This window comes from Kineosporia babensis (assembly GCF_021129305.1).
GTDB lineage: Bacteria > Actinomycetota > Actinomycetes > Actinomycetales > Kineosporiaceae > Kineosporia > Kineosporia babensis.
Genome location: NZ_JAJOMB010000019.1, coordinates 111,979 through 169,649, shown reverse-complemented (window position 1 = coordinate 169,649; position 57,671 = coordinate 111,979). Strand labels below are relative to the sequence as shown.

At 68.1% G+C, this 57,671-nt stretch carries 51 protein-coding genes (2 of these 51 only partly in view); 24 read left to right on the top strand and 27 right to left on the bottom strand.

Going from position 1 to position 57,671, the window contains the following annotated elements:
- Positions 1–1,027, top strand: partial view of a TIR-like protein FxsC gene (locus tag LR394_RS43300; protein WP_231447842.1) — the 3' portion only. 305 nt of this gene lie to the left of the window's left edge; only the last 1,027 of its 1,332 coding nucleotides appear in the window; its start codon lies beyond the left edge, outside the window; its stop codon occupies positions 1,025–1,027.
- Entirely contained in the window at positions 1,024–4,992 is a 3,969-nt protein-coding gene (gene fxsT / locus LR394_RS29435) for an FxSxx-COOH system tetratricopeptide repeat protein (protein WP_231447841.1), read from the top strand. The genes LR394_RS43300 and fxsT overlap by 4 nt, the downstream gene beginning before the upstream one ends.
- 7 nt (positions 4,993–4,999) lie before the next feature.
- Here the strand turns inward: fxsT and LR394_RS29430 are convergent, their stop codons facing one another.
- From LR394_RS29430 to LR394_RS29420, 3 genes are read right to left on the bottom strand one after another with little or no spacing between them, the layout of a single operon-like run.
- Positions 5,000–6,823: an HEXXH motif domain-containing protein gene (locus LR394_RS29430; RefSeq protein WP_231447840.1), complete on the bottom strand. Its 1,824-nt coding sequence runs from the start codon at positions 6,821–6,823 to the stop codon at positions 5,000–5,002.
- On the bottom strand, positions 6,820–8,085 hold the full coding sequence (locus LR394_RS29425) for an FxsB family cyclophane-forming radical SAM/SPASM peptide maturase (protein ID WP_231447839.1): 1,266 nt from the start codon (positions 8,083–8,085) through the stop codon (positions 6,820–6,822). The genes LR394_RS29430 and LR394_RS29425 overlap by 4 nt, the downstream gene beginning before the upstream one ends.
- A 5-nt stretch (positions 8,086–8,090) precedes the next feature.
- Positions 8,091–8,267, bottom strand: coding sequence for a hypothetical protein (locus LR394_RS29420; RefSeq protein WP_231447838.1), 177 nt, complete (start codon positions 8,265–8,267; stop codon positions 8,091–8,093).
- A gap of 615 nt (positions 8,268–8,882) precedes the next feature.
- Here LR394_RS29420 and LR394_RS29415 point away from each other — a divergent pair.
- Positions 8,883–10,943 (top strand): S9 family peptidase, encoded by a 2,061-nt coding sequence (locus LR394_RS29415; RefSeq protein ID WP_231447837.1) that lies wholly within the window; start codon positions 8,883–8,885, stop codon positions 10,941–10,943.
- 113 nt (positions 10,944–11,056) lie between these two features.
- Here LR394_RS29415 and LR394_RS29410 read toward each other — a convergent pair whose 3' ends face one another.
- Positions 11,057–11,548 (bottom strand): SRPBCC family protein, encoded by a 492-nt coding sequence (locus LR394_RS29410; RefSeq protein ID WP_231447836.1) that lies wholly within the window; start codon positions 11,546–11,548, stop codon positions 11,057–11,059.
- Between the two features lie 82 nt (positions 11,549–11,630).
- Here LR394_RS29410 and LR394_RS29405 point away from each other — a divergent pair, with 82 nt between their 5' ends.
- The 3 genes from LR394_RS29405 to LR394_RS29395 all read left to right on the top strand — a co-directional run bounded on the left by LR394_RS29405 (position 11,631) and on the right by LR394_RS29395 (position 15,487).
- On the top strand, positions 11,631–11,984 hold the full coding sequence (locus tag LR394_RS29405) for a MerR family transcriptional regulator (protein WP_231447835.1): 354 nt from the start codon (positions 11,631–11,633) through the stop codon (positions 11,982–11,984).
- Between the two features lie 55 nt (positions 11,985–12,039).
- Entirely contained in the window at positions 12,040–13,101 is a 1,062-nt protein-coding gene (locus LR394_RS29400) for an alkene reductase (protein WP_231447834.1), read from the top strand.
- A 502-nt stretch (positions 13,102–13,603) separates the two neighbouring features.
- A complete protein-coding gene (locus LR394_RS29395) occupies positions 13,604–15,487 on the top strand; it encodes a rhamnogalacturonan lyase (RefSeq protein WP_269329983.1) in 1,884 nt (627 codons plus the stop codon).
- Between the two features lie 68 nt (positions 15,488–15,555).
- Here the strand turns inward: LR394_RS29395 and LR394_RS29390 are convergent, their stop codons facing one another.
- The gene (locus LR394_RS29390; RefSeq protein WP_231447832.1) at positions 15,556–16,935 is read right to left on the bottom strand and encodes a TolB family protein; all 1,380 of its coding nucleotides are present in this window, start codon (positions 16,933–16,935) and stop codon (positions 15,556–15,558) included.
- Positions 16,936–17,277: 342 nt separating this feature from the next.
- Between LR394_RS29390 and LR394_RS29385 the strand changes: the two genes are divergently transcribed.
- Genes LR394_RS29385 through LR394_RS29375 form a run of 3 tightly spaced genes read left to right on the top strand, consistent with a single transcriptional unit; the run spans position 17,278 to position 21,905 of the window.
- Positions 17,278–18,945, top strand: coding sequence for a DUF4331 domain-containing protein (locus LR394_RS29385; protein WP_231447831.1), 1,668 nt, complete (start codon positions 17,278–17,280; stop codon positions 18,943–18,945).
- Positions 18,946–18,957: 12 nt separating this feature from the next.
- Positions 18,958–20,253: a tetratricopeptide repeat protein gene (locus tag LR394_RS43295; protein WP_231447830.1), complete on the top strand. Its 1,296-nt coding sequence runs from the start codon at positions 18,958–18,960 to the stop codon at positions 20,251–20,253.
- Positions 20,253–21,905: a nickel/cobalt transporter gene (locus LR394_RS29375; RefSeq protein ID WP_231447829.1), complete on the top strand. Its 1,653-nt coding sequence runs from the start codon at positions 20,253–20,255 to the stop codon at positions 21,903–21,905. Before LR394_RS43295 ends, LR394_RS29375 begins: the two co-directional genes overlap by 1 nt.
- Positions 21,906–21,929: 24 nt before the next feature.
- Here the strand turns inward: LR394_RS29375 and LR394_RS29370 are convergent, their stop codons facing one another.
- Complete coding sequence (locus tag LR394_RS29370) at positions 21,930–22,766, bottom strand: NAD(P)H-binding protein (protein ID WP_231447828.1); 837 nt, start codon at positions 22,764–22,766, stop codon at positions 21,930–21,932.
- A 140-nt stretch (positions 22,767–22,906) separates the two neighbouring features.
- On the opposite strand from LR394_RS29370, the gene LR394_RS29365 reads away from it, so the two are divergent.
- From LR394_RS29365 to LR394_RS29355, 3 genes are all read left to right on the top strand, one after another.
- A complete protein-coding gene (locus LR394_RS29365; RefSeq protein ID WP_269329980.1) occupies positions 22,907–23,239 on the top strand; it encodes a winged helix-turn-helix transcriptional regulator in 333 nt (110 codons plus the stop codon).
- A gap of 534 nt (positions 23,240–23,773) precedes the next feature.
- Complete coding sequence (locus LR394_RS29360) at positions 23,774–23,932, top strand: hypothetical protein (protein ID WP_231447826.1); 159 nt, start codon at positions 23,774–23,776, stop codon at positions 23,930–23,932.
- Positions 23,933–23,942: 10 nt separating this feature from the next.
- The gene (locus LR394_RS29355; RefSeq protein ID WP_231447825.1) at positions 23,943–24,329 is read left to right on the top strand and encodes a hypothetical protein; all 387 of its coding nucleotides are present in this window, start codon (positions 23,943–23,945) and stop codon (positions 24,327–24,329) included.
- A gap of 6 nt (positions 24,330–24,335) precedes the next feature.
- Here the strand turns inward: LR394_RS29355 and LR394_RS29350 are convergent, their stop codons facing one another.
- From LR394_RS29350 to LR394_RS29315, 8 genes are all read right to left on the bottom strand, one after another.
- Positions 24,336–25,322: a flippase-like domain-containing protein gene (locus tag LR394_RS29350; protein WP_231447824.1), complete on the bottom strand. Its 987-nt coding sequence runs from the start codon at positions 25,320–25,322 to the stop codon at positions 24,336–24,338.
- Positions 25,323–25,404: 82 nt separating this feature from the next.
- Positions 25,405–26,733 (bottom strand): methyl-accepting chemotaxis protein, encoded by a 1,329-nt coding sequence (locus LR394_RS29345; protein ID WP_231447823.1) that lies wholly within the window; start codon positions 26,731–26,733, stop codon positions 25,405–25,407.
- Between the two features lie 103 nt (positions 26,734–26,836).
- Positions 26,837–27,460 carry an SRPBCC family protein gene (locus tag LR394_RS29340; RefSeq protein WP_231447822.1) on the bottom strand — a complete coding sequence of 208 codons (624 nt, stop codon included), beginning with the start codon at positions 27,458–27,460 and terminating at the stop codon, positions 26,837–26,839.
- Positions 27,457–27,807, bottom strand: a complete 351-nt coding sequence (locus LR394_RS29335; protein ID WP_231447821.1) for an ArsR/SmtB family transcription factor — start codon at positions 27,805–27,807, stop codon at positions 27,457–27,459. Before LR394_RS29335 ends, LR394_RS29340 begins: the two co-directional genes overlap by 4 nt.
- A 48-nt stretch (positions 27,808–27,855) precedes the next feature.
- On the bottom strand, positions 27,856–29,241 hold the full coding sequence (locus tag LR394_RS29330; RefSeq protein WP_231447820.1) for a hypothetical protein: 1,386 nt from the start codon (positions 29,239–29,241) through the stop codon (positions 27,856–27,858).
- 96 nt (positions 29,242–29,337) lie between these two features.
- Positions 29,338–29,835, bottom strand: coding sequence for a MarR family winged helix-turn-helix transcriptional regulator (locus LR394_RS29325; protein WP_231447819.1), 498 nt, complete (start codon positions 29,833–29,835; stop codon positions 29,338–29,340).
- Positions 29,836–29,856: 21 nt separating this feature from the next.
- Positions 29,857–30,660: an ABC transporter ATP-binding protein gene (locus LR394_RS29320; protein ID WP_231447818.1), complete on the bottom strand. Its 804-nt coding sequence runs from the start codon at positions 30,658–30,660 to the stop codon at positions 29,857–29,859.
- On the bottom strand, positions 30,657–31,694 hold the full coding sequence (locus tag LR394_RS29315) for an ABC transporter substrate-binding protein (RefSeq protein ID WP_231447817.1): 1,038 nt from the start codon (positions 31,692–31,694) through the stop codon (positions 30,657–30,659). Before LR394_RS29315 ends, LR394_RS29320 begins: the two co-directional genes overlap by 4 nt.
- An 81-nt stretch (positions 31,695–31,775) precedes the next feature.
- On the opposite strand from LR394_RS29315, the gene LR394_RS29310 reads away from it, so the two are divergent.
- The 3 genes from LR394_RS29310 to LR394_RS29300 are packed head-to-tail and all read left to right on the top strand — an operon-like array spanning position 31,776 to position 34,585.
- The gene (locus LR394_RS29310; protein ID WP_231447816.1) at positions 31,776–32,789 is read left to right on the top strand and encodes a FecCD family ABC transporter permease; all 1,014 of its coding nucleotides are present in this window, start codon (positions 31,776–31,778) and stop codon (positions 32,787–32,789) included.
- A complete protein-coding gene (locus LR394_RS29305; RefSeq protein ID WP_231447815.1) occupies positions 32,786–33,823 on the top strand; it encodes a FecCD family ABC transporter permease in 1,038 nt (345 codons plus the stop codon). The genes LR394_RS29310 and LR394_RS29305 overlap by 4 nt, the downstream gene beginning before the upstream one ends.
- 6 nt (positions 33,824–33,829) lie before the next feature.
- The gene (locus tag LR394_RS29300) at positions 33,830–34,585 is read left to right on the top strand and encodes an ABC transporter permease (RefSeq protein WP_231447814.1); all 756 of its coding nucleotides are present in this window, start codon (positions 33,830–33,832) and stop codon (positions 34,583–34,585) included.
- On the opposite strand, the gene LR394_RS29295 is transcribed toward LR394_RS29300, so the two are convergent.
- On the bottom strand, positions 34,531–34,962 hold the full coding sequence (locus tag LR394_RS29295) for a hypothetical protein (RefSeq protein ID WP_231447813.1): 432 nt from the start codon (positions 34,960–34,962) through the stop codon (positions 34,531–34,533). The genes LR394_RS29300 and LR394_RS29295 overlap by 55 nt on opposite strands.
- Before the next feature lie 296 nt (positions 34,963–35,258).
- Between LR394_RS29295 and LR394_RS29290 the strand changes: the two genes are divergently transcribed.
- A complete protein-coding gene (locus LR394_RS29290; protein ID WP_231447812.1) occupies positions 35,259–35,570 on the top strand; it encodes a hypothetical protein in 312 nt (103 codons plus the stop codon).
- Between the two features lie 95 nt (positions 35,571–35,665).
- On the opposite strand, the gene LR394_RS29285 is transcribed toward LR394_RS29290, so the two are convergent.
- Entirely contained in the window at positions 35,666–37,168 is a 1,503-nt protein-coding gene (locus LR394_RS29285) for a sodium:solute symporter family protein (protein WP_231447811.1), read from the bottom strand.
- 108 nt (positions 37,169–37,276) lie between these two features.
- Positions 37,277–37,921: a TetR/AcrR family transcriptional regulator gene (locus LR394_RS29280; protein ID WP_231447810.1), complete on the bottom strand. Its 645-nt coding sequence runs from the start codon at positions 37,919–37,921 to the stop codon at positions 37,277–37,279.
- Positions 37,922–38,034: 113 nt separating this feature from the next.
- On the opposite strand from LR394_RS29280, the gene LR394_RS29275 reads away from it, so the two are divergent.
- From LR394_RS29275 to atzF, 4 genes are read left to right on the top strand one after another with little or no spacing between them, the layout of a single operon-like run.
- Positions 38,035–38,862, top strand: a complete 828-nt coding sequence (locus LR394_RS29275) for an urea amidolyase associated protein UAAP1 (protein WP_231447809.1) — start codon at positions 38,035–38,037, stop codon at positions 38,860–38,862.
- Positions 38,859–39,473: an urea amidolyase associated protein UAAP2 gene (locus LR394_RS29270; RefSeq protein WP_231447808.1), complete on the top strand. Its 615-nt coding sequence runs from the start codon at positions 38,859–38,861 to the stop codon at positions 39,471–39,473. The genes LR394_RS29275 and LR394_RS29270 overlap by 4 nt, the downstream gene beginning before the upstream one ends.
- The gene (gene uca / locus LR394_RS29265; protein WP_231447807.1) at positions 39,466–43,053 is read left to right on the top strand and encodes an urea carboxylase; all 3,588 of its coding nucleotides are present in this window, start codon (positions 39,466–39,468) and stop codon (positions 43,051–43,053) included. Before LR394_RS29270 ends, uca begins: the two co-directional genes overlap by 8 nt.
- Positions 43,050–44,708: an allophanate hydrolase gene (gene atzF / locus LR394_RS29260; protein ID WP_231447806.1), complete on the top strand. Its 1,659-nt coding sequence runs from the start codon at positions 43,050–43,052 to the stop codon at positions 44,706–44,708. The genes uca and atzF overlap by 4 nt, the downstream gene beginning before the upstream one ends.
- Here atzF and LR394_RS29255 read toward each other — a convergent pair.
- The 5 genes from LR394_RS29255 to LR394_RS29235 all read right to left on the bottom strand — a co-directional run bounded on the left by LR394_RS29255 (position 44,705) and on the right by LR394_RS29235 (position 49,588).
- On the bottom strand, positions 44,705–45,532 hold the full coding sequence (locus LR394_RS29255) for a hypothetical protein (protein ID WP_231447805.1): 828 nt from the start codon (positions 45,530–45,532) through the stop codon (positions 44,705–44,707). The genes atzF and LR394_RS29255 overlap by 4 nt on opposite strands.
- On the bottom strand, positions 45,532–45,927 hold the full coding sequence (locus tag LR394_RS29250) for a hypothetical protein (RefSeq protein ID WP_231447804.1): 396 nt from the start codon (positions 45,925–45,927) through the stop codon (positions 45,532–45,534). Before LR394_RS29250 ends, LR394_RS29255 begins: the two co-directional genes overlap by 1 nt.
- A 12-nt stretch (positions 45,928–45,939) precedes the next feature.
- Positions 45,940–47,688, bottom strand: a complete 1,749-nt coding sequence (locus LR394_RS29245; RefSeq protein WP_231447803.1) for a hypothetical protein — start codon at positions 47,686–47,688, stop codon at positions 45,940–45,942.
- 80 nt (positions 47,689–47,768) lie between these two features.
- Positions 47,769–48,710 carry a TIGR03620 family F420-dependent LLM class oxidoreductase gene (locus tag LR394_RS29240; RefSeq protein WP_231447802.1) on the bottom strand — a complete coding sequence of 314 codons (942 nt, stop codon included), beginning with the start codon at positions 48,708–48,710 and terminating at the stop codon, positions 47,769–47,771.
- Positions 48,711–48,808: 98 nt separating this feature from the next.
- Positions 48,809–49,588 carry an SDR family oxidoreductase gene (locus tag LR394_RS29235; RefSeq protein ID WP_231447801.1) on the bottom strand — a complete coding sequence of 260 codons (780 nt, stop codon included), beginning with the start codon at positions 49,586–49,588 and terminating at the stop codon, positions 48,809–48,811.
- A gap of 100 nt (positions 49,589–49,688) precedes the next feature.
- Between LR394_RS29235 and LR394_RS29230 the strand changes: the two genes are divergently transcribed.
- Positions 49,689–50,294, top strand: coding sequence for a TetR/AcrR family transcriptional regulator (locus tag LR394_RS29230; RefSeq protein ID WP_231447800.1), 606 nt, complete (start codon positions 49,689–49,691; stop codon positions 50,292–50,294).
- A 20-nt stretch (positions 50,295–50,314) separates the two neighbouring features.
- Here LR394_RS29230 and LR394_RS29225 read toward each other — a convergent pair whose 3' ends face one another.
- Together LR394_RS29225 and LR394_RS29220 are read right to left on the bottom strand one after the other, a co-directional pair.
- On the bottom strand, positions 50,315–52,585 hold the full coding sequence (locus tag LR394_RS29225) for a putative bifunctional diguanylate cyclase/phosphodiesterase (RefSeq protein ID WP_231447799.1): 2,271 nt from the start codon (positions 52,583–52,585) through the stop codon (positions 50,315–50,317).
- 149 nt (positions 52,586–52,734) lie between these two features.
- A complete protein-coding gene (locus LR394_RS29220) occupies positions 52,735–53,028 on the bottom strand; it encodes a hypothetical protein (RefSeq protein ID WP_231447798.1) in 294 nt (97 codons plus the stop codon).
- Between the two features lie 222 nt (positions 53,029–53,250).
- Here LR394_RS29220 and LR394_RS29215 point away from each other — a divergent pair, with 222 nt between their 5' ends.
- Positions 53,251–54,462 (top strand): pyridoxal phosphate-dependent aminotransferase, encoded by a 1,212-nt coding sequence (locus LR394_RS29215; RefSeq protein WP_231447797.1) that lies wholly within the window; start codon positions 53,251–53,253, stop codon positions 54,460–54,462.
- Positions 54,463–54,617: 155 nt separating this feature from the next.
- Here the strand turns inward: LR394_RS29215 and LR394_RS29210 are convergent, their stop codons facing one another.
- Positions 54,618–55,139 (bottom strand): hypothetical protein, encoded by a 522-nt coding sequence (locus LR394_RS29210; protein WP_231447796.1) that lies wholly within the window; start codon positions 55,137–55,139, stop codon positions 54,618–54,620.
- 509 nt (positions 55,140–55,648) lie between these two features.
- Here LR394_RS29210 and LR394_RS29205 point away from each other — a divergent pair.
- The gene (locus tag LR394_RS29205; RefSeq protein ID WP_231447795.1) at positions 55,649–56,182 is read left to right on the top strand and encodes a ricin-type beta-trefoil lectin domain protein; all 534 of its coding nucleotides are present in this window, start codon (positions 55,649–55,651) and stop codon (positions 56,180–56,182) included.
- A gap of 59 nt (positions 56,183–56,241) precedes the next feature.
- Here LR394_RS29205 and LR394_RS29200 read toward each other — a convergent pair whose 3' ends face one another.
- Positions 56,242–56,682, bottom strand: a complete 441-nt coding sequence (locus LR394_RS29200; RefSeq protein ID WP_231447794.1) for a hypothetical protein — start codon at positions 56,680–56,682, stop codon at positions 56,242–56,244.
- Positions 56,683–56,800: 118 nt separating this feature from the next.
- On the opposite strand from LR394_RS29200, the gene LR394_RS29195 reads away from it, so the two are divergent.
- On the top strand, positions 56,801–57,220 hold the full coding sequence (locus LR394_RS29195) for a nuclear transport factor 2 family protein (RefSeq protein WP_231447793.1): 420 nt from the start codon (positions 56,801–56,803) through the stop codon (positions 57,218–57,220).
- On the opposite strand, the gene LR394_RS29190 is transcribed toward LR394_RS29195, so the two are convergent.
- Positions 57,190–57,671 carry the 3' portion of a helix-turn-helix domain-containing protein gene (locus LR394_RS29190; protein WP_231447792.1) on the bottom strand. The gene runs 346 nt beyond the window's last position, so the window shows 482 of its 828 coding nt (coding positions 347–828); the start codon falls outside the window, past its right edge; it ends in the stop codon at positions 57,190–57,192. The two genes, LR394_RS29195 and LR394_RS29190, sit on opposite strands and share 31 nt — an antisense overlap.

Below are 57,671 nucleotides of genomic sequence, written 5' to 3'. Positions count from 1 at the left end.
CCTGCCGACCACCATCCTGCCGGTGATCTGGGTGCCCGGACCGCAGCAACCGGAAGCGGTCGGGCAGATCCAGCACGATGATCTGGGCAGCGAGACGTACAGCCAGGAGGGCCTGCATTTCCTGCTTCGGCTCAGCAAGTATCAGGACGAGTACCAGCAGGTGCTGATCCACCTGTCCCGCCGGGTGATCGCCATGGCCGAGCAGTACGACCTGCCCGAGGAGCCAGGCCTGGATCTGTCCGGAGTCTCCAGCCCCTTCCTGCCGCAGGTCCGGGATTCCGCGGCAGCCAGGATGTCCTCCTCCCCGGTCCCCGGCGCAACGGCAACCCCGGCCGGAGTGCCCACCCGGGGTTTCGGTACGACCTGGGCACCGGCCACGGTTCGGGGCGGTCCGCGGCACGTGAACTTCGTGATAGCGGCCGCGACGTCGGCTGATATGGCTCTGCATCGCCGCGATCTGCAGCAGTACGGCCCGGACTCCTACGACTGGTCTCCCTACCGTCCGCAGTTGCACCAACGGATATGTGTCTTCGCCCAGACCATTGCGGCCGGCCAGGACCTGACGTCGGGGCTGGCCCGGGCGGACGAGATCGAGGAACTGCTGGACCAGGCGAACGAGGCGAACGAACTGGTCGTCCTCCTGATCGATGTCTGGGCGACCCGACTGGACGCCTATCGCCTCCAACTGTCGCGCTACGACCTCCGTAACGAGCCGACCAGCCCGATGATGGTTCCTTGGAGTTCGTCCGACCCGGAGACCTTTGAGAACTCCGAGGAATTGCGCGTCGACCTGTTCCAGACCTTCCCCCGTAATCTGACCCGCCGCGACGACCTGATCAGGACCGAGATCGCGGATCCGGACGCCTTCCAGCGGGAACTGGTGAGCGCGCTCACCGAGGCTCAGAGCAGGGTCTTCCGTCTGCGGCCGGTGGTGCAGCGGGCCGGTGGCGACGTCCTGACCGAGCGCCCGGTACTGGGGCTGCCCCGGGCACCAGGCGATCCTCCGGACGGAAGGGTGCAGCCATGACGGTCACTGAGCAGGGCGGTCAGATCATCACCTTCTACTCGTACAAGGGTGGCACCGGAAGATCCATGGCCCTGGCGAACACCGCCTGGATCCTGGCCAGCAACGGTTATCGGGTGCTGGCGGTCGACTGGGACCTGGAGTCCCCCGGTCTGCACCGTTACCTGCATCCGTTCCTGATCGACAAGGCCCTGCAGAGCTCACGCGGCACGATCGACCTGATCTGGGACTTCGCCTCGGCGGCGATGAGCCACGAAGAGGCGGGCGAGAGCGGCCGCGAGGTCGGCGAGGACTGGGTGGCCAACCGGGCTGTCATCGAGCGGTACGCCGTCTCGCTGGACTGGGAGTTCCCGGACCGGGGAACCTTCGACTTCGTCCCGACCGGCCGGCAGGACACCGCCTATTCTCGGCGGGTCAGCGGGATCGACTGGGAACGCCTCTACCAGCGTCAGGGTGGCGGTGACTTCTTCGCCCGGCTGCGCGAGAACATGAAGAGCACGTACGACTTCGTCCTGATCGACAGCCGGACGGGATTCAGCGACACCGGCGCGATCTGTACGGTGGCCCTGCCGGACGTCGTCGTGGACTGTTTCACCCTGAGTTCGCAGAGCATCTCCGGGGCCTACTCAGCTGCCGTATCGATCCGGGAGAACAGCCGTTCCCGGCACATCCGGATCCTGCCGGTGCCGATGAGGGTGGAGGACGCCGAGACCAGCAAGCTCGAGATGGGCCGGGACGACGCGCGGCGCACCTTCGAGCCGTTCCTGGCCCACCTGGATCACGCCAGCCGGGAACGGTACTGGGGCGATGTCGAGATCCCGTACAAGCCGTTCTACGCCTACGAGGAGATCCTGGCCACGATCGGCGACCGGCCGCGGCAGGAGAACAGCCTGCTGGCGTTCTACGAGCGGCTGGCCAGGACGGTGACCGAGGGCCGGGTCAGCGAACTGGTCCCGATGGACGAGGGGGACCGGCGTCAGTGGCTGGCCCAGTTCGAGCGGGTGAAAAGGGTTCTGCCCTCCGACATCTTCATCAGTCACGTGGAGCAGGACCGGATGTGGGCCGACTGGATCGCCTACCAGTTGGAGAGTGTGGGCTACCGGGTGGCGCTGCAGGGTACCTCGCTGCCGCCCGGCGCAGACCTGGAGACCGAACTGCGCCAGACCATCCGTTCCTCGGCCTGCACCCTGGCGGTGATGTCGCCGGACTATCTCGACTCGCAGAGCGCCCGGCACACCTGGGAAGCGGCCTTCGCCCGTAGTCCTTCCGGCTGGCAGGGGCTCCTGGTACCGGTGCTGGTGTCGAAGTTCCGTCCCTGGGGAGTCTTCTCGAGCCGGGTGCCGGTCGACATCGCCACACTGGAGGCGTCGGAGGCGCGCGAGGAGCTTCTGGCCGCGGTGCGTGAACCAGGGCTTCTGCCCTCGCAGAACGGCCCCGGCGTCGAGGCGGATTCCGAGAACGCACCGAGATTTCCGGGTGCCGAGCCGACCGTGTCCAACCTGCCGAACCGCAACCCCCATTTCGTCGGCCGGGACCCACTGCTGCTCGATCTTCGTCAGAGGTTGCTGAACGCCACCACGGCGGTGGTGGTACCGCAGGCCCTGCACGGTCTGGGCGGAGTGGGCAAGACGCAGGTCGCGATGGAGTACGCGCACCGGTTCGGCGCGGACTACGACCTGGTTTGGTGGCTTCCGGCCGAGCAACCGTCCGAAGCAAGATCTCGGATCGCCGCGCTGGCACCACATCTCAATCTCGGCAGCGCCGGTGACGAACCGGGAGAGGTGGACCGCGCGGTGCGTTCGGTCCTGGACGCCCTGCGGCGGGGAGATCCCTACCGACGCTGGCTGCTGATCTTCGACAACGCCGATGAGCCGGATGAACTGGAGACGTTGCTGCCCACCGGTCCGGGGCACGTGATCGTCACCTCCCGCAACCAGGGCTGGGCGAGCGAGGCCCAGACCGTGGAAGTCGACGTCTTCGCCCGGGAGGAGAGCATCTCGCTGCTGCAACGCCGGGGCCGGAACCTGAGCGTGCACGACAGCGACCGGCTCGCGGAGCGTCTCGGTGACCTGCCGCTGGCCCTGGAACAGGCCGCGGTCTGGCAGGCCGAGACCGGGATGTCGGTGGACGAGTACCTGCAGCTCTTCGACGAGCGCCTGGAACAGTTGCTGGCCAGTGGATCGCCCCAGCTGTACTCCACATCGGTGGCCGCGACCTGGAGCATCGTCTTCGACCGGCTGCGCGTGCAGTCACCCGCGGCGGTCCAGATGCTCGAACTGTGCGCCTTCTTCGGCCCGGAACCGATCCCTTTCCGGCTGCTGAGTCTGGGGCGTTTCACCGCTCTGCCCGAACCTCTGGCCAGCACCATCTCGGACTCCATCCTCCGCCGCCGGGCTGTCCGGGAGATCGGCCGTTACGCCCTGGCCCAGGTGGACCCGGCCAAGGACACCCTCCAGGTGCACAGGCTGGTGCAGGCCGTGCTCCGTGAAGGGCTTACCCCGGAGCAACGCGCCTCCTACCTCTCCAACGCCCATGAGCTGATGGCGGCGGCGAACCCCGGTGCCCCGGACAACCGGCGTACCTGGGCCCTGCACGCAGAGTTGTCCCCTCACCTGGGCCCGGCCAAGGTCATCGACGGCGGGCACGACAAGATCCGCAAGGTGGTACTGGATCAGATCCGCTACCGCTACCGGCGCGGAGACATGTCCGGCAGCCGGGACCTGGCCGAGCAGACGTACACCCGCTGGACCGAAACCATCGGGCCTGACGACGCCCAGACCCTGGTTGCCAGCCGTTTCCTCGCCACCGCGCTGAGGTGGTCTGGAGACAGCGAACGGGCCCGCAAGCTGAACGAGGAGGCGATCGTCCGGCTGACCCGCCGGTTCGGACAGGACCACGAGCACACCCTGGCCACCCGCAACCTGATCGGCGCCAATCTGCGGGATCTGGGACGCTTCGCCGAGGCGAAAGAACTGGACCAGGACAACCTCGTCCGGCACCGCCGGGTCTACGGCGACGACGCCCCGGAGACCTTACTCTGCTCGCACAACCTGGCCGTCGATCTGCGTCTGCTCGGAGACTTCGAGGATGCCCGGCGCCAGGACGAGGACACCCTCCGCCGACGGCTGCGGGTGTTGGAACCCGAGGACAGTTACATCCTCTCCAGCACCGCGAACCTGGCCCGGGACCTGCTGAATCTCGGCGACTTCCGGGGTGCCCAGGCCATGCTGGAAGCAGCCCTGGCCGAGTTCCGGCCGCTGCTCACCCCCGATCACGTGGAGATCCTGTCAGCCTCGCGCGCCTACGCGGTAGCCCTGCGCATGGTCGGCGACTACGACGCCGCACGCCGGTCGATGGAGGAGAACCACGCGCTGCACACTGCCCGGTTCGGGCCGGGACACCAGCTCACCCTGGACACCATGATCAGCGTCGGGAACAACCGGCGGGCGGCCGGCGACCTGGCCGGGGCCCGGGCGATCACCGAAGAGACGCTGAAGCGCAGCGTCCAGGTGCTCGGCGTCGAGCACCCCTTCACCCAGGCCGCGGCGGTGAACCTCGCAGTGGTCCTGCGCGGCGTCGGCCAGATCGACCGGTCCCGGTCGCTGGTGTCCGAGGCGTACCTGGTCCTGGAACGTACGCTCGGTGCCGATCACTACTTCACCATCACCACCGGCGCGAATCAGGCCACCGCCTTCGCTGCGGTCGCTGAACACAGCGCGGCCCGCGAGTGGTCCGAGAACGTTTTCGAGCGTGCCCGCCGGATCCGGGGTGAGGATCACCCGGACACGCTCGGGTTCGCGGTGAACCTTGCGCTGGACCTTCAATCCACCGGGAGCCCGGCCGGCCCGACGCGTCTGCAGGAAGCGGTAGCGCGGATGCGCCAGGTCCTGGGGGACGCCCATCCTGTAACTCAGGCTGCGGCCGCGGGCCGACGCGGCGAGTTCGACATCGAGACGCCCCCCACCTGATGTTTGGCTAGCTGGCCGAGTGTGTCTCGAGCGAGCCCAGCCAGCCGGCCAGCAGCGTCGGATCGACAGCGCCCGGTCCACGCTTCGTGAGGTCCTGATGGACCGCCCGGACTATCTCGGGACGAGATCGCAGCATGCACCCGGCATCTTCGTCCGCCGGTCCCGACGTCAGTGCGAGACCTGCCCAGACGTGGGTATCGTCCGCATCATGCTCGATCATCTTTCGGTAGAGGGCCGCCGCGGCTGAGGTGTCGCCCCGCGCCTGGCTGAGATCGGCGGGCGATGCCTGGGCCAGGAACGGCTCACGTCGTAAGCGCTGGTGCAGCAAAGTCAGGCGGTCGTTCGGTACTGGTGCGAAGCGTCCGGCGACAGGAAGGCACTCCGGCACCGGGCCGGTCGGTGCGGACGCTCCCGCATGCCACTGGTCGGCCAGACGACGTACAGCTTCGTCGTCCGGGCGCAGGTTGCGAAGCCGCCAGGACAACCAGTGGTCAAGGGTGGCCTCGCCGGCTGCACGGCGGGCCTCTTCGGGGACGGGTTCCTGGCGCCAAGAAGCCAGGACCTCGCTCAGGGTGTCCACGAACCGGTGTCCCGCGTCGGTCAGTGCCCCCGAGTCGCTGATCACCGCGGCCGCTCGTGCTGCCTGATCCCGCCAGCGGTCGAACTGGTAGTGCGCGAAAAGAGCATCCGCGGCCGGAGCCTGGAACCGGTGCTGACGCCAGAACGCCGCCACCCCCAGATAGGCGTAGGTGCCCTGGAGCAACCCGGGCAACGGCCGGGGGTCGTCCCGCCAGGGGGCGTACAGAAGCACCTGGATCCCCTGGTCGTACAAGGGGATCAGATCCAGCAGCGCGCTGAGCTTGGAGTGCTGGAACTCGTGCACCAGCCCTTCCGCCAGCGTCGCCGCATCCACCGGTGGGGTCATGGCGGCCGCCCCGAAGGCGTTCACCGCGGTGGCGCTGACACCGCGGCCGTCCGGCGTCTCGATCAGCGGAACCAGACAGAGCAGCCCAGCGGCCAGGCTCCTGGCCAACTCCGGATGATAGGTGCCCAGTAAGGTCCAGGCCTCCCCCAGACGGGTGTTCCACCTGGCGACGACCTCATCGGTCAGATCGCAGGCGACATCGAGTCCGGCGTACTGACGGAACGGATTGTGGTCGTCCAGGCAGACCGTGAGATCGCCTGCGGTTGAAGTAACTTCCAGCCGGCGAAGAGAACGCCAGCCCGGGCCGTCAGTACCCGGGTCGGTGGGCAGACGGACCGAGCACCGGCCCGAACGGATGACGATCCCCTCGGAACTGATCGTCACGCTCGCCGTCGTCCCGGCCCCGGGCTCACCGAAGGACGCCCTGCCGAGCATAGGCAGGATTACCTGACCGTCGTACAGGGGAACCGAGACCTCCCGGTGGACAACCTGACCCGGCTCCGAATGGGAACGAGCCAGGACCGCGCAGGTGGCCGCGATCGCGCCGAGGTGCCCCAGGCCGGTGCCCGTCACCGTCAGGTCCGCATGCTCCGGCTGGGCCGGCGCGGGGCGAAGCCTCGCGACACAGTGCGCGGCCCAGGCTCCGACCGGTGGGTACAGCAGAACCCGCTCGGTGCTGTGCGGCGCAAGTCGGTGGGTGGCTGCCAGCACGTCGTAGGCCGTCTCGGCCGCCGCGACCTCTTCAGCGTTCGCGACACCTTGCGCAGCCAGGTCGAGCATCAGTCGGATCTGCAGCAACCGCTTGCTCACCTGGCCGGCCAGCAGGGTCCCCACCGCAGTCGGCCCGCCGTCGCCGCCGGCCAGGTCGTCGAACTGCCCGGCTGGCACCTGATGCGTGCTGATCACGTCGTGTTCGCCTCCCTGAGCGCCTGAACGTCGTCGAGAAGAACCTGACGGATGTGCTCGATCGCGACCTTCAGGTCGGCGCAGTAGACCGAAGGATTGCGGTATCCGGCTCCGGCCCGGTACCGGTGCGGATAATGTCCCCCACCACACACTTTCATCACCGGACAGGTCCGGCAGCGCTCGGCCAGCGCCCGCGAGCCGATCTGTCGGGCCGCCACCCCCGGGTGAGCCAGAACCTCGTCGAAACTGTTGCGCACCACATCGAAACCGGCGGCCGCCGCGCCGTCATAGGCCGAGCGCAACGAGTCCACCTGCTCGATCGAGCCGTCGGTGTCGGTCACGATCACTCCGACCGGACTGAGACCGATGGACTCGGAGGTGCTCCGGCCGCCGAGCACCAGGTGAATGATCTCGTCGAAGAACCGGATCCCGGTTTCCCGGCGGGGCGCTCGATACCACCGCTCGAACAGGTCCAGGAGCCACTGGGCGTACAGGCCGGGCGTGAACGTCGCCTCCCTGTGCGGCGGCGGACTGCTCCAGTTGCCGTGCGGAAGCAGGAAATCCACGTTCGGGGGCGAGAACTCGAGCAGTGCCTCATAGGTCCGGACCGGATCGGACTCGGCGTCGATCGTGCAGAGGATCCCGGCGAACGCCTCCCGGTACTGCGGCCTGCCCAGCAGCCGCAGTGCAGCCGCCACCTTGTCGTAGCTGCCACGCCCGTCGGCGAAGCGCCGACGCCGGTCGTTGGTCGCGGCGGCACCATCCAGGCTGACCCCGACTCGGATGCCCTGCCGTACCAGGCGAGCCAGAGTCTCTTCCTCCAGCAGCACCGCGTTGGTCTGGATCTGCACCCGGACCGTACAAGAGGCAGGAACCGCCGCCCGGATCTGAGCGGATGTCCGCTCGATCATCTCGATCCCGGCCAGCAACGGCTCTCCGCCGTGCAGAACGACGTCGATCCAGGGAAGACCGTGCTTACTCACGTGCTCGGCGACCCGTCGGGTCAGTGCGGTGACCACCGAGGCCGACATCACCCGTGGCCTGGCCCGCCAGCTCTGGTCAGCCAGCTCGTACATGTAGCAGTAGGTGCAGGCCAGATTGCACCGGTTGTGGATCTTGACGACGAAGTGCCGGAAAGGAACCGGGCGCCAGCCCGTCGCCCTGAGCGCCGGGACGTCCAGAAGATCCAGCGGCCACTCCCCCACTGCTGCCTCGCCCCGGCCTCGCCGGCCGAGGGTCAGGTCAACGACGGGCGGTGACACGCCGGTCAGAGAGCCGCGTTGAATCCCGCGACGACGTCGTGGGATTCAGAAGCGGCGAGCAAACGGTCCAGGGCGCCCTGCAGCACCGAGCCTTCCTCGGCCCGGAGCTCGGTCAGATCGATGTGGCTGACGTCCGGCAAAGGCGAGGAGAGTGGAGCCTCGATCTCGTCGGATCGATCCACTGCGCCGACCGGCGCTTCAGCCGTCCCCGGGGAGGGCACCATGATATTTGAATCCCAGCGTGCTCAGAAACCCGATGATTTGAACAAGCGCGCGCCAACATACCGGTCTGCGACGACGTTCGTGGGCGATTACACGTCCGGGCGTTCACGTCACTTCGGCGAGGCGGTCCGTCCATCACCGTAATCACATGGGCACATCGGTCGATTTCTCACCGGCCGCCATGCCTTACCCGTGCTCCGGACAGCGCCCTCAGTTGGGTAGCTGCGGATGGCCGCCGGAAGCTGAGCGGCACGATAGCTGTGGCGCGCTACGCCGCGCCAGGCTCACCCGGTGCGGGCCTTCGGCTACCCCCAGCTTTCCTGCGCCGCAGACATCTATCGTCCGGCATTGGACGAATGCAGCGAACACCCTTTCGCTACTACCGCAACAAAGGCCTGATTCTTTCACCGAAGGCCTCGTCCGAGGACTCTTAGCGCTTCAGCAGCCACCTTGACCCGTCCGACCTTTGTCAGGAGCCTCGAGACCGAAGGTTCCCCGGCGGCGTCCGCAGACAGCGCAATCAATCCGCCGCTTCCGGGTCGATGCGGACCGGAGGGTTGAGGCAAGCTGATGCCGTGACCTCCAACAGCATCTCGGCCGAGAAGCGGCCCACGGTTCTCAGCAAGCACGGCGACGAGCGGATCGACCCCTGGTACTGGCTTCGGGAGAAGTCCGACCCGGAGGTGATCGCGCTGTTGGAGGCGGAGAACGCGCACCTCAAGGACTACCTGGACGGGACCGGGGAGCTTCAGGACGAGCTGTTCGAGGAGTTCCGGTCCCGGATCCAGGAGACCGACCTGTCGGTGCCGGTGCGCAAGCACGGCTGGTGGTACTACAGCCGCACCGAGGAGGGCCGCCAGTACGGCATCAGCTGCCGCAAGGCCGACGTCGACGGCAAGCCGGGCGAGGACGAGATCGTCCTGCTCGACCAGAACAAGGTGGCCGGCGACGCGGAGTTCTTCTCGCTCGGGGCGTTCACCGTGGCCCCCACCGGCACCCGGCTGGCGTACTCCACCGACCTGACCGGCAGCGAGACGTTCACCCTGCGGGTGCGCGACCTGGAAACGCTCACCGACCTGGACGACGTGATCGAGGGCGTCTACTACGGCGCCACCTTCAGCCGCGACGGCAGCGTGCTCTTCTACACCCGCCAGGACGAGGCCAAGCGGCCTTACCAGGTGTGGCGGCACGTCATCGGCACCTCCGCCGACGAGGACGTGAAGGTGTTCCAGGAGGACGACGAGCGCTTCTTCGTCGGCGTCGGCGGTTCCAAGACCGAGGAGTACCTGGTCATCTCCCTGGGGAGCTCGCTGACCAGCGAGACCTGGCTGCTGCCGGCCGGTGACCCGCTGGGTGAGTTCAAGGTGGTCGAACCCCGCCGGCAGGGCGTGGAGTATCACCTCTCGCACTACAAGGACGCCGAGCGCGACGAGTTCTACGTGACCACCAACGAGGACTCGCCCAACTTCAAGCTGATGGTCACCCCGGCTGCCACCCCGGGCCGCGAGCACTGGCAGGAGGTGATCGGCCACCGCCCCGACGTGAAGCTCGACGGCGCCGAGACGATGGCCGGGCACCTGATTCTGTCCGAGCGGGCCGCCGGTACGGCCCGGATCGCGCTGTACGAGCTGGCCACCGGCACGCACTCGGTGATGGAGCAGCCGGAGACGGTGTACACGGCCGGGGCCGGGGGCAACGCCGAGTTCGACACCCACATCGTGCGCTACTCCTACACCTCGCTGGTCACCCCGCGCTCGGTGTACGAGTACGACCTGCGCAGCGGCGAGCGCACTTTGCTGAAGCAGCAGCCCGTTCTGGGCGGGTACGACGCCTCGGCGTACACCACCGAGCGGGTCTGGGCCAAGGCCGCCGACGGGGTGGACGTCCCGATCTCGCTGGTCTACCGCTCCGACCGGGCCAAGGACGGTGGGCCCGCGCTGCTGTACGGCTACGGCGCCTACGAGATCTCCACCGACCCGTACTTCTCCTCTTTCCGCCTGAGCCTGCTGGACCGCGGCTTCGTTTTCGCGATCGCGCACGTGCGCGGCGGTGGTGACCTGGGCCGGCTCTGGTACGAGGACGGCAAGTTCGAGAAGAAGCCCAACACCTTCAGCGATTTCGTGGCCGCCGCCTCGTATCTCGTTGAGGCGGGCTACACCTCGCCTTCCACGCTGATCGCGCGCGGCGGTAGTGCGGGTGGTCTGCTGATGGGCGCAGTGACCAACCTGCGGCCCGACCTGTTCGCCGGGGTCATCGCCGAGGTGCCGTTCGTGGACGTGCTCACCACCATGCTCGATCCCTCGCTGCCGCTGACGGTGCACGAGTACGAGGAGTGGGGCAACCCGGAGGAGGAGAAGTTCTACAACGTCCTGAAGAGCTACTCCCCCTACGACAACGTGGTGGACGCGGCCTACCCGCAGATGCTGGTCACGGCCGGGCTGAACGACCCCCGGGTGAGCTACTGGGAGCCGGCCAAGTGGGTGCAGAAGCTGCGTGAGCACAACACCGGCTCCAGCCAGATCGTGCTGAAGACCGAGATGGGCGCCGGACACGGCGGCCCCTCGGGCCGGTACGACTCCTGGAAGGACGAGGCGATGGTCTACGCCTGGATCCTGGAGCGTGCCCTCAAGCGCTGATCATGCACGCGTGATGTCCCCTTCCCTCCGCTGGCTTTCCACACCGGCCCCAGGCCGTTTTGATGAGCCTGCGGAGGGGAGCACGGGGGGTGGAATGTCGCATGCCGAGGAGATCAGTCCGCTGCTTCGCGCACGTCCTTTCCCTGCTCGGCGAACGCCTTGAAGTCCTGCATGTGCTGCTGGGACTGCTTGCGGAAGGAACCCGGCATGAGCAGCCCGACCAGCCGCATCACCACGCCGCTGAAACGGAACTCGCTCTCGCTCTCCCACAGGGTCCGCTCCGGCCCGGCCTCGGTGAGCCGGTCGCGCACGACGCTCCGCATGCCCCCGCCGACCGTCTCCCGCTCGTAGTGGACGACCACCTCGGCCGGAATCTCGTTCAGGTCGACCGGGTCCCGGCGGGTGATCGTCTCGGTGAGTTCCATCTCCTGTTGTCCCGAGCGGAACACGACGCGCGACTTCGTCCCGACCTGCCCGTGCACCCCGTTCACCGGCTCGTGCACCACCATTCCGCGCAGCCACTTCGGCAGCTGCTCCGGGTCGGCGAGCAACTGAGCCACCCGCTCGCGCGGCAAGGCAATCTCGATCGTGTTGACGTACTTCATGGCGAGCGTCCCTCCCGGTGACGGCCTGGAGCCCAATCCTTCCAGGCCGGTAATCGGGTCACCTGGGCTTACGCTCGATCGCATGCTTTCGATAGGAGAGCTGGCCGCCCAGGCCGGCGCGACCGTACGAGCGCTGCGCTACTACGAGGAACAGGGCCTGCTGGAGGCTGACCGCACCTCCGGCGGCCAGCGCCGTTACCCCGAATCCGCCGTCGAACGCGTCCGCACCCTGCAGACGCTCTATGCCGCCGGCCTGTCCAGCACATCGATCGCCGCGGTCTGCCCGCCCGACGCCGATCCGCATCCGCACGAGCCGTCGGCCCCCTGCCTGCACCTGCTCGACGCCGAACGCCAGAAGCTGGAACGGCAGGCGCAGGAGCTGAACGCCACCCGAGAACGCCTGGATGCGGTGATTCGGGCGGCGAGCGGCGTGTGACGCCGGTCTCCAGAGCTTGAACCTCACCCCGGCGGAAGCTCTTAGCGTCGCCGGCATGACCAACCTGTTCTCCCCGTTCGACCTGGCCGGCCTGACTCTGCCCAACCGGGTGGTAATGGCCCCGATGAGCCGGGTCCGCTCCAACCCCGAGGGCCTGGCCACCGCGTCCATGGCCACGTACTTCAGCCAGCGGGCCAGTGCCGGGCTGCTGATCACGGACGGGATCCAGCCCAGCCGCCAAGGCCAGGCCAACCCGTCCTCGGCCGGCCTGCACTCCCCCGCCCAGGTGAAGGCCTGGAAGCCGGTCACCGGTGCGATCCATGCCAATGGCGGACGGGTGTTCGCGCAGCTCATGCACGGCGGCCGGATCAGCCACCCGCTCACGTCCGGGCAGCAGCCGGTGGGTCCGTCGGCGATCGCTGCGCGCAACACCATGGTCTTCACCCCGCAGGGCCCGCTGGCGGCACCGGTACCGCGAGCGCTCTCGACGGCCGAGGCCGCTGCCGAGGCACTCGTCTACGGCGAAGCAGCCCGCAACGCCGTCGAGGCCGGTTTCGACGGCGTAGAGTTGCACGGCGCCAACGGTTACCTGATCAGCCAGTTCCTTTCGACCAGTGCGAACCAGCGAACGGACGCGTACGGCGGGTCGATCACGGCCCGCATCCGATTTGCTGTCGAGGCGGTCGCAGGAACTGTGGACGCGGTTGGTGGGCATCGGGTGGGAATCCGGCTGTCGCCCGGGGCGGGGATCTGGGACGCGGTCGAGGAGGACGTTCCGGCGTTGTACACAGCGCTGCTGAAAGAACTGGCCCCGCTGGGCCTGGCGTACGTCCACCTTGTGGCCAGCACGGACGACGAGACCATGCAGAGCCTGCGCCGGGCCTGGCCCGGAACGTTGATCGTGAATCCGGGCGCAGGCACCGCCACCGCCCGGCTCGACGCCGAACGCTGGCTGGCCCGCGGCGCCGATCTGGTCAGTTTCGGCCGGGCCTTCATCGCCAATCCCGACCTGGTCGAGCGGCTGCGGACCGGGCTGCCGCTGACGACGGCCGATCAGGAGACGTTCTACCAGGGTGGGGATCGCGGCTACCTGACCTACCCGGCGTACGCCTACTGACCGGGACGAGCTCACTCGGCTCGACATCCTTAAGGAGAAGCGGCTGTTCGGTCACAGCTTCTGGCGTTGCGCAAACGCCGTCATCGAAGCAACCGAACCGCGGCAGCGCATCAACCAGGCGCGGTGTCTGCGCGGAGCACGGACGCTGTCCTGGGTCGGGCCGGCCGCACTGGAAAACTCTGGGAAAGCGCGGCTCTGGCGGGTTTCGGGGCGATTGCGTGAGCGATACCGCGCCTGTAGCGTTTCAGACCGGCTTTCACCCGAACCCCCGCACGGGGTCCTTCACCGACGTCCGGCCCTTGACCAGGACCGTCGGCTGATCTGCGACGCCCTCGGACGTTTCCGCACTCAGAGCTGACGTCCGTTCACCGACAGGACGTGCTCCGGTCATTGTTGACGGGCGGACGCCCTGATCCGACATTGGGCTCCTTCCAAGTCACCGGACCGGGACCGGGCAGCCTTCACTGACCGGCCCGGACTCGTCAGCCAGAGCGGGGTGCGCATGATTCTCCTGAAACCATTGCACCGGAAGGCCCATTCGAAGCTCCTGCCTTCCTCTCGTCGCCATTGGGCCGGGGCGATAGGCGTAGTCCTGGTCGCCGCCACCCTCAGCGGTGCTGGTGCGACCGCAGCGGCCGCGCAGGAGCAGGTGGCCGAGACCGCCGCCACGTCTGCGGACAGTGGTGAGGTGCTCGACCGAGGGTTGGTGGCCCTGCGCGACGGGGACGACAACTTCCTGTCCTGGCGTCTGCTCGACAGCGACGACCAGTCGGCCGGTTTCGATGTCTACCGCGGCTCCACCAAGATCAACGAAAGCCCGGTCACCAAGGGAACCAACTACGTCGACAAGGACGCTCCGGTCGGCGCCGAGTACTCGGTGCGCCCGGCCGGAAGTGCCCAGCTTCGAACAGCTCAGGAGCAGGTGAGCGCCCTGGCGGCGACGTCGATGGACGTACCGCTGCAACGTCCCTCCGGGGGAACCACCCCGGATGGCGTCGCCTTCACGTACAGCCCTGGGGACGCGTCCGTGGGTGATCTGAACGGCGACGGCTCCTACGAAATCGTTCTGAAGTGGGATCCTTCCAACGCCAAGGACAACTCGCAGTCCGGGTACACCGGCAACGTCCTGATCGACGCCTACACGCTGAGCGGAACCCGGCTGTGGCGCATCGACCTGGGCCGCAACATCCGGGCCGGGGCGCACTACACCCAGTTCCAGGTGTTCGACTACGACGGCGACGGCAAGGCCGAAGTGGCCATGAAGACGGCGGACGCCACCAAGGACGGCACCGGGAAGGTGATCGGCTCGTCCTCGGCCGACTACCGCAACTCCAGCGGCTACATCCTGACCGGCCCGGAGTACCTGACCGTCTTCAACGGCCAGACCGGGGCTGCTATGGCCACCGCCGACTACGTTCCGGCCCGGGGAACGGTTTCCTCCTGGGGCGATTCGTACGGCAACCGCGTGGACCGGTTCCTGGCCGGCACCGCGTACATCAACGGTTCGTACCCCAGCATCATCATGGCCCGGGGCTACTACACCCGCAGCGTGGTGGCGGCCTGGGACTTCCGCAACGGCACCCTGACCCGGCGCTGGACGTTCGACAGCAACTCCTCCACCAACGGCTCGGCCTGGACCGGGCAAGGCAACCACCAGCTCTCGATCGCCGACGTGGATGCCGACGGCAAGGACGAGATCATCTATGGGGCGATGGCGATCGACGACAACGGGGCCGGACTCTGGCGGACCGGTCAGGGGCACGGTGACGCCATGCACGCCGGCGACCTGATTCCCAGCCGGGCCGGGCTGGAAGTGTTCAAGGTGGACGAGGACGGCAGCAAGTTCGCTGCCTACATGGCCGATGCCCGCACCGGGGCGATCATCTGGTCGAACCCGAGCTGTGGCTGCGACAACGGACGAGGCGTATCGGCCGACATCTACGCCGGCAGCCCGGGCGCAGAGTCCTGGTCCAGCGCGGTGAGCGGCCTGCGCAGCAGCACCAACGCCGACCTCGGCCGCAAGCCCTCCAGCACGAACTTCGTGATCTGGTGGGACGGCGACGCCCAGCGTGAACTGCTGGACGGCAACCACATCGACAAGTACGGCACCAGCGGCGACACCCGCCTGCTCACCGCGGACGGCGTCTACGCGATCAACGGCACCAAGTCCAACCCCTCCCTGCAGGCCGACATCCTGGGTGACTGGCGCGAGGAAGTCATCTGGCCCACCACCAGCAACACGGCGCTGCGGATCTTCTCGACCACCGAGCCGACCAGCATCTCGCGACCCTCGCTGATGCAGGACCGGATGTACCGCGAGGCGGTGGCCTGGCAGAATACGGCCTACAACCAGCCCCCACACACCAGTTTCGCGATCGGTAACTAGGGTCTGTCCTGCGGACGCGGGTGGCCGCCGGTTCGCTGACCGGCGACCACCCACGTCCCTGGTCGGTGCTACTTCGTGAACCGGTGCAGGTACAGGTCGTTGTTCGGGTTCGCCGGGCCCTCGACCAGGTTGTCGGCGCTGGAGTCGAACACGACCGTCCGGCCGCCCGCGCTGATGGTGGTGCCGAAGGTGCCGCTCGAGCCGTTGGCCAGGGCCCCATCGACCCCCACCGAGGCCTTGACGATCTTCGTGTTCTTCAGGTTGCGCACGAAAACGTCGACCTCGGTGCCGGAATCACCCGCCACCAGCTCGTTGCTGCCGGACTGGAACACCACGAACTGGCCGTCCGGGGAGATCTCCGCCACGGCGCTGTTGGCGATGGCCACGGTGCCGATCAGGGTCCGGGCGGCCGCCTCGGTCTTGCCGGTCCTGCGGTCGTAGACGTACACCTGGAAGGTCTCACCGGTGTCCTGGCCGGTCAGGCCCTTGATGGCGTACCCCTCGTAGGCGATGACCCGGCCGTCGGCAGAGATGCTGGGAGCGTCGGCGGCGCTGCCGTCGATGGGCTGCCCACCGGTGATCTGCTCCCCGTTCGGCCCGACCGAAACCCGGGTGGTGCGGTGGTTGTCGAGCGTGTGGACGAAGATGTCGGCCAGGTTGTTGGTGTCGTTGCGGACCAGGTTGTCATCGCCGGAACGGAACACCACGGACTTGCCGTCGGCAGAGATCGCCGGTGCGAACGAGCCCCGGTAGGGCGAGTTCGTGGACGAGCTGCCCTGGGCTCCCGAGGACGAGACACTGACCCGGGTCACCTTGCCGGTCGAGCGCTTCCAGACGAAGACGTCGCTGGTGCCGTTGGTATCGCCGGCCACCAGGTCGGGGTGGGTGGACGAGAAGGCGATGGTGTTGCCGTCCGCCGAGATCGTCGGAGAGTCGAAGTTGCCGTCATCACCGAGGTTCTCGGAGATCACCTTGGTGGTCCGGCCGGTCTTCAGATCCTTGACGAAGATCTCGTTGGCCCGCACGGACGTGTCATCCCCGGCGACCAGGTTGGTCGCCGCGGAGACGAACACGACGTAGCGGCCGTCCGGGGTGATGTCCGGGAAGAGACTGTCGTCATTGGCCGGCTGGCCGTTCAGCCCGGTCGAAACCTTGGTGATCTTACGTGTCTTCAGGTCCTTGACGAAGACGTCCCACGAAGAGCCGCCCTCCGGCGTGGCCGTGAGGTTGCGGGCCGAGGAGTCGAACACCACGTACCGGCCGTCCGGCGTGATCTGCGGATGCCAGGTCTGCCCGTCCTGAGCCTGACCGTCCGGCGAGATGGCCACCACCTCGGTGTTTCCCGGAACCGGCGCGGCCAGGGCCGGCGAGGCGGCCAGGGCGGTGACCGCCAGGGCCGAGACTGCTGCGGCCCCCAGGCCGCGCTGGATCGACGCACGTTGCTGCACTTTGAGTCCCCACTCCAGATTGTTCCTGTGCTGTTGAATTCCCCCGAGGAACAACGGCGTTCACCAGCCCCCTGCAGTGAACTACGAGCGCCGCCGGTGTGGTCATCGCACCCACCGTCCGAAACGTTACATATGGGGCACGCCTAAAACCGGACGGACTGGCGGCCCTCCGACCGCGCATGACCCGGTCCGGGAACTGCGGCCACCACGCCGGGTCGGCGGATGGTGCCCCACACCCCCTGGGTGTACGTTCCGTGATGCCAGAGCACTCAATGTGATCATTTCTCTGGAGAGGTTTTCACGGGCCGGGTTCGGAACCAGGCCCTCAACGGGGGAGCAAGCGTGGGGAAGCAGCGAGAAAGATCTACGGTCAAGACAGTTCGGCGAAGAGTCGGTGGCCTGGTCGTGGTCGGCCTGACCACCGGAACGGCCCTGGCCGCCGGAGTCGGGCCGGCCTCGGCCTCCAGCCACCGGGAGGCACCGCTCACCGCGGGCGACCCGAAGATCGACAACACCGACCTGTACGCGTTCGTCAGCCCGGACAAGAAAGACACCGTCACCCTCATCTCGAACTGGCTGCCGTTCCAGGAGCCGAACGGCGGGCCGAACTTCTTCCCGTTCCAGGACGGCGCGCACTACGACATCAACATCGACAACGACGGCGACGCGGTCGCCGACCTGATCTACCGCTGGATCTTCACCACCCAGGACGATCGGGGAACCAACACCTTCCTGTACGCGAACGGTCCGGTCACCTCTTTGCAGGACGAGAACCTGCTGTTCAAGCAGACCTTCACGCTGCAGAAGATCGTGGACGGGGACGTCGAGAACGCCACCACCGTGGCCAGCGGCCAGGCCGCCCCCTCGGACATCGGCGATGCCACGATGCCGAACTACCGCAAGCTGCGCGACTCCTCGTTCGAAGACGTGACCGGCGGCGGCAGGACCTTCGCCGGGCAGGCCGACGACCCGTTCTTCCTCGACCTGCGGGTGTTCGACCTGCTCTACGGCGGCAACCTGAAGAAGGTCGGCACCGACACGCTCTCCGGGTACAACGTCAACTCGATCGCCCTGCAGGTGCCCAAGTCGGAACTGGCGATCGCCGGGGACGCCACCAAGAACCCCGTGATCGGGATCTGGAGCACCACCTCCAAGCAGACCCTGACCCTGAGCCCGGGCAAGGCCGAGCCGACCGGCGAGCACGTGCAGGTCTCCCGCCTGGGCAACCCTCTGGTCAATGAGGTGGTCGTGCCGACCGGGCTGAAGGACGCCTTCAACTCCATCGATCCGGCCACCGACCACACGGTGACCGAGGTGGTGAACAAGGTGCTCGAGCCCGAGCTGCCGCAGCTGATCGAGTCGATCTACAAGGTCAAGGCCCCGGCCACGCCGCGCAACGACCTGGTCGAGATCTTCCTGACCGGCATCGCCAAGAAGGCCCCGACGCTGGACAACTCCACCGCGCCGATCCAGGCCGACCTGAACTCGCAGATCCTCAACCAGGACGCCGACGCCACCCGTTTCGTGCCCTCCGAGATGCTGCGACTGAACATGGCCGTGGCGCCGACCAAGAAGCCGAACCGGCTCGGCGTCATCGGCGGTGACTTCCAGGGCTTCCCGAACGGGCGCCGGCTGGGCGACGACGTGCTGGACATCGCGCTCCAGGCGGTCGAGGGAGCGGCCCAGACCGGCAAGATCGTCCCGGCGCTGAAGGCCGGCGACAAGGTCAACGCCAACGAGCGCCGGTTCGGGTCGATCTTCCCCTACCTGAGGCCGCCGAACACCTCGATGCCGGTCAGCTACAAGGCCAAGTCCATCGACATGCAGCCCACCTCGGCGCAGGCGGTCGCGGAAATCCCTTCCGGGCCGTCCAGCTCGTCACCGCCGTCCCCCGGCGGTAACGCTCCGGCGCTCGCCGGCGGGCTCGGGCTGCTCCTGGCCGGGGCCGGCACCTGCACCCTGGTCCGGGGTCGCCGGATCCGCCTGCAGCCCGCAGTTCAGCCGGCCTGATCCATCACATCGGTGACGAGACCTTCGCTCGCGCCGATCGCCGCCGTGGCCGCTGGGATTCTTCTCCTGGCGGCCGCGGGGGTGACGGCGTTCCAGAGTCCACCCGAGCAGCCGCGTTCGGAACTTGCGGCTTCGGCTCCTCCGGCCGATCCGATCACTTCTGTGCAGGGGCATCTCAAGGAGTACCCGGACGATGCCACCGGCTGGGCCACGCTCGGTCATGCCTACCTACAGCAGGCCCGGATCAGCGGCGACCCCACCTATTACCCGAAGGCCGAGGGCGCTCTGAAGAAGTCGCTGGCCCTGCAACCGAAGAAGAACGCCACCGCGCTGAGCGGTCTCGGGGCCCTGGCCAACGCCCGACACGACTTCACGCAGGCCCGGGACTGGGCCCGCCAGGCTCAGGCCGCCGACCCGTTCGACGCCACCGCCCGGGCCGTGGAGGACGACGCGCTGACCCAGCTCGGCAACTATGCCGGGGCCCGGCTCGCCGCACAGAAGATGCTCGACCTGGAGCCCGGCGTCCCCTCCTTCACCCGGGCCTCTTACCACTTCGAGATGGACGGGAACCCCGCATCCGCCCGGAAGGCCCTGGAACGCGCCCTGGCCGAGGCCACACAACCCTCCGACATTGCCTACTGCCGCTACTATCTCGGCGAACTGGCCTTCAACGAAGGAGACCCGGCTCAGGCCCAGCCTGAGTACCAGGCCGGGCTGAAGGTGGATCCGGAGAACGCCCAACTGCTGGCCGGTCTGGCCAAGGCACGCGCCGCCACCGGTGACCTCGACGGTGCCCGGGCCGACTACGCCGCCGTGGTCGCCCGTCTGCCGCTGACCCAGTACCTGCTGGAGTACGCCGAACTACTGCAGACCATGGGCCGCGAGGACGAGTACCGCCAGCAACTCGACCTGATCAGCGCGCAGGACCAGCTGATGGCGGCCAACGGCGCACGGGACGACCTGATGGCCTCCCAGGTGGCGGCCGACCACGGTAAACCCGAAAACGCCGTCCGCCACGCTCGGGCCGAATGGTCGCTCCGCAAGAGTGTTCTGGTGGCAGACGCCCTGGCCTGGGCCCTGCACCGGGCCGGTAAGAACGACGAGGCACGGCAGTACGCGATCACGGCCGGAAAACTTGGCTGGCGCAACGCGACCTTCAGCTATCACCGGGGCATGATCGAGCTGGCCCTCGGAAACCGCTCCGACGCGCGCCGGCATCTGGCCCGGGCCCTGGAGATCAACCCGCACTTCTCGCTGGTCCAGGCGCCCAAGGCGAAATCCGCGCTGAATTCCCTGAAAGGTTTGTGATGAGGCGCGTTCTCCTGATCCTGGCCATGCTTTCTGGCGCACTGGTGGCCCAGGCCGGCGCCGCGCAGGCCCTGGCGGCACATCCTTTGGGCAACTTCAGCGTCAATCACTACGACGGGCTGCGGTTCTCCCCCGGTCAGGTCGAGGATCTGGCGGTCGTCGACAGCGCCGAGATTCCCACGATCCAAGAGCGAGCAATGGTGGACGCGGACGGAGACGGATCTGTCTCCGTCGCCGAGCGCTCTGCTCACGCCACTGGATCGTGCGCTGAACTGGTGCAGGCGATCTCCCTCACGATAAACGGGAACGTCGTGCCGTTCACCGTGAACCGCAGCTCGTTCGAGTACCTCCCCGGGACCGCCGGGCTGCAGACCAGCCGCCTGGAATGCGCTCTGACCGCTCAGGTTCCGGATATCGGCGAATCCGCTCCGGCCGAGTTCCGCAACTCCTACCACAGCGAGCGGATCGGCTGGCGCGAGATCACCGCCACCTCCAGCCCGGGAGTGCGACTGAGTGCCTCGTCGGTACCGGCCGGCACCATCAGCCAGGAACTGCGCTCCTACCCCGACGACCTGCTCAGCTCACCCCTCGACCTCACCGAAGCGTCCCTGACCCTGGCCCCGGGAACTGGCGTTTCCGCGTCCTCTGCCGTTGATCTACCGACCGCCGGAATTCTGGGGCGCTGGACCGGTGCTCTTTCCGACCGGTTCGACGAGTTGGCCGCCACCCGTGACCTGACCCCGGCGGTGGGCGTGCTCGCCGTGCTGCTGGCGATGATTCTCGGGGCTTCGCACGCGGCCCTGCCCGGGCACGGAAAGACCGTTATCGCCGCCTATCTCGCCGGTCGCAGCGGAACCCGGCGAGACGCGATCACCGTCGGCCTGGCTGTCACGGCCACCCACACCACCGGCGTGATCCTCCTCGGCCTCCTCCTCAGCGCTGCGGCCGCCGTGGCCGGAGAGACCGTGCTGGCCTGTCTCGGAGTGGCCAGCGGCCTGATGATCGCGGTGATCGGCGGCTGGCTCCTGAGTTCAGCCGTGCGACACCACCGGCCCGGCGACCCTGGTGGGCAAGTCATCGACCTCACGACCGATGCTGCGGTGCCCGTCCATCAGGTCCTGCGAGCCCCCGGGAACACCAACAGCACCGCCTCGATCGTCGCCGAACCGGTTGCTCCACCGGCACACGGCCACGGACACGGCCATGGTCACGGGCACGGGCACGGGCACGGGCACGGGCACGGGCACGGGCACGGCCATGGGCACCCTGGCCTGGGCGGCTCAGCCGACCACGCCGCCTCCCGCACCCCCTTGCACCGGATGACCCTGATCGGGATGGGCGTGGCCGGCGGCCTGGTCCCCAGTCCTTCGGCGCTGGTGGTCCTGCTCGGCGCAATCGGCCTCGGCCGGACCTGGTTCGGGATCCTGCTGGTCATCGGCTACGGCGTAGGAATGGCCGGCCTGCTCACCGCGGTCGGTCTCCTCCTGGTCCGCTTCACCGACCGCCTGCGTGACGACGCCCTCCCCCGCTACCGCTTCCTGCGAAACCTGGCCAGCCGCTGGGCTCGCTGGGTCCCGTGGGCAACAGCATCCCTCGTCCTGATCGTCGGTCTGGCCCTCACCGCCCGCTCGGCCAGTTCCCTCACCGGTTGAAGCGAACAGCTGAGGCCCGCGTGTTCAAGGCCTGAACGCCGCGATGTTGCGCCGTGCCCAGTAGTCGAAAACGTGAGGTGGGCGCCCCAGGACCCGCTCGACGTCCGGGCTGATCTGCTGCTCGGCCGGGGTAGGTCGGCCGAGGATGTCCAGGGTGCCGTCTATGACCGGCTCGGGCATGAACTGGAGCATCTGGGCCCGGGCCTGTTCGGGGGTCTGCTCGACGAAGCGGAGGTTCTCGCCGAGCGCTCGGCCTAGTGCAGCAGCCCGTTCGCGGGGTGTGCTCAGGGCCGGGCCGGTGAGTTCGTAGGTCTGCCCGGTGTGCTTGTCGTCGGTCAGGGCGGCCGCTGCGACGGCGGCGATGTCGTGCGGATCGATCAGCGGGAGTCCTACGTCGGCGAAGGGGGCGCTCACCTCGTGGTTCCGGCGCACAGACTCGGCCCACGCGAAGGTGTTGGAGGCGAACCCACCCGGCCGCAGAATCGTCCACGTGGGCACCGAGGTGCGCACCGCGTCTTCAAGTTTGCGTAGTGGCTCGTGCGAGAGCGATTGGGGACGCGTGCCGGCAGCCTGGGAGGAGAGCAGAACGACCCGCTCTACCCCGGCTTGGGCGGCAGTCTTCAGGAGGCGGGGCGGATCGAGGTGCGCTCCGGCTCCGGCGACCAGCAGGAACAGGGTGCTCGCGCCGGTCCAGGGCAGCGTTTCCGGCTGGGCCAGGTCGGCTCGGTGATGCCGAACTCCGTCGGGCAGTCGGACGGGCATCTGCCCGCGCGATACGGCTGTCACTTCGTGCCCGGCTTCGTGCAGGAGCTCGACCAGCACGCGGCCGACGTTTCCGGTGGCGCCCGTCACGATCATCATCGGTAGCTCCTTCAGGTGCGGGATCGTCTGCCGCTCCGGCTGGTGCGACGATCCGAACCTATCCACCCACTTACAGTGCTTACCTAGAGGAAAGTGACTGCGGCCAAGGAGATCACGTGCAGAATCAGCAAGCCCCGGAGATGTCCTGCCCGGTCGCTCCGGTCGTGGATCTGGTCTTCAGCCGGTGGACCACCCCGATCCTGTGGACGCTGAACTTCGACGGCCGCCAGCGGTTCAGCGAACTGGAACGGCGCATCGAGACGATCACGCCGAAGGTCCTCACCGAGCGCCTGCGCCAACTGGAACGCGACGGTCTGGTCTCGCGGACCTACCACCGGGAGATCCCGCCGCGGGTCGAGTACCAGATCACCGAGCTGGGAAGCAGTCTCGCCCCGCTGTTCGCGCAGCTGGCGCACTGGGGCACCGCGCATCTGCCCGACGTGGAGCAGGCCCGCCTAAGCTACGACGCCTAGGTTTGTCAAAGCCCGTCTGGACGTGGTGGTCACCGTTGGTACGGTCGGCGACCACCGCGTCTCTCATTGGCTTTCTGAATCATCTGGCGCGGCGGTACAGATTCAGATCCTGGACCAGGTTGCCGGCCTGTGCTCTCTGGGGCGGATGATGTTTTCGTTGAACGTATTTCGCGGTCTCGCAATCCCTTGAGGCACTCGCGCTGCCCTCACCACGCTGCCTGCTTCCACTCTCGGCCAGTCGTCCGTTTTGATGTGCCCGCGGACGGGTCTGGCCCGGGGGCAGACACGAGGGCGAAATGTCGAAGGCCAAGGAGCTCAGTACCAGGGTCAAGGGATTGGAGGTGCGGATCGACGAGTTGGTCACGCGAGCTGATGAGGCAGCTCAGTACGCCCTCGAGGAGGTCGAGACCTGCGTTCAGCACGGCTGGGACGGGGTGGGCGGTGCGCTGTCCTCGGCAGGCGAGGCGCTCGAGAAGATCATGCGGGAACTCGGGCAGGCCGAGTCGCCGTGCGCGCTGGCCGCCGAGTTCCGAGATGGTGCGCTACCGCAACGTGGTGATGGATCCCGAGAATCCCATCGGCCGGTTGCGCATCATTGCCAGCACGGCCGCGGCCGCAGACTTTCTGGGTCGACGCGCCCGACAAATTCTCGGTCCTGATGTCGATCTTGACGTTCGTCACGTGGAACCCTGAAAGGACTGAGATGCCCGAACGGCTCATCGTCGTCGCACCGGAACCGAGCGACTTCCACATCACCCGAGAGCAGTTCCTCGCGGCCATGCCCTACTGGGAACCGCACGCCCGGCTGGCCGGATCGGTGAGCGACGATGACCCGGTCGACGCGAACATCCAGGTCGACCGGCCAGATGAGTACTTCTTCCAGATCTTCCATTTCCAGAACGAGCGAATGCTGTCCACCGACGGCAACTGGGAGCAGGCCGTGGAGTTCGCGATCTGGGCGGTGAACTCGTTCCCCAAGCAGGGTGACGGGGAGCTCTGGCTGGTGGACCAGGCGTACACCGGGCACGTCGTTCTCACCCCGGGGATGCCTGCCGAAGCTTTCGAGACCACGTGGGTCGAGCACGACTGAAAGGGCTCAGGCGGTGGCCGGGCGAGCGGTGAGGTGGTGGCGCACCCGCCAGCCCACGATCACCGCGGCCCCGACCGGGATCTCCAGCAGGAACGTGAAGAAGCGGTAGAGCAGGGCGCCGGCCAGGGCCTTGGCCGGTTCGACGCCGGCCGCAGTAAGACAGGTGAAGATGGTCAGCTCGGCTGCACCTGCCCCGCCCGGTGTCAGGGGCACGGTGGTGACCATTCGCTCGATTCCGACCACGGCCAGGATCAGCAGGAACGACTGGTGCACGCCGAGGCCGAGCAGGCACAGGTGCAGCAGGATGCCGAGCAGGAGCATGTAGCACAGGCCGCTCAGCACCAGCTGCACCCAGGATCGGCGCAGCGCCACGCCCATGTCCTCGCGCAGCGCGTTCAGAAGTGCCCCGACCCGGCGCCCGGCCCAGGCGGTGACCTGGCCCCGGGCCAGCACCAGGCAGACCAGGACCAGGAGCCCGCCGGTGGCCGCGCTGGCCCAGACCGGGGTGGAGCCGATCTGCGCGCCTGGGCCGTAGGCCATGAACCAGGTCAGCGAGATCGCGCCGAACAGCACCCGCAGCAGCACGGTGTAGATCTGGTTGAGGGTGAAGTAGCTGGTCATCGCGCGGGCGCTGAAGCCCCAGGACTTGATCATGGCGGCGCTGACCCCGAAGCTCAGGGCCCCGCCCAGCGGCAGGCTGTTGGCCACCGCGCTGCCGGCGAAGCACAGGCTCAGCGCCTTGCCCAGGCTCAGGCCGGGCAGGCAGGCGGTGACCTGGCCGGCCCGGGCGCAGTGCCCGGCCCACCAGAAGAAGGTCAGCGCCGGGATCCAGAGCATCTCGACGCTCAGCAGGGTGTGCCCGGCCTCGCTCCAGCCCGCGCCCATCTGCGAGATGGTGCGCACGACCAGGTAGATCATCGCCGGGATGGTCAGCACGAGCAGCGCGTTGCCGGCGTGCCGGCGGTGCGCGACGACGAACTGCCACGGGTTCATGGCCTCATGATGCGAAGGTGCCGCTGAACGTGGTGGTCCGGAACGAGTTGAGAGGAGCCGAACTTCAGACGAACGCGACTGCTCAGCGCCGCAGGCTGCTCCCGGCCGCAGCGACCTCGGCGGCCGCGGCGGTGAGCGAGGCCTCGGCCGTGATCACGGCCTGGGCCTGCTCCTGCACCACGTCACGCACCTGCTCCTGACCGTCCGACAGGCGTTGCAGCGTCTCGCCGATCCCGCCGACCGCCTGCGCCGCGGCCCGGGCTCCGGACTGCACCTGCGCCACCGTGGCTTCGATCCGGGCGGTCGCGGCCGCGGTCTCCCCCGCCAGCGTCTTGACCTCCTCGGCCACCACGCTGAAGCCGCGCCCCGCCTCGCCCGCGCGGGCCGCCTCGATGGTCGCGTTCAGGGCCAGCAGGTTGGTCTGCTCAGCCACCGAGTTGATCAGGGAGGCCACCTCGGCGATCTCACCGATCGCCCGCTCCAGCTCACCGATCACCTTGCGGGCGTCGGCCGAGCCGGAGACCGCCAGGTTCACGTCGCCCGAGGCCGAGGACACGGCATGGGTGATCTCCTGCAGCGCCCGGCCGATCTGGTCCATGGTCGTCGAGGTCTCCTCGCCGATCCGGCGGCCGGTACTGGCCGTGCGCTCCAGCACCTGGTCCAGCCGGGCGGCGATCTGCTCACGCTCGGCCAGCTGAGCCGCCAGCTGGTCCTGCTGCTCGTGCTCCAGGCGGGCCGCCTCGTCCGCAGCCTGCCCGAGCTCGCGGCCGGCGCGTTCCTGAGCAGCCATCACCTTGCTGGTCGCCTCGTCCTGGGCGACGCGCGCGAAACGCCAGGTGATCAGCTGCACCGCGACCAGTGCGATCACGAAGGCCGCGTGCATCAGTGCCCACGGCACCGGGTTCGCCTGGGCCCGCGGGTCGGAGAACACTTCCTCGGGTGCGATCAGCCCGATCACCAGGTGGTGCAGGGCCACGATCACCGTGGCCACCCCCAGGGCGATCAGGTCCTGGTACAGGCCGGCGAGCGCCAGCAGCACGAAGAAGCCGAAGTGCAGGTCGGTCAGCCCGCCTCCGGCGTGGACCAGGGCGATGGCTCCGAGCATCAGCGCCGATACGGTGACGGACGAGCGCACGGACCGGCTCTTGACCCATCCACCGGCCAGAACGCAGACGATGGCCAGGACGATCATCACCGGCAGCATCAGGTGGTGACCGGAGGCCGCGGAGTGGTCCATCCCGGCCATCCCGCCCATGTCGCCCATGCCGTCCATCGAGCCCGAGCTGTCGCGGTTGAACATCCAGACCACGGCGACGAGGACCAGGGTGGCCCAGACGGCCGTCCGGATCACCCGGTGACGGGCCTCGAACACCGCATCGCTCAGAACGATCCGGGGCAGGTGCGAGGTCAACGGAGAGGTACCTTCCCGAGGAATGGTTACTGCAGGTCAGTCATCCCCATCGGCGGGCGAAAGCTCTGCGTGAGTGTCGGAGCCGCCACATCTGGCCCGGCGTTCAAGCCTGATCCATCAGATTCCGGTAGAAATCCCCTGCCCGCCGCGCGGCTTCCCGGGCTTCTTCCACCCCGGCTCCCCACTCGACGTAAGCCGAACTCCAGGAGGCGAGTGACGCGTCCATAAATGATGAACCCTCTGGTGTGGCGAGCATCTTCTGGAGCGCCTCGGGAGCCGCCCGTTCGTCCCCCTCGAGCAGCAGCCGCAGGGCCAGGAAGCTCTCGTCCCAGCCGAAACCGCCGGAGCAAGGACCGTAGGTGCGCCAGTACTCGTCTTCCGGCGCGCTGTGCTCGAGCGTGAGCCGGGAGCCTTCGCCGACCGCAGCGATCCGGACGCGCACCCAGCTGACGTCCCCTTCGTACTCCCAGGTGATGTCCAGCTGGGAGGGCGGCCGGCAGCGTTCCACCGTGCCTTCGGTGCCGCTGCTCTCCAGCTTGTAGCGCCCGCCTTCGCGCAGGTCACCAGTGATCGGCTCGAACCAGCGGGGCAGACGTTCGGGGTCGGTGCAGGCGTTCCACAGATCGTCCGGCGGCGTGTCGTATGCCTGTTCCAGGACAAGGGTGTAGTGCCCACCGCTGGATGTGATCCGACGGGCGACGGCATTGATCTGCTCGGCAATGTTCACGTTTGCTCCCCTTGTCTGCGACCACGGGCTTGTCTGCGACCACGGGCGACCTCGGTCTCCAGGGCGGACAACGCCCCTGCCCACAAAGATCTGAACTGGCCCAGCCACTCGTCCATCTCGCGTAGGGCGTGGGGTTCAAGGGCATAGAGACGTCGGGCCCCCTCCGCGCGCGAGCGCACCAGTCCCGCCTCCCGAAGGATGCGTAGATGCCGCGACGTGGCGGGTTGACTCAGTCCGAACTCAGCCGCGGCAACCTCGTTCAGGTCTCCGGCGGCCCGCTCGCCCGAACCCAGCACCTCGACGATCCGCCGCCGGGCGGGGTCGGCGAGCGCCCCGAAGGTATTCACATCTTCGTTATATAACGAGATGCAAATATTCGCCAGCGGGTCGCGAGATCACCGACGCTTTCGGCGCGCAGCCGGGCGATGCACGCCGACCATCACGGAGGTCTGGTTCTCCTGCGCGTTGACCAGCAGCTCGGCGATGCGGACACCGGCCTGCTCGCCGCTGCCGATATGGCCGTAGGTCAGAAGGTCGAAGAAGAGGCTGTTGTTGAGGTAACGGCCGACGTTGGAGTAGGTGAGTCGGCTACCGCCGTGCGGACCTTTCGGGCCGTCCGGGCCCACCAGATCGCGCATCTGGGCCGCTGGCAGGTACATTCCTTCGACCCACTGGCTCTCCCCTGCGGTAAAGACGCTTTGCTCGCAGAGTTTGACGTAGGAAGGCGAGACCGAAAGCCGGAAGCTGTCGGGTCCGTCCGGGCTCGACATCGGCTCCGCCTCTGCCATCTTGCTCAGCTCGGCGTGGAGGTGCCGGTCCGGTCGGTAGAACCACTCCTGGTTCGGGCCGTCGTCGTACGTCATCTTCTTGTACTGGATCAGCACGTAGGAGCGTTCGGTCTGATTCCAGTAGACCAGGTCGACGCCCATGCGTTCCTCGACGCGGGTCCGGTTGCTGCTCATCACATGCATGACCTGCGAGCCGGTGCGGTTTCTGAACGTCCGCCACTCGGTATGGCCGCCACCGGTGGACTTTTCCTCGAACCAATGGGCCAGGGTGCGGATGTCCGCATCGATGAGATGGTCCTCCAGCACCGTCTGGCCGACGTCCCGGGGGAACGGGGACTGGGGGTCGTGGATCGGTTCGAGAGGATCGGTTTCCTCGGCATCGGCGGTGTTCTTTCCCCGGGGCCGCACGACGATGTCCTTGCGCCGGAACCCCGACAGGAAGCCCTCGTACTCGGAAGGAACGCTGCCCCATGACGCGAACGCCTCGTGGTCCAGGTGGGCGTTGCGGAGCAACAGCAGCAGACTGTCCTGCTCGATCGCCAGTTGACTGCCTTTACTGCCGTCCAGCTCCCGAGAGTCGATCCAGGCCAGGAGAATGTCGAGCGCGGCACTGTCGTAGGACGTGCCCAGGCGACGGATGTTCGGGATGACCTGACGGGCTTTGGTCTCGTCCACGCTCCCTGAGGCACCATCTCGTTTCAGGAGCGTCTGCAGCGGAATCCAGCCCTCGCCGATGGGCATCCGGTTCTGCAGCAGGTAGACATGAGTGACCTCGATGGCCACGTCCAGGGCCCCGGAACGATTGCGAGCCCGTACCGCGGCCACCGCCATGAAGTCGCGGCCGTCGTGGAAGAAGCCGAGGCTCCAGGGCTTGGCCAGATCGAACCGGGCCAGGACGTTGATCCGCCGATGCCCCTCGTTCTCACGGCCGTTCATCTCCTCCAGGAGCTTCGTGACGTCTTCCGTGCAGCGCAACACGTTGATCATGGGCACGCTCGCATCCTGTCGCATATGCGAGGTATGCGGAACTGCGGGGCAGGGGAAGCTGACGAGCTTGATCGCTGATCTGGCCGACCGCAATAGCCTGGGTCATTCTCCGCGTTCTTGGGCTTGGGACTGATCCCGCATGGCCGCGTGGGTGGCCTGGGCCGAGAAGCCCTTGCCGGTCGAGGCGGCGATCAGCTGCAGTCCTTCGAGTACGCTCTCCTGCTCGGCCGGCTCGAAGCGGGACAGGAAGGCCAGCAGGCGTTCGTTGAGCACCTGTCGGGACTCGCGCAGTACCTTCTGGCCTTTCTCGGTCAGGCTGAACAGCACCCCGCGTTTGTCTCCGGGCACGTTCTCGCGGCGGATCAGGGCGCGGCGTTCGAGTACCAGGACGATGCTGGTCAGCGAGGCTTTGGTGACCTCGGAGCGGTCGGCCAGCCGGGCCGCGCGCTGCGGTTCGCTCTCGATCAGCGCGAGGATCCGGAACTGCGGCAGGGTCAGGTCGGAAAGGGCGCGTTCCAGGCTGCGGCTGAGCACGGCCACCGCCACCACGGCCTCGCTGAGACGTTCGTCGCCGGGCTGCGTGACTTCGTCGGACCGCACCGGTTCAGGGTACTGAACCATTCACCGGCCCCCGGCCAGCGGTACCACCAGCGGGGTACCGGTCACCGGGTCGTCGATGATCAGGCACTTCAGCCCGAAGACGGCCTCGACCACCCCGGCCGTGATCACCTCGCCCGGCCGGCCCTGGGCGACGATCGCGCCGTCCTTCATCGCGATCAGGTGGTCGGCGTAGCGGCAGGCCTGGTTCAGGTCGTGCAGCACCGCCACGACGGTCTTGCCCTCGGACCGGTTCAGGTCCTGGCACAGCTCGAGAACCTCGACCTGATGAGCAATGTCAAGGAACGTCGTGGGCTCGTCGAGCAGCAGGATCGGGGTCTGCTGGGCCAGGGCCATCGCTACCCAGACCCGCTGCCGCTGCCCGCCGGAGAGCTCATCGACAGCGCGTACTGCCAAATGGGAGACGTCTGTACGTTCCATTGCGGAGCGCACGGCCTCGTCGTCCTGCGCGGACCATTGGTGCAGCAGGCTCTGGTGCGGGAATCGGCCGCGGGAGACCAGGTCCGCCACCGTGATGCCGTCCGGGGCGATCGAGGTCTGCGGCAGCAGGCCCACCTGCCGGGCCAGTTCCTTGGCGCCGTAGGAGGCGAGCGGCTTCCCGTCGAGCAGGATCTGGCCCGACGTCGGTTTCAGCAGGCGCGAGAGGGCCCGCAGCAGCGTCGATTTGCCGCAGGCGTTCGGGCCGACGATCACCGTGATCGCCGCGTCCGGGATGCTGACGTCCAGGTCGTGACAGATGGTCCGGTCGGCATAGCCGAGGCTGGCGGCTTGCACCACCAGCCTCGGTGCCGTTTCTGAGGTGCTCAAGAGCCGAGCGTTTCCTGCAACGTGGAGAGGATGCCGCGGGCCGCGGTCGGGCCGGTGTTCAGGTAGAACGTGTCGTCGTCCACGGAGACGGCGGTGTCGGCCTGCACCGCGGCCAGCGAGTCCCACAGTGGAAGGCCGGTCAGCTGGCTGTCGTCGCCACCCTGCACGCCGTAGAACAGGTGGTCGCCGTCGGCCAGGTCGAGCTGCTCGGAGCTGATGTCCAGCGAGGTCTCGTCGGTGAAGGTCTGGCTCTCGGGCCGGGCCAGGCCGATGTCCTCGGCCACCGAGCCGCTGAACGAGGCCACGCCGAAGACCCGGGTGCGGTCGGAGTTCAGGCGCAGGAACGAGACGTTGCCCGGCTCGCTAAGGCTCTCGCCGAACGTCGCCGCCTCGGTCTGGTACTCGTCCAGCCAGCTTTCGGCGCTCTGGCGCTGGCCCAGGGAGTCGGCCAGCAGGAGCAGGTCCTGCTTCCAGTACAGCCCGGTGCCCTGAGTCGCCACGGTGGGGGCGATCGCGTTCAGGCTCGCGTACATCTGGCCGGCATCCTTACCGGCGGTGTTCATCAGGATCAGGTCGGGGTCAAGGTTGGCAACCGACTCCAGGTCGGGCGCGAAACGGTCGCCCACCGACGTCACATCGTCCAGCGCCTGAGCGTCCTCGGGGAAGGCGTCCTTCAGGTACTGGGGGATCATCTCGGCGCCTTCGCCGGAGGTCGAGCCGACCGGGACCACGCCGAGGGTGAGCAGCGCGTCGGCCTGGCCGGTGGAGATCACCACCACGCGCTCGGGCTCGGCGTCCAGCTTGGTCTCACCCTGGAAATGCACGACGGTGCGCGGGAACACGCCGTCGTCCTCAGTGCTGCCCTTGCCTTCGGGCATCGTGCGCGGGGTGACGTACTCACCCGAGACATTGGTCGTGCTCGGGCCGGCGGATTCCGGCTCGGTGGATCCGCCACCACAGGCGCCGAGCACCAGCACGGCGGAGATGACGCAGCTCACGGCCAGGAACGGCCGGACGGGAGTTCGGTTCTTCACGGCCGTTAGCCTAGGCTTACCTAAGTGCCGAGGACAAGATCGTACGGGAATCTAACTACCTCTCCCCCGCAGGCCCCACCGGTGAGACGTGCGCTCACCCCGCTGACCGGGCTGCTCGGGCTGGGCCTGATCGTGCTGCTGGTGATGACCAGCGTCGCCATCGGCTCGCGCCCGATCCCGATGTCCGATGTCTGGCAGGGCATCTGGCACCGCGATCGCAGCACCGAGTCGATCATCATCTGGGAACTGCGGATGCCCCGCACCCTCCTGGCCCTCACCGTCGGCGCCGCCCTCGGGATAGCCGGCGCGGTGATGCAGGCCCTCACCCGCAACCCACTGGCCGAGCCCGGCATCCTCGGGGTGAACGCCGGGGCCGCCTTCGCCGTGGTCGTGGCCATCGCCGGACTGGGCATCACCAGCTTCACCGGCTACGTCTGGTTCGCCTGCGCCGGCGCCGCCCTGGCCTCGACCCTGGTGTGGGCCGTCAACCAGCGCGCCGCACGATCCCTGGACAGCGCCGGCAACGCCCAAACCCGGCTGCTGCTGGCCGGAGTCGCGCTCTCGGCCTGCCTGGGTGCGTGCACCGGCATCATCACCATGTTCGACCAGGACGCCTTCGACTCCTACCGGTTCTGGGTGGTCGGCTCGCTGGCCAACCGCGACGAGTCGATCCTGATGGCCTTCCTGCCGTTCGCCGCCGCCGGTCTGCTCGTTGCCGGACTGCTCGGTTCCTCCCTGAACGCGCTGGCTTTGGGTGACGACGTGGCCTCCTCACTCGGGGTGCGCGTGGCGCTGATCCGGGTGCTCTGCTTCGCCGTACTCACTCTGCTGTGCGGGGCGGCCACCGCGGCCGCCGGGCCGATAGCGTTCGTCGGTCTGGTCGTCCCCCATGTGGCTCGCCTGATCGCGGGCCCCGACCAGCGCAGCATTCTCGCGCTTGCGCTGATCATCGGCCCGGCCCTGGTTCTCGCGGCCGACATCATCGGCCGGGTGATCGCCCGCCCCGGCGAGATCGAGGCCGGGATCGTCACCGCGTTCATCGGCGCACCCGTCCTGCTGCGGCTGGTGCTGACCCAGGTCAGGAGCGCGCGATGAACACCGTGCCGGGTTTTCGCGTCATCAGCCTTCCCCGCAACACGACCGTCCGCGTTCACCGCCGCTCAGCCACCATCGTCCTTACGTTGGTGGTTCTGGCCCTTTTCGTGCTCATGCTCACCGTGGCCACCGGCGCGTACGAGATCACCGGAAATGATCTCGTAGCAACGTTTCTGGGCGGCGGCAGCGACATGGACCAGTTCATCGTCCTGCGCCAGCGCCTGCCCCGCGCCGTCGCCGACCTGCTGGTGGGCGCTGCCCTGGGCCTGTCCGGAGCCATCTTCCAGAGCATCAGCCGAAACCCCCTGGGCAGCCCGGACGTGGTCGGCTTCGCCACCGGATCGGCCAGCGGCGGCCTGATCGTCATTCTCCTGGTCGGTGCCTCCTCGGTGGCCTCGATCGCGGTCGGCACCATCGCCGGCGGATTCGCCACCGCGCTGTTCGTGTACCTGCTCAGCTCCGGCGGCGGAAAAGTCTCCGAGCGGCTGATTCTCACCGGTATCGCGGTCGGCGCCATGCTCGCCTCGGTCAACGACTACCTGATCACCCGGGCCACCCTGGACGACGCCGAAACCGCCAAGGCCTGGCAGTTCGGCAGCCTCAACATCATCTCCTGGCCCCACGTGATCCCCTTGGCCGTGCTGCTGGCCGTGCTGGTACCCCTCACGTTGACAATGTCCGGGCCAATGCGAGTGCTGGAAATGGGGGACGATTCGGCGCACGCTCTGGGGGTCGAGGTCGGGAAGACGAGGGTCTGGTTGCTGTGCGCGGGTGTGGCGCTGGCCGCAGCCGCCGTGGCCACCTCCGGCCCGATCGGCTTCCTGGCCATGGCCGCGCCCCAACTGGCCCGCAAGGTCTCCCGTTCCCCCGGCATCTCCCTGCTGCCCTCTATGGCTATGGGCGCGCTCCTGCTCGGCGCCGGGGACCCGCTCGCCGCTCGTGCCCTCAGCCCGTTCCAGATCCCGGTCGGCCTGGTGACCGCAGCTCTGGGTGGGCTATACCTGCTCTGGATCCTCACCTGGCGAAAGGGGTGATCACCGATGGATCTCGCTGACGTGCTCGCTCTGGCCGCGGCCCTCGCCCTCTTGGTCGCCGTCGCCGCTGGGCTGGGAACCTGGATGAACGCCGGGCAGCTCAAAGCCGTTGTCACCGCCACGCTTCGGGCCTTGGTGCAGTTGGTCGCCGTCGGCGCAGTGATCGCCGTGGTGATTCGAACCCCGGCGCTGGCCCCGCTGTACCTGCTCCTGATGGTCTCCGTCGCCAGCTGGACCTCGGCCCGGCGCATCGCCAACGGCACAATCGCTCTGCCCGCGGCAGCCAGCGCCATCCTCGCGGGAACCACCGTCACGGCGATCATCATCTTCGCCTGCCGGGCCCTGCCTTTCGAGGCCGCCACCCTCGTCCCCTTCGTCGCCCAGCTCGTCGGCGGTTCCATGACCGCGACCACGCTGGCCGGGCAACGCTTTCGCGATGACACCCGCAGCCACTGGGCCGAGGTCGAGGGCTGGCTGGCCCTGGGTGCCACCTACCGCCAGGCCCTGGCCACCCTCGCCCACACCGCCGCCGGCCGAGCCGTGGTTCCTGCTCTGGACCAGACCCGCAACGTCGGGCTGGTCACCCTGCCCGGGGCGTTCGTCGGTCTGCTGTTGGGCGGGGCCAGCCCGGTCGAGGCCGGGCGGGTGCAGTTGCTGGTCCTGATCGGGCTGCTGGCCGCCGAGACCGTGGCTGCGCTGGTGGTCACTCAGATGCTGTCGGCCCGGCCGGAGGCCCTGCAGAACGTGGATTCGCTCAAGTAGGGCAGGTCTTGAAAGGTGCCCGCGATCCGGGTCAGCTCGGCCATTCGTCGTGATATCGGCGGGAGGGCGCTGACCAGGATCGGCGTTGAGGGGATGGTGAGGCGTTCGTATCGGTGCGTCCAGTCGTAGGTGAACAGACCGCGTCGGCTCAGCGCCAGCCAGTCCGAGTAGTCACCGCCCGAGACCCGCTCGGCGTTCCCGAGCGCCTCGCCCGTCTCGGCCAACGCGATCACCTGGTCCATCGCGTCGTCCATGGTGTCTTCGTACGGCCCAAGCCAGCGCGGCACCGGGCCGTAGCCGGCGGTGCTCAGCATGGCCACCTGGTCCTGGCTGTCGACCATCAGCCAGTCGAACTCGATGCCCTCCCGCGGATGCATGACGGCTCAGATGAGGGGTTCGCCGCAGAGGGCCTGACTTCGGGACATAGTCGATGTAACGACACCTGGCCTTTTGCCGCAAGGTCCAGGTCGGGACAGGCGAACGTCGCGTGGAGGCCCTGCGGTGGCATTTGGGATTTTCCCAATCTGGAAGGCATAATGCTGATGGGCAGGATCGCAAGGGCGCGACTGGCCCGGAGGTGTGCAAGAGGGCAACTACCGTCACACGCCTTCCGACCGAGCGGCAGGATTCAGACGAACGGGTGGACGTCTTGGCACTGACCTTGGAAGCTCGCGTGACTACGCTGGAGGGGCGCGTGGATGTACTGGACGAGGTGCTGACGAGGGAGAAAGAGTTGGCTGCTTCGCGAGATCGGGATCTGGCCGACATGAAGGTGATGCTCCGGTCGCACACAGCCATGCTGCAGGGCCTGAACGAACGGCAATCCCAGCAGTCGGCGACTCTGCAGTCGCACACGGCGATGTTGCAGTCGCACACGGAGATACTCCATTCGCACACGGAACAGATCTCCCAGATGCGAGCCGAGTTCCAGGCTGGCCACCAGACCCTGGTCGGCATGCTGACCACGCTGATCAACCGGGAGTAGGGCTGGACGCGGGCCGGCCGGTTCTAACGCCGGCCCGCTCCCCGGTCCCGTTTCATCCACGACTGTCGGCTCACCGGCGTCCACAGTGCTGCCGATCAGTCCGCGGCCGCAGCGAGTTCCTGCTCTGCCACCGCGAACCGGTCTGCCGAGCGCAGGTCGTGCTCCTCCTGCGCGTGCCGGTTGGTCACGAGCGAGGTGCCGACGAAGACGGCCAGGCTGACGAGGGCGGTGAGCAGTGTGGCCCAGCCGTCGAAACCGGCTCCGATCAGGTCGTTCTCGATGTAGATCAGGTCGTTCGGCACGCCGTAGAGGGTCGGGGTCAGCGCCAGCAGGCCCATCCGCAGCACCAGCCCGATGCCGGCGGCGGCCAGCGCAGCGGTGGAGGTGGCCCGCTTCCAGTACAGCCCGAGCAGGAACGGAGCGATCAGGCAGGCGAGCATCAGGTCGAAGGCGAGGGTGAGCAGGATGCCGGTCTGGCTGACCCGGATGGCCAGCAGGATGCCGACGAGCACGATGGGCAGCATGGCGACGCGGGTCCAGCGCAGCAGCGGGTCGTGGTGGCCGGGGGCGACCTCGCGGCGCACGCCGGCAATGTTGCGGACGGCCACGGCGGAGGTGGCCAGGATGGCGCCGGAGGCGGTGGAGAACGAGGCGGCGACGATGCCGGACAGGGCGAGGACGGCCAGCAGCAGGGGGACGTGATCACCGAGCAGCTGGTACATGATCGGGCCGTTCTCCGCGGACAGGCCGAGCTTGACCACGGAGGTCAGGGCGATCAGCGACCACATCACGCCGATGGTCGCGGTGGCCACGGCCCCGATGTAGCAGGCCTTCTGGGCGGCTTCGGGGGTCTTGGCGGCGAAAATTCGCTGCATGAAGTCGATCGCGACCAGGTCACCGATGCCGAGTGAGACCAGGGTGGCCCAGTTGATCGCGGCGCCCTGCCCCGGGTCGGTCAGCTGGCCGAGGTCGAAGGGACCCATGCCCTCGGGGGTGGCCAGGCCGTAGTGCACGGCGACCCAGACGAAGAGGGAGACGGTTCCGATGCCGGTAATGGCGGCCTGGATGATGGACGTGTACGCGTCGGAGTACATGCCGCCGCCGACGGTGTAGGCGAGGACGAGGCAGACGGCCAGGACCACGCCGGCCGCGTAGGGCAGGCCGGTGAAGCGCTCGATCAGAAAGCCCATCGCGACCAGGTTGCCGGCCAGCAGGATGGTGAAGGCGAAGATCATCAGGACGGAGGAGACGATCTCGACCCGGCGGTTGTAGCGGCGGGCGAAGAAGTCGCCGAGGGTGAACAGGCCCATCCGGTTCATCGGCTTGGCCAGGAACAGGCCGGCCAGAAGCAGGCAGATGGCCAGGCCGAGGGCCAGGGAGGCGCCGGCCCAGAATCCGGCCGCGGCGCTGAGGTCGGTGTTGCCGACCGTGGCGTTGCTGTCGACGGCGGCGGTGGCCAGGCAGACCGCCACCAGGGGGACGCCGAGCTGGCGTCCGGCGACGAGGTAGTTGGCGCTGTCGCCGTCGACCTTGCGGGCGACGGCGATGCCGACGACCAGGACGGCCAGCACCGACAGCGCGACACCGGTGGTGATCATGGCTGCTCCTGCAGTAGGGCCCGGGAACTTTCTGTCGACCGACAGATAGTGGGCACGATTCAGCCCGCCCCGTGTTACGCCCGTGCTACCTGGCGCCGCACAATCGTGTTAATCAGCAACCTTTTCCAGCACCGCGGCCTCGTCCCGCACCTGAGCCAGACGAGTTTCGCCCACCTGCAGGACCCGGAGCACCGCGTCGGCGACGGCCGGGGCCACCTGCTCGGGGTGCAGGCCAGGCTCGGTCCGGCGGCGCAGGATCACCGACTCAACCAGACCGAAGACCAATCCGGCCTGACCGGCCCGGCCGGCCACCACGTCCACCAGTTCCCGGTAGACACCGAAAAGGCGCTCCCGCTCGGCGTGGAAGGCCGCGAACTTCTCGTCGCTGAGATCCGGCAGGAGATACAGCGCCCCGGTGTTGTTCTCACCGCGCGCCAGCAGCGTGACGTCGTAGGAGCACAGGGCCCACAGCCGCACGTCGGCCGGCTCGTCCCGTTCGGCCAGCGAAAGGGCGTATTCGATGGACGGTTTCACCGTGCGCAGCAGCAGTTCGAGCAGAATCGTGTGCTTGCCCGGGAAGTAGTGGTACATCGCGGCCTGCGAGATACCGGCCGCCTGGGCGATGGCATGGGTGCTGGTCCCGCCGTAACCCAGCTCACCGAACAGCTTGCCGGCGGCGTGCAGGATGTCCTGCTCGGTCGTGAGTCCTGACGCGGAGGGGCCTTTGGCGCGGGGGCGGCCGGTACGAACCATCCTCTGACAGTAACAAGAGCACCGCGTCATCCGTTGTTAACAAGCGTGAGACAGCCGTGTCACGCGCCCGCCGTTGACTTTCTGTCAGTCGATAGAAAGTCAGGACGGGTCGTATGACGCAGCTCAGTTCCACCTCCACCACGGCCGGTGCGCGAGCCCACGCCCGCGCCCAGGAAGGCACCGCCGTGCACACCGCACCGGCTGTGCCCGCCTCGTCCTGGCCCACCCCGCCCGAGGGTGTCGAGGCTGAGCGTCTGGCGTGGGCCGAGCGGGTGGCCGGGGGCGGATACGCCCACCGGGTGCTTGCCCGGGGGACGAACGTGCAGCTGAGCGACCCGGAGGGCAACGCCTGCGCCCACATCCTGCTGTTCAACGCCGCCATGACGGCTGAGCGCCTGAACGTGGCCGACACGGTCAAGGTGCAGTGGCAGGTCTACACCTCCGCCGGGCAACTGCTGCTGAGCGATCAGGGGCGGGTCCTGGCCTCTGTCCTGAACGACACCTCCGGCCAGCACGACACGCTCTACGGCACCTCCACCCAGGCCCGCAACGAAAAGCGCTACGGAGACGGCGCACCCGAAGGCCCTTCCCCCTCGGGCCGGGAACTGTTCGTCCTGGGCGGCGCCAAACACGGACTCGGGCGCAGGGACATTCCCCCGTCGATCTCCTTCTTCCAGGGGGTACGCATCGACGGCACGGGCACCCCGCAGTTCCAGGGATCGGCCGGCGCCGGCTGCACCATCACCCTTCGCACCGAGATGCCGGTCGTCATGCTGATCGCCAACGTGCCGCATCCCCTCGATCCCCGCGAGCAGTACAGCGTCTCCCCGCTGGAAGTCACTGCCTGGAGAGATGAAACAGCCCAGCAGCCGGAGCTGACCCCCGAAGGCCGCCGCGCGTTCGAGAACACCCACGACTACCTGACGGGACGGGGCCTGTGACCAGCATCGAGATCTACCGTGAGACCGTCCCCGCCCGCGCCCCCTGGTCGCGCGTGCTGAAGGCCGGGGAAGTCCTGACCGTCATCGACCTGGACGGCAACCAGGCCGTGGACTTCCTGGCCTACGACGCCCACGACACCAGCCGCGCCTACAGTGCCCAGGCCACTCTCCAGGAGCAGTCCTCGATCTTCCTGACCACCGGAAGCATCCTGCGCGACAACGAGTCCGAGCCCTTGCTGACCGTGCTGAGCGACGACGTGGGCCGCCACGACACCCTCGGCGGTGCCTGCTCCAAGGAGTCCAACACCCTGCGCTACGGCCACCACACCTGGAGCCAGCACGCCTGCGCCGAGAACTTCCTGCGGGAACTGTCGCGCTACGGCATGGGCAAGCGCGATCACGTGCCCAACGTGAACTGGTTCATGAACGTGCCGGTCGACCCGGACGGCGCTCTCGGCATCGTCGACGGCATCTCCGCCCCCGGCCTGTCCCTGAGCCTGCGCGCCGAGAAGGACACCCTGGTGCTGGTCTCCAACTGCCCGCAGATCAACAACCCCTGCAACGGCTTCAACCCCAGCCGCGCCGAAATGGTGGTGAGCACGCATGCCTGACATCACCACCCTGCTCGTCGCCAACCGCGGCGAGATCGCCTGCCGCATCATCCGCAGTGCCCAGGCCCTGGGCCTGCGCACCGTGGCCGTGTTCTCCGAGGCCGACCGCGGCGCCGCCCACGTGCACCTGGCCGACGAGGCCGTCCTGCTCGGCCCCACTCCCCCGGCCGAGAGCTACCTGAACGTCGAGGCCCTGCTGCGGGCCGCGGCCACCACCGGTGCCGACGCCGTCCACCCGGGCTACGGCTTCCTGTCCGAGGACGCTGCCTTCGCCGAGCGCTGCGAAGCCGCCGGTCTGGCCTTCGTCGGCCCCGAGCCCGAGCAACTGCGAGTCTTCGGTGCCAAGCACACCGCCCGCGCAGCCGCGCTGGCCGCCGGCGTGCCGGTCTTTCCCGGTACCGGCCTTCTGGACAGCGCGCAGGACGCTGTCGCGGCCGTGGAGGCCATCGGCTACCCGGTCATGCTCAAGGCCACCGGCGGGGGTGGCGGTATCGGCATGGTCGTCTGCCACGACGCCGCCGAACTGACCTCCGGTTTCGAGCGGGTCACCCGGATGGCGGCCGCAAACTTCGCTTCGGCCGGGGTCTTCGCCGAGCGGTATGTGCAGAAGGCCCGGCACATCGAGGTGCAGATCTTCGGCGACGGCGCCGGTGGCGTGGTCTCCCTCGGCGATCGTGACTGCACGTTGCAGCGCCGCCATCAGAAGGTCGTGGAGGAGGCTCCCGCCCCCGCACTGCCGGACGAGGTGCGTGCGCAGTTGCATGAGTCGGCCCGGAAACTGGCTGCATCCATGGATTATCGCTCGGCCGGCACGGTCGAGTTCGTCTACGACGCCGACCGGCAGGAAGCTTCCTTCCTCGAGGTGAACGCCCGCCTGCAGGTCGAGCACCCGGTCACGGAGCAGGTGACCGGCGTTGACCTGGTCGCCTGGATGCTGCGGCTGGCTGGAGGCGAGAAGACCCTTCTGGCGGATTATCTCGATCCGGCGACGGGTCTGGGTGCGGTCCCGGTGCAGGGTCATGCGATCGAGGCCCGGATCTACGCCGAGGACCCGGCCAACGTTTTCCGGCCCAGTGCGGGCAGACTCACCGGCGTGGTGCTGCCCACCGATACCCGGGTGGACGGCTGGGTTCAGACCGGCACCGAGGTCACCCCGGCCTACGACCCGCTGTTGGCCAAGGTCATCGTCACCGCTCCGACCCGCGACGCCGCCCTCGAACAACTCAGCGAGGCCCTCAGCGCTACCCGGATGGACGGCATCGAGGTCAATCTCGGCCTGTTGCGCGCCATCCCGAGTCTTCCCGAAGTCCGTTCCGTCACCCATACCACCCACACCATCGACGGTGTGGGCGACCCCGAACCCCGGATCACGGTCGAACGTCCCGGTCTGATGACGACCGTCCAGGATGCGCAGGGACGTCTGGGGTTGTGGCAGGTGGGTGTCCCACCGAGCGGGGCGATGGACGCCCGGTCGCTGCGGCTGGCCAACCAGGCCCTCGGTAACGACGAGAACGCCGCCGGCCTGGAGTGCACCGCAACCGGTCCGATCCTGCGGTTCACGCACCAGAGCGTGGTCTGCGTGGCTGGTGCCCCGGCGACGATTCTCGTCGACGGATCGCCGGTGGCGATGTGGGAACCGGTGGTGGTTCCGGCCGGTTCGTCTCTGGAAATTGGGGACGCGCAAACTGGCTTGCGCACGTACGTTGCCTTCGCAGGGGGCTTGGACGTTCCGGAATACCTCGGCAGCGCGGCGACCTTCACGCTGGGGCAGTTCGGCGGGCATGGCGGCCGGGCGCTGCGTCTGGGCGACGTTCTTCGCACCGGCGCAACCACCGCCGCGGTGCGGGGCCCCGTGGAGGCGAGCCAGCGTCCGTTGTTTGAAAGCCACTGGGAACTAGCCGTTACCGAAGGGCCGCACGGGGCACCCGACTTCTTCACCCGTGAGGACATCGACACGCTCTACACGACCCGGTACGGCGTGCACTTCAACTCCGCCCGCACCGGCGTGCGCCTGATCGGGCCGAAACCGGCCTGGGCCCGCACGGACGGCGGCGAGGCCGGTCTTCACCCGTCGAACATTCACGACAACGCCTATTCGGTGGGCTCTCTCGACTTCACCGGCGACACCCCGATCCTGCTCGGGCCGGACGGTCCGAGTCTGGGCGGATTCGTCTGCCCAGTCACCGTGATCAGCGCCGATCGCTGGAAACTGGGCCAGCTGCGGCCGGGCGACACGGTCTCGTTCGTACCGGTGAAGACGGTTCAGGCCCCCTCGCCCGGCACTCTGGATCTTGTGCGGCTACCGGCCGGCGGCGACGGTGATGACGGCGTCATGCTGCGCCGCGACGGCGATCCGGCCGTGGTCTACCGGCGGACCGGCGACGACAACCTGCTCGTCGAATACGGCGACTTGGTGCTGGATCTGACGCTACGAGCGCGAGTTCATGCACTGCACACGGCTCTGGCCGACCTCGCTCAGCCCGGTATCATCGACCTCACCCCGGGCATCCGTTCCCTGCAGATCCACGTCGACCCGGATCGTCTGTCCTTGCGCGCACTGCTCGGGCTGCTGGTGGAGCTCGAGGAAACGCTGCCCGCCGCAACCGAGCTCGTGGTTCCCAGCCGCCGTGTCCGGTTGCCGTTGAGCTGGGACGATCCGGCCACGCGGCTGGCGATCGAGCGGTACATGGCCGGCGTGCGCGACGATGCGCCCTGGTGCCCGTGGAACATCGAGTTCATCCGCCGGATCAACGGCTTGGGCAGCACCGACGACGTGTACCGCACCGTCTTCGACGCCGATTACCTCGTTCTGGGCCTGGGCGATGTCTATCTGGGTGCCCCGGTGGCCACGCCCCTCGATCCCCGGCACCGGCTCGTCACCACCAAGTACAACCCGGCCCGTACCTGGACGGCCGAGAACTCCGTCGGCATCGGCGGCGCCTACCTGTGCATCTACGGCATGGAAGGTCCGGGCGGATACCAGTTCGTCGGGCGCACCACTCAGGTCTGGCGCACCCACCCGCGCTCTGGTGAAAACCCCTGGATGCTGGACTTCTTCGACCGGATCAGCTGGTACCCGGTCTCCCCCGAGGAACTGCTCGACCTGCGCGCCGATCTGGCCGCCGGGCGTGGTGACCTGGACATCACCGAGGGCACGTTCTCGCTTGCCGAGCACCAGCAGTTCTTGGACGAGAACGCCGACTCCATCGAGGAATTCCGTCAGCGCCAGCAGGCGGCCTTCGCCGTCGAGCGCGGGGCCTGGGAGGCCGCCGGGGAGTTCGACCGGGCCGAACAGGCTGCTGCCTCGGTGGTTCCGGAGCCGGTAGACGTCGAGGTCCCGGACGGCGGCGCGCGAGTGGATGCGCCGTTCGTGGCCAATGTCTGGAAGGTCGAGGTCTCGGTCGGGGACGTGGTCACGCAGGGCCAGACTCTGGTGGCTTTGGAGGCGATGAAGATGGAGACGTCGGTCCAGGCACCCTGCGACGGCGTGGTCACGCTGGTCACGGCCGCTCCCGGTGCCCAGGTGGCGCCGGGTGATGCGCTGGTCGTGCTGGCGCCGGTTGCGGAGGTGGCGGCTTGATCTGGCTCGGGTTACGGCCGGCCGACGAGGTCGCGGCCGATCTGGCTGCGTCTCGGGGCCCGCTCGCCGGGTTGCGGCTGGCGGTCAAGAACAACGTCGATGTGGCGGGGTTCGCGACCACGGCGGCCTGCCCTGCTTTCGGAGCAGAACCAATGGACGTGGACGCGCCGGCCGTCGCCCGGTTGCGGTCCGCGGGGGCAACAGTGGTCGGGGTGACCAACCTGGACCAGTTCGCCACCGGTCTGGTCGGGCAGCGCAGTCCGCACGGTGGGGTGCCGGATGCCCGGCGCCCGGACTACATCTCCGGTGGCTCGAGTTCCGGCTCCGCGGTGGCCGTGGCTCTGGGCCAGGCCGACATCGCCATCGGCACCGACACGGCCGGTTCCGGGCGCATCCCGGCCGCGTTCCAGGGCATCGTCGGGATCAAGCCCACCCTGGGCGTGGTCTCGACCGCCGGGGTCGTGCCCGCCTGCCGGTCCTGGGACGCGGTCACCATCTTCGCCCGCGACCTGGGCACCGCCTCTCTGGCCATGGGCTTCATGGCCGGTGGGCCGGACACTCGTCCCTGGCCCGGGGACGCACCCGTGGCGGCGCCTTTCCGAGCCCGCATCGCCGTTTCCGCGAAACTGCCCGGCTTGTCCCCGGGCTGGGACACCGCCTTCGCCGAGGCGATCGAGCGACTGCGCGCTGATGGCTGCCTGGTCGAAGAGATCCCCTTCGACACCTTCTTGGCCGCTGCCCGCCTCCTCTACGACGGCGCCCTGGTGGCCGAACGCCACGCCGCGGTCGGCTCCTTCGTGGACGCCCACCTCGACGACTCCGCGCTCGACCCCACCGTGGCCGCGATCATCCACAAGGCCGGGCAGCACACCGCGAGCGCCCTCGTCCAGGACCTGGCTCAGCTGGAGTCGCTGAAGCAGGCCTCGCTTGCCCTGCTCGACGGCTTCGACGCGCTGCTCGTCCCTACCGCTCCGGGCCATCCCAGCATCGCCGAGGTAGCGGCTGACCCGGTCGGCGTGAATTCCTGGCTCGGGACCTACACCAACTTCTGCAACCTCTTCGACCTGTGCGCCGTGGCCGTACCCTCCGGGACCGTCGGAGAGGCTCAGTTCGGCGTCACCGTCCTGGCCCGTCCTTTCCACGACGCCCTCGCGCTGGACCTCGCGGGCCGCGTCCTCCTGGCTCCCTCCCCCGTGGCAGCGCCCGAGTCTGCTCCGCCGCGTCCAGCACCCGTTCCTTGGCCGGTGGCAGCGGGACTACCGGTGGAGCGTCTGCTCGTGGTGGGTGCGCACCTCAAGGGGCAGCCCCTGTCCGGGGAACTCGAGCGGCTGGGAGCCCGCTGGCTCGGGCCGGTGACCACCGCGTCTGTACATGCTCTTTCTGCTCTGGACACCACGCCGCCCAAGCCTGGCCTGGAGCGGATCGGGCCTGGTGGAGTGGCCGTCGAGGGCGAGTTGTGGGAGGTGTCGGTGGGCGCGCTGGGGCGGTTCCTGGCCGCGCTGCCGGCACCGATGAACCTAGGACGGGTGGAACTGGCCGACGGGTCCTGGGTGGTCGGCTTCGGCGCTGCCGCTGAGGCGGTCCGGGCCGGGAAGGACATCAGCGAGTTCGGCGGCTGGAAGGCTTGGCTGGGGAACGCCGACCGCAACGATTAGCCGGCGTTCAGTCGTCGTACCGCGCAGGCGTTCTCCAGTTCGTCGCCTTCGTACGGGAGGGTGTCCTGGCACCAGGACCAGACGTCGTCGCGGCTGGTGAATCCGTTGTCGGCGAACACGACCCACATCGGCTGGCCCTGGTACGTCTGCTGTTTGCCGTAGTCGGTGCTGCGCAGGACGAACAGGTAGCCCAGCTCGGGCTGGTCGTACAGGCCGAGGACTTCTTGGAGGATGTCCTTGGCGGCGAAGGTGCTCGATCCGGTGTCGGTGGTCTGGTAAGCGTCGGTGATGCCGGGCGCCTTGGACATCAGCTGAGCCACCCAGCGGCCGTCGAGCGTGGTGCTCGCCAGGCCGTCATCGGCCAGCCGGTCGAGGGCGGCGGCCGCTTCGGCCTCGAGATCCACTTCCTGGGTGGGTTCTTCGAAGCTCTCTTCGGGCTCGAACGTGTCCTCGGGTGGCTCGATCGGTCCGGTCTGGGTGTCCAGGGTGGCGGTGCCCGCGCTTTCTGCGTTCTCCGCGGGCGGTACGGACGAGTCCGGGCGCAGGAGGAGCCCGATCGACAGCACGAGCACGATCAGGAAGGCGCCGGCGGCGAGGGCCTGAAAGCGGCCCTGCTGGTACCAGGGCGTACCGCTCAGACGGCCCGGGGTCGCCGTCGGTGTCATCTCGGGCGGGCGGATAGGGGGCGCCTGGGGCGGGTGGATCGGGGGCGCGGGTAGTGGCGCGGTGGCCCATTCGCCCGGCAGTTCCTCACCGCACAGCTGGCAGACCCGGTCGCCCGCGCGCACCACCGAGTTGCACAGCGGGCAGCGGGGCTCGTCCATCAGAACACCCCGGTGGAGACCAGGCGGATCAGCCGGGCCACGAACTCCCCGATGCCGGTCAGTTCCTTCGCCGACTCGGACAGGTTCTTCAGCAGGCCCACCAGCGTCGTGCGACGCGGCTGCGCGGTTTCCAGGGCCTTCTCGACCAGACCGGCCTGCAGCTGGGCCACTTCCGCGTCGGCGGCCTGGACCGCCAGGCGTTCCTCCAGCTCGTTCATCAGGGCCTGCAGCCGCAGCACCTCCTGCGGGCCGAGTATCTCGGGCAGGTCCTGGCGGGCCTGTCCCGAGTCCTCGACGTGGGCTTCCACGCGGGCGTTGGCGCCGACGCCGAAGGCTCCCTGGACGTTGAAGTCGCCGCCGCTGATGGTGACCCGGTTGTCGGTGTTCTCAGCCATTCTCGGCTCCTCTCAGCTCGGTTTGGGGGCGGCCGGGGGCCGCGCGGCCGCAGCCGGCGGGCGGACCTGGGCGCGCGCGTTCGGCCCCACGGCCAGGGCGTTGGCCGAGAAGGTGCCGCCGCTGATGTGGACACTGTTATCGATGACGGTCTGCGACTTCTCCAGGAATTCCTCGCTGACGTAACCGAAGTCGTCCAGAACCTCTCCGACTGCGTCCCGCAGGCGCCGCTCGACCAGGTAGATGTAGCGGGCGGCATCGGCCGACTGGAAGTAGTTCGCGCTGGTGAAGTCGGCGCCCATCTCGCGCACGCTGGCCCCGATGCCGTAGTCGAAGGCCAGCCGGCTGCGGATGTCGCGGGCCTCGAACTGGTCGTTCAGCTGGCCCCAGATGTGGTCCTTGGCGGTGCGGGCCAGGTCCCAGGGAGCCCGGATGATCATCGTGGGCAGGTCGCGCAGCGAGATCAGCGCCATCCGGGTGTAGGTGACCGGGTCGAGCAGGCTGAACCGGTCGACGTTGTGGAAGCTCTCGCGGATCGAGGGCAGCACCGTGGGCACGAACTCGGTGTAGAGCGTGCTGCCCCGGATGCTGAAGTACAGGAAGACGGTGACCTCGAGCTCGCCTTCCCAGGCGCCGATCCGGATGGCCAGGTACTCGGTGGCCCGATTGCGGTCGTACTGGACCATGCCGTCCAGCTCGGCCCGGCTCAGGTAGTGCCGGGGCAGACCGGTCTGCGCGTCCAGCATGCCCTCGTCCGGGCGCAGCAGCCCGGAGACGAAGACCCGTGACTGCATCGACAGGCCTTCCACCCGCTCGGCGGCCGGGTTGTCCGGGTCGGCCAGGGTCACCATCGCCTGCCGCATGCGCCGGTACAGCGCCGGAACGGTCAGCTCGCGAGCCGGGGGTGCCTCGCCGGGTTCTTTGCGCAGCAGCGGGACGGTCAGCGCGGCCGGGTCCAGCGGTGTGCCCGCGCCGACGAACGGCCGTTCGAGCGACGTGCGGGCGTAGTAGGTGACGTTGCCGGTCTGGGCCTGCGCCAGATAGGCGATCCGCTCGCTGTGCCGGGGCGATTCGGTGGGAGCGGCCTGCGGGTCGAAGCGGCCCGGGGCCAGCTCGGTCAGGACGGTGCGGTGGTTGACCAGCAGTTCGGCGAAGCGGACGCCGGCGGCCAGCGCCCAGATCACGATCAGCAGGAACAGCGACCCGCCCAGCGCGCTGAGCAGGGCCGAGAAGCCGAATCCGTAGCCACCGGGATCCGTGGAGCCGATCGCGTAGTAGCTGATCGCGAGCAGCGCCACCCACAGCAGCACCACGGACAGGCCCAGGCGCACACCCGCGGCCTGGGCCTTGCCCCGCAGGAGCGCCCGGATCGCCGCGACGACCTGGTTCAGGCCCCAGCCCAGGAACAGGGCCGCGATCAGCAGGGGCAGGCTCCAGACCGCGATCAGCAGCAACAGGCCGATGAAGGCCAGGTTGCGCGCGATCTCCCGGTGCCGGGCCCGCAGGCAGTGCCGGATCACCGGGACGATGTCGATCCCGTACGAGGGCGCCACCGCCCGGTACCGGGTACTGAGCACCTCCCGCAGCACCCGGCGCCGAAAGTCGTTGCCGATGTAGGCACCCACGCACAGGTACCGGGTGGCCTCGCTGGCGGCCCAGTCCGCGCGGGCAGCCCGCGCCGGTACCGGACCCGAGACCGTCACATCGTCGCGCTGCACCGAGACACCGGTGCCCTCGTAAGAACGGTCGAACGACGCATCCATGTTGCTCTCCCCCGATGCCTGGAATCTGTGACTCCAGCCACAAAGGTAGCAATGGGTGAGCGCGCATGCGCACAGATTGTTCAGACCGGGCCCACGAAGGTCGGCAGGAGTCCGGCGAGTTGCGCCCATTCTGTTCGGGGCATGTCCTGGTCGGGAGTGATGACGTGCAGCGTCACGTGGTCGGCGCCGGCGTCGAGGTGTTCTTGGATCCGGGCCCGGACGGCATCCAGGTCGCCCCAGGCCACGAGGGCGTCGATCAGACGGTCACTGCCACCGGGGACGAGGTCAGCGTCGCCGAAACCAAGCCGCCGCAAGTTGCTCTGGTAGGTCGGAAGACCGAGATAGAACCCGAGATTGTCGCGGGCGACCTGACGGGCCCGGCGCGGATCGCTGTGCAGGACGACAGCCAGGTGAGGGGCGAGCAGGGCGTCGGGGCCGATGGCTTCTCGGTAGCCGACCGCGGCTTCGGCGCTGACCAAAAACGGGTGCAGGCCTGCGGTTCGGGCCCCAGCGAGCGCGGCCATGCGGGGCCCGAGAGATCCGAGCATCCGCGCGTGTGCCGGGAGTGGCTCCTTGGCTTCGTCCAGGCCGGTCAGGTAGGTGCTCATCTCGCCGACGGCGGTGCTGAACGGTTTTCCGGCCGCGTGGGCAACGGGTGCAGCGCTGACCCCGAGGCCGGTGAGCAACCTTCCGGGGAAACGTGTTTCGACGTCGGCGGCGCGTTCGGCCAATGCGGCCGGTTCCTGTCTCCAGATGCTCTGGACACCGATGACGACCGAGGCGTCCGGGGCGGCGGTGAGCAGGCGCTGGGCATCGGCAAACACCGCGTCGTCGCCCAGGCCGGGGATCCACAGGGCGCGGAATCCGGAGGTGTTCAGCGCGGTTGCGGCCTGCTCGATGGCTTCGGCCGGGGCGGTGCGTAGTTCGGTGCTCCACACCCCGATCGGGCCGAGGCGTTCTCGCCACAAGCCGCGATGGCTTTCAGAAGTGGCGATGCCTGCTGTTCGAGGGCTGTCGGTCATGGGTGGTCCTGCCTGTCCGTGTGGGCCGGCGCCCGGCGGTGCGAGAGTGTTCTCGCACCGCCGGGTGCTCTACGGTCCGTTTGCTGATCGAGGTCGGTTCAGATGAACGGCAGTTCGCCGCCGTCGACGTTCAGGGTCACGCCGGTGACCCACTGGGCCCGGTCAGATGCGAGGTAGGCCACGGCCTCGGCGATGTCGCGGGGATCCCCGGGCCGGCCCAGGGGTACGCCCGCGGTGATGTCGGCGAGGGAGACGCCCGTCGCGTCGGCGAAGGTCTGGCGGATGGCGTCGGCTCCCGGGGTGAGCACGTTGCCGGGCACGATGGTGCTGACCCGGATCCCGGCGGGCGCGAGCTCGGCCGAGAGGGCCTTGGCGTAGGAGTTCAGGGCGGCCTTGGCGGCACCGTAGTGAGCCAGTGGCGGCCCGGTCAGGAGTGCTGCGCCCGAGGAGATGTTGACGATCGCGCTGCCTGCTCCGGCCTCGCGCAGGGCCGGCAGGAGGGCGTTGTTGACCCGGACGGCGGACAGGTAGTTCAGGTTGAGGGCGTCGAGCCATTCGTCGTCGGGGATGGAGCCGACGCCGCCGAGGTGACTGCGGGCCGCTGCTGCGTTGTTGACCACGATGTCGACGCCGCCGAGGACGTCGAGTGCCTCGGCGGTGAACGCCTGGACGCCGGCCAGGGTGCTGATGTCGCCCTTGATGAAGGTGGCGGCCTTGGGGGTCTCGTCGGTGGCGTTGCGGGCGGTGGTGACGACGCTCGCCCCGCCGTCGAGCAGGCGCTGGACGATGGCCGCGCCGATGCCCCGGGAGCCCCCGGTGACGATCGCGCGCTTGCCGGTGAACTCGGTGGTGTCAGGGGCAGTGATGGTTTTGAACATGCGGTCCACAATACTTAGTTCTGGACCGACCGTCCAGAACTTCTGGACCGATCGTTCATGATTTTTGGACTGGGTGTTCAGAACGGCGTAAACTGGAACCATGGCGCGACCACGGAAGTTCAACGAAGAGGACGCTCTCGACGCCGCCCGCCGGCAGTTCAACGAAACCGGCTACCACGGAACCTCGGTCGACGATCTGTCCCGGGCCACCGGCCTGAGCAAGGGCAGCCTCTACGGCGCCTTCGGCGACAAGGAAGCGCTCTTCCAGCGTGTGTTCGACGAGTACTGCAACGCTTCCGACCAAGGCGCCGCCGTCCGCGTCGAGGGCCCGGAGGACGAGGCGCTGGAGCGCCTGCGTGCCTGGCTCCGAGTACCGGACGGCCGCCCCGACCGACTGGGGTGCCTGCTGGCCAAGGGCACGGCCGAACTGGCCTGGGAGAACGAGAACATCGCCAGCCGCTCACGGGCTGCCTACGAAACCCTGCTCGACAGCTGCCGCCAGCTCATCCAGCAGGCCCAACGGGCCGGGCAGGTAGACCCCGACGCGGACGCCGACGCGCTGGGTGGGCTGGTCCTCACCACCCACCGTGGGCTCGAAGCTCTTCTCAAGGCGGGGGTCGACCCGCAGACGCTGAACGGCATCGCCAAGGCCGCGATCGACAGCATCGCCCTGAAGCCCACGCCGACGAACGCCGACGGGGCCTGAGGACCGTCTGGTGACAGCCCTCAGCTCGAGAGGTCGATGACGGTCTGCGTCCCCTCGGCCCGCTGACCCGGGATCAACCGCGCGGGACCGGCTTCGCGCAGCAGCGACGTCATCGCCTCAGCGGGCTGCGGCCGGCACAGGTGATACCCCTGCCCATAGGCAATCCCCAAGTCAGCCAGCCGCTCGCGCTGCGGCTCGGTCTCGATCCCCTCGGCCACCACGTCCACCTGCAGTGACTTGGCCATCGCGACGATCCCCTCCAGCAACGGAGAGCTCGGCGCCGTCTGCAGGTTGCTGGTGATCGAACGGTCCAGCTTCAGCTGACGCACCGGATACCGGTGCAAGTAGTCCAGCGACGTGTAGCCGATCCCGAAGTCGTCCAGGCTCACCCGCACCCCGGCCTCAGTCAGCAGCGCCAGGGTCAGCGCACCCGCCTCACGGGGTAGCTCGTCGTGCTCGGTGATCTCCAGGTGCAGCTGGGAAGGCTCAACCCCGGTCACCCGCAACGCCTCGAGCGTCGCGTCGGCCAGCGCCGGGTCGAGCATGCTGGTGCGGCCCAGGTTCACGCTGACGTAGATAGAGCCGATCCCCTCGGCCTCCCAGCGCGCCACCTGATGCAGGGCCTCCAGCAGCACCCAGCGGTCGATCTCCCCGGCCAGCCCGGAGGTCTCGGCCAGGCCGATGAAGTGGTCAGGGCGGATCATCCCGCGCTCGGCGTGCCGCCAGCGGATCAGTGCCTCGCAGCCGCTGATCAGACCCGTGCCCAGCTCGACCAGAGGCTGGTAATGCACCTCGAACGTCCCGGCCGCGCGATCGCCCTGCAGGGTGCGGCGCAGATCGGTGATCAGGTTCTGGCGCCCGAGGATCTGCTCGCGGTGCTTCGGGTCGTACGTCACCACGGTGTTCTTGCCGGCCGCCTTGGCCGCGTAGACCGCGATGTCGACCTCGGTGAACGTCTGCGACTCGTCCCGGTCGGAGCTCTCCAGGACGGTCACCCCGGCGCTGGCCCGCACCGGCATCTCGTGCCCGGCCACGGTGAACGGGGCCGCGAACGCCCGGTCGGTCAGCTCCGCCGCACAGGCATGCCCGACCGGCAGGACAAGGACGAACTCGTCCCCGCCGAAGCGCCCGATGATCGCCCCGTCCTGGCTCTCCTGACGCAGCCGGTCGGCCACCTGCACCAGCAGGTCGTCCCCGGCCTCGTGCCCGAAGGTGTCGTTGACGTGCTTGAAGTCGTCGATGTCGATCATCGCCAGCTGCCAGGGCTGCTGCGGCGACGGCTCGATCCGGCGCATCGCGCTGACCAGGCCCCGGCGGTTCAGCAGGCCGGTGTACCAGTCCCGCTCAGCCTGCCACTCGTTGAACCGCACCGCGCTCGCGCCCCGGGCCAGAGCCACCAGGGCCATCACCACGCCGACACTGACGTAGATCAGTGCGGGCAGGCGGCCGTGGCCTTGCTGGCCCAGCACGTAGAGCACCACCGGTACCCCGGCCAGTGGCATCAGGGCTACCAGCCGGGCCGATTCCGATCGGCTCTGCAACAACGAGACGACGTCGAAGGCCTCGGTCATCGAGGGCTCCCGCGGCGCCCAGACGAACAGCCACATGGCCACCGCCAGGATCGCCCCGGCTCCCCGCTCCAGGAGGACCGAGCCCTGGGCCGCACCGACCACCGTCATCACGTCACTGCAGACGATCATGATGCCGGCCAGCAGACCGAGCACCGTGGCCCGTGGCAACCGCGCCCGGGACAACAGGAAGCGCACCATGAAACAGACCAGGACGACGTTGCCGACCGGTACCAGCCGCTCCGCCATCGAGACGCCGGCCGGCAGCGTGAGGCTGGTAGCCAGGGTCTGGGCCACGACCAGGGCGCAGATTCCGATCAGCAGCAGCAGGTCTGCGTAGCGAAAGATCGACCGGCCCTGTTCTCCCACCGCGGAGAACCCTTCGTCCGGCGGGGTGGCAGAACGCTGCATCTGGCGGCGCCGGATCACCACCAACCGCAGCACCACCCCCAGGACGCAACTCTGAGCGACGAACGTCAGCCCGTCCGCGAGTACCGAGAGCTGTGGTTGGGCAACCCCGATCAGCTTTCCCGTACTGAAGAGCAGCAGCATGGCGATGACCAGGTACCAGGCCACCCGTTCCGACGGCCGGAACCGGGCCAGGCCGACGAACGCCGACACCACCCCGCCCCAGGCGCCGACCAGGAACAACCAGAACGCCACCGACGGCCAGAAGGCCGCCGCAACACCCACCGCCGACAACACCGTCAGGGGAAGAACCATCGGCAACGGCACGACAGCCGACGCCCCAGACGCAAATCTCATACCCATCGACTCGGCCACCGAGCAACCGACTCAAGAACGCACGGTGACGTTGACTCCGTTCGGGGAGACCAGTTCCCTCGAACGGCGCAGGCGCAGACTGCGCTGAGTCAGCGCCCCAGGAGAGCGTCCAGGTCGGCCGCTGCCAAGGGCAGGTCGATGATCTCCGGGGCGATGCTCAGCAGCACGCCCCCGGCCGGCCCGGTGGTCAGCACCACCCCGCCGAAGCGCCCGGGCGCACGGGCCGTCAGCTGGTCGACCCAGGCGTGCAGCCAGCGCAGCGGGATGACGCCGTGCCGGATCTCGGCGTACCAGAATTCGACAGCTTTGGATTCGGCGACCCGGACCAGCACCCGGGATGCTTCGCCGTGCACGGTCACGACCGGGATCTCCAGGCTCAGCATGACGAGCGTCCCGGTATCGGCTCCAGCAGCAGCACAGTCCTCATCGCACCCTCCCCGTCGGGCACCGAGGTCCACCGGCAGCGCCGGGGGCCGTGTGTTCCTTCTACCTGACAAGGTGACACAGTCTTTTGTCCAGACCAGGCCCAGATGTGTGGTCCGCCCCATAGGTCACGGATGCGGTACCGGCATGGCCCGCCCGCTGCCAGGACTACTCTGCTCGGCGTGGAGATCAAGCAGTCGCGCAAGCTGAACCATGTCGCCTACGACGTCCGTGGCCCGGTCCTCGAAGAGGCGATGCGGCTGGAGGCCCAGGGTCACCAGATCCTGCGGCTGAACATCGGGAATCCGGCCCCGTTCGGTTTCGAGGCGCCGGAGGACATCCTGCGCGACATGATCTCGCAGCTGCCGGCCGCGCACGGCTACAGCGATGCGAAGGGCATTCTCCCGGCCCGGCGCGCCGTGGTGCAGTACCACCGCGCCAAGGGGGTCACCGAGTTCGACATCGAGGACGTCTGGCTCGGCAACGGGGTCTCGGAACTGATCAGCATGGCCCTGCAGGCCCTGCTGAACGACGGCGACGAACTCCTGATCCCCAGCCCCGACTACCCGCTCTGGACGGCCACCACCACGCTGGCCGGGGGCCGAGCGGTGCACTACGTGTGCGACGAGTCCTCCGGCTGGATGCCCGACCTGGCCGACATCGAGGCCAAGATCACCGACCGCACGATGGGCCTGGTGATCATCAACCCGAACAACCCGACCGGCGCGGTCTACCCCCGCGAGGTGCTCGAGGGCCTGGTCGAGATCGCCCGCAAGCACGATCTGATGCTGCTGTGCGACGAGATCTACGACCAGATCCTGTACGACGACGCCGTCCACGTCTCCCCCGCCGCCCTGGCCCCGGACGTCTTCACCCTGACCTTCAACGGCCTGTCCAAGGCCTACCGGGTGGCCGGGTTCCGAGCCGGCTGGATGGTGGTCTCCGGCCCCAAGCAGCAGGCCCGCGACTACCTCGAGGGCCTACAGATCATGGCCAACCTGCGGCTGTGCGCCAACGTGCCCTCGCAGCACGTGATCGCCACCGCCCTGGGCTCGGACAGCCTGAACGACCTGCTGCTGCCCGGCGGCCGGCTGCGCGAGCAGCGCGACGTGACCTGGGAGATGCTCAACCAGATCGAGGGCGTCAGCTGTGTGAAGCCCACCGGCGCGCTCTACTGCTTCCCGCGCCTGGACCGTAAGGCCTTCCCGATCGAGAACGACGAGGCCTTCGTGCTGGACCTGTTGCGCGAGCAGAAGGTCATGGTGGTGCACGGCCGCGGCTTCAACTGGTCGGCTCCCGACCACTTCCGGATCGTCACCCTGCCGCACGCCGAAGTGCTCAAGGACGCGATCGGCCGGATCGGCGAGTTCCTGGACAGCCGCCGGGTGTCCTGACTCAAAGGCTGATCTCACCGCCGAAGCTCTGGTGGCCCTGAGCGGCCGGTGAGATCAGAGCCTGTTCTTGGTCGGTTACTGGGTGGCCGTGTACTCGCTCTGACGCTGCTTCAGGGTTGCGGTCATCTGCGTAACATCGGGGTGGGCGTTGGCGGTCAGCGCGCGTGGCCTGGACGGAAGCATCCTCCGGGTCCAGGAAGCCCTCCGCCAGCGCCAGCACGGTGTGCGGAGCGCGGGCTCACATAGATCCTGCCGCGAGGCGTGCTGGCCACCCAGGCCCGAACGTCCCCGACCTCGACCATGGTGTTCTCGGTGTCCTCGGCCGGGCTGTCGGTGTTGAGGTCGGAAAAGCTGTCGTCATCGATCGGATCCGGAGCGAAGTCGGTACCCGGGTCCTCCAGAGCTGCCTGGATCGTTTCCGCCGTAGCGGCCGGGGACGCCGAGGGTAGAACGCCGTAGCGCTCCTCATTAACGCCGGCACTGCCCAAGCGCACCCAGCCGTCGTCCGGGAGGCTGAGGTACTCCAGGTGCGGCATCAGCTGGGACATGTCCGCCGCAGAAGCCGTTGCGTAGACGGCACCGTCGATCCGCGTGATCGTCTGGCTGTTGTCATAGGTGTACGTGCCGTTCAGGTCACCGTTCTTGGCAATCCGGAGGTTGTACTCCGAGGTGCCCACCCCAATACCCGGAGCGTTCCTCAAAGCGTCGACCGCTTCCAGAAAAGGCGCCTCCAGCGACGATCCCGCTACTTTCTCCGAACTGTTCGTACCGCCAACGCACAGCCGGAAGGTAGACGCCCTTGGCCTGGTCGGCCGATTGACCTCCGAAAGAGGGCCCTGGGAAACAGAAATGAGGTCGACCACCAGGGATACAGCGAACGTCGAGGTAGAGCTGAGCGGCATCGAGCACAGCCCGGAACTATCGAAACAGTATTCAAAGCAACGGCATTCGAACCACAGTCACCGGTGAGTGATGCGTGAGCACTGATGGCGACGAGCTTCGCCCGGGCGGGTGGGCGTTGACGGCATAGGCCACCGAAAAGGACAAACTACCTGCCGAGTTGGGAATTCGCTGGGCTCCGGCATTGCCTGCGCTGTCCGGAACCTGCATGCTCGTCGAGCGTCCGAGAGCCATGGGGGGCCAGGGCGGTCGTTCGTTCACTTCTTTCGACAGGATCAGATTTTCCATGAAGGCATCTCGCCGCGCGTTCGGTCGCGCCAGCGTCGTTCTCGCCGTGCTGTTCAGCATTCTCGCAGCGAGCTTCGTGTTCGCCGACTCGGCCAGCGCCGTGACCGCGCGTAACTACTGGAATGCTTCGCTCGGTAAGTCCCACTGGCTGGGTGGCCCGCTGAAGCAGGAGGGGCCGATGAAGACGGGCGGCATCAACACGTTCATCATCCAGCAGCTCTCGGACAGCCCCAGCGGCAAGGACCGGGTCTTCCTGAAGCTGTACGACTCCAAGAACTGCCTGGACAGCCACGCCGCATCGAACGCTCAGGCGGCCTGGGCGGTGAAGTGCAACGGGGGCGACTACCAGATCTGGGAAGTCTTCTATCAGAAGGACAACAGCCGGGTCTTCAAGAGCTGGGGCGCCTGGACGAAGCAGCGTAAGCACCTCTGCCTGGCCGGCTGGCAGAGCGGCGCTGTGGTGATGGCCAACTGTAACGAGAGCGCCCTGAACCAGCGCTGGTACTCGCAGACGGCGCCGAGCTTCGACTGATGAGACCGGGGTGGTCCCTCTCGGGACCACCCCGCCTCCCTTCCCGATGCCCGCGGCCTTCAGGGAACCGTCGGGAACAGCACCGGAGTGATCGCGGACAGCAGGTCCCGCAACCGCCCGGCGCCTACCCGGGCCGCATCCTCTTCAGCCAGTTGCTCGCAGATCAGCACCGCAGCATCCCGCTCAGCCGCAGAGACGCCGAAGACCTCGATGACCGCGGTATGGATCCAGTTGCTCCGGCCCTCGTCCGCCTGAGCCAACGCCCGAGCCACCAGCCGCAGCCCGCACACGTCCCGGCGACGCAGCAGCGCTTCGGCCACCTCCAACGTCACCGCGGTGTCCTCAGCGTCAAGAACCAGAGCCAGCAACGGTTCCCAGGTCTGCGGCAGCGCGGCGAACCGAGCCAGCGCCGCCCCCGCGTCCGCCCGGTCCCGGTAATCGCCACGGGCCGCGAGCAGGATTAAGGCCTGCGCAGCCTGTTCTCGGTATTGCCTTCCCATGCCCCACATCTTTCAGCAGACCCCGGACCTTCGCCATACCGCACGGCTTCAGGGGGTGTGAAACACCTAGGGTAAGCGCGGCCTCCCTCTTCCGGCAGCCCGTTCCTAGGCTGGACGCATGACGTATTCCACCCAGGAAGAAGCCAACCTGAAGGCCGTGAAAGCCGGGCTGGAGGCGGGTTCTGTGGACTTCACCCGGTTCTTCGCCGAGATCTTCACCGAGACCACGCGGTGGACGATCGCTGGTCGCGGTCCGGTGGCCGGCGAGTACAACGGTCTGAAGGCGTTGCATGAGAACGCGGAGAAGGCGCTTTTCGACCGTCTCGACGGGCCGCTGGCCATCACCCCGCGGGGCATCTGGGCCGACGGTGACGATGTGATCGTACGGATCGACAGCTCGGGACGTGCCCGGGACGGTCGGCCGTACCGCAACGGGTACCTGTATGTGCTGACGATGCAGGAGGGCGTGGTCGTGTCCGGGATCGAATGGCTCGACCTGCACGCCTACTACGAGATCGTGGAGCGGGTGAAGCTCTGAAGCTTCTGCTCGGAGGCGCTGTTCGGCTGGGCGTCACAGATCAGTAGGTGCTGTCCGGGAACATCAGGCAGGTCGAAGCCGAGGTATTCCAGCGTGAGTTCGCCCAGCGTCGGGTGGTCCAGGTTCTTGGTGTGGCGGATCTTGCCGATCACGGCCTGACTCGTCCACAGGCGCTCGAAATCGTTGCTCAGGGTGGAGAGTTCCTCGACCACCCGGGAGATGCCCGGACGGGAAGCCGGTTTGCCCCAGGCCTGCCGCAACGAGCCGACCGTGTCCTGGGCGACCTTGTCCCACTCGGCGAAGAAGCTCCGCCCGGCCGGATCGAGGAAGATCATCCGGGCGAAGTTGTCGGGCCGGGCGAAGCCTGAGTGCAGGGCCTGGCCCAGGGAGTTCGCGGCGAGGATGTTCTGGGCGTCGTCGTAGACAAAGGCCGGGTTCAGCGGCCAGCGCT

Coding starts and splice junctions, on each gene's coding strand:
- fxsT (WP_231447841.1), top strand. CDS start 1,024: ATGACGGTCACTGAGCAGGGCGGTCAGATCATCACCTTCTACTCGTAC.
- LR394_RS29410 (WP_231447836.1), bottom strand. CDS start 11,548: ATGAAGTACGTCAACACGATCGAGATTGCCTTGCCGCGCGAGCGGGTG.
- LR394_RS29405 (WP_231447835.1), top strand. CDS start 11,631: ATGCTTTCGATAGGAGAGCTGGCCGCCCAGGCCGGCGCGACCGTACGA.
- LR394_RS29400 (WP_231447834.1), top strand. CDS start 12,040: ATGACCAACCTGTTCTCCCCGTTCGACCTGGCCGGCCTGACTCTGCCC.
- LR394_RS29395 (WP_269329983.1), top strand. CDS start 13,604: ATGATTCTCCTGAAACCATTGCACCGGAAGGCCCATTCGAAGCTCCTG.
- LR394_RS29375 (WP_231447829.1), top strand. CDS start 20,253: ATGAGGCGCGTTCTCCTGATCCTGGCCATGCTTTCTGGCGCACTGGTG.
- LR394_RS29370 (WP_231447828.1), bottom strand. CDS start 22,766: ATGATGATCGTGACGGGCGCCACCGGAAACGTCGGCCGCGTGCTGGTC.
- LR394_RS29365 (WP_269329980.1), top strand. CDS start 22,907: ATGTCCTGCCCGGTCGCTCCGGTCGTGGATCTGGTCTTCAGCCGGTGG.
- LR394_RS29360 (WP_231447826.1), top strand. CDS start 23,774: ATGGTGCGCTACCGCAACGTGGTGATGGATCCCGAGAATCCCATCGGC.
- LR394_RS29355 (WP_231447825.1), top strand. CDS start 23,943: ATGCCCGAACGGCTCATCGTCGTCGCACCGGAACCGAGCGACTTCCAC.
- LR394_RS29350 (WP_231447824.1), bottom strand. CDS start 25,322: ATGAACCCGTGGCAGTTCGTCGTCGCGCACCGCCGGCACGCCGGCAAC.
- LR394_RS29305 (WP_231447815.1), top strand. CDS start 32,786: ATGAACACCGTGCCGGGTTTTCGCGTCATCAGCCTTCCCCGCAACACG.
- LR394_RS29300 (WP_231447814.1), top strand. CDS start 33,830: ATGGATCTCGCTGACGTGCTCGCTCTGGCCGCGGCCCTCGCCCTCTTG.
- LR394_RS29295 (WP_231447813.1), bottom strand. CDS start 34,962: ATGCATCCGCGGGAGGGCATCGAGTTCGACTGGCTGATGGTCGACAGC.
- LR394_RS29285 (WP_231447811.1), bottom strand. CDS start 37,168: ATGATCACCACCGGTGTCGCGCTGTCGGTGCTGGCCGTCCTGGTCGTC.
- LR394_RS29280 (WP_231447810.1), bottom strand. CDS start 37,921: ATGGTTCGTACCGGCCGCCCCCGCGCCAAAGGCCCCTCCGCGTCAGGA.
- LR394_RS29275 (WP_231447809.1), top strand. CDS start 38,035: ATGACGCAGCTCAGTTCCACCTCCACCACGGCCGGTGCGCGAGCCCAC.
- uca (WP_231447807.1), top strand. CDS start 39,466: ATGCCTGACATCACCACCCTGCTCGTCGCCAACCGCGGCGAGATCGCC.
- LR394_RS29255 (WP_231447805.1), bottom strand. CDS start 45,532: ATGGACGAGCCCCGCTGCCCGCTGTGCAACTCGGTGGTGCGCGCGGGC.
- LR394_RS29250 (WP_231447804.1), bottom strand. CDS start 45,927: ATGGCTGAGAACACCGACAACCGGGTCACCATCAGCGGCGGCGACTTC.
- LR394_RS29245 (WP_231447803.1), bottom strand. CDS start 47,688: ATGGATGCGTCGTTCGACCGTTCTTACGAGGGCACCGGTGTCTCGGTG.
- LR394_RS29240 (WP_231447802.1), bottom strand. CDS start 48,710: ATGACCGACAGCCCTCGAACAGCAGGCATCGCCACTTCTGAAAGCCAT.
- LR394_RS29235 (WP_231447801.1), bottom strand. CDS start 49,588: ATGTTCAAAACCATCACTGCCCCTGACACCACCGAGTTCACCGGCAAG.
- LR394_RS29230 (WP_231447800.1), top strand. CDS start 49,689: ATGGCGCGACCACGGAAGTTCAACGAAGAGGACGCTCTCGACGCCGCC.
- LR394_RS29225 (WP_231447799.1), bottom strand. CDS start 52,585: ATGGTTCTTCCCCTGACGGTGTTGTCGGCGGTGGGTGTTGCGGCGGCC.
- LR394_RS29220 (WP_231447798.1), bottom strand. CDS start 53,028: ATGCTGAGCCTGGAGATCCCGGTCGTGACCGTGCACGGCGAAGCATCC.
- LR394_RS29205 (WP_231447795.1), top strand. CDS start 55,649: ATGAAGGCATCTCGCCGCGCGTTCGGTCGCGCCAGCGTCGTTCTCGCC.
- LR394_RS29200 (WP_231447794.1), bottom strand. CDS start 56,682: ATGGGAAGGCAATACCGAGAACAGGCTGCGCAGGCCTTAATCCTGCTC.
- LR394_RS29195 (WP_231447793.1), top strand. CDS start 56,801: ATGACGTATTCCACCCAGGAAGAAGCCAACCTGAAGGCCGTGAAAGCC.